This window comes from Citrobacter sp. Cb031, assembly GCF_030336725.1.
In the GTDB taxonomy this organism is placed as follows: domain Bacteria; phylum Pseudomonadota; class Gammaproteobacteria; order Enterobacterales; family Enterobacteriaceae; genus Citrobacter; species Citrobacter braakii.
This window is the reverse complement of sequence record NZ_JAOWDA010000035.1, coordinates 379,363-437,033: the sequence shown is the minus strand read 5'-3', so window position 1 is coordinate 437,033 and position 57,671 is coordinate 379,363. Positions and strand designations below refer to the sequence as shown.

Sequence of the window (57,671 nt, the reverse complement as noted above, 5' to 3'; positions counted from 1 at the left end):
GCGATTGATAAACTCACGCACTACCGGCAGCGCTACGTCAGCCTCCAGCAGCGCCATGCGCACTTCGCGCAGCGTCTCTTTAACGTTGTCTTCAGTAAGGCGTCCACGGCCACTGATATTGCGCAGCGTGCGCGACAAACGATCGGTTAAATTATCAAACATTGTCTCTCGCCTGGGGTGGAAACGGTCGGTCGCGACAGCGACACATCAACAGAAATTTGTCGCAGTATAACATGAAGCCGCCTTTGTTGTTATGCAACGGTTGGAGCAGCGGTCACGTAACGCTATACTGCTTTTCTTTATCACTGGCCAACTGTCGACACCTATATGCCCGTTTTTGCTCTGCTCGCCCTTGTCGCCTACTCAGTCAGCCTTGCGCTGATTATTCCCGCTCTGCTGCAAAAAAACAGCGGCTGGCGGCGTATGGCTATTCTCTCTGCGGTCGTCGCGCTGGTAAGTCATGCTATCGCCCTGGAAGCGCGAATTCTGCCCGGCGGTGAAAGCGGACAAAACCTGAGTCTGTTGAACGTCGGCTCGCTGGTTAGCCTGATGATCTGTACGGTAATGACTATTGTCGCTTCCCGCAATCGTGGCTGGCTATTGCTGCCCATTGTCTACGCCTTTGCGCTAATCAACCTGGCCTTCGCCACGTTTATGCCGAACGAGTTCATCACCCATCTCGAAGCTACGCCGGGCATGATGATTCACATCGGGCTATCGCTATTCGCTTACGCCACGCTGATTATCGCCGCACTCTATGCGCTGCAACTGGCATGGATCGACTACCAGTTGAAAAACAAAAAACTGGCCTTCAGCAATGAGATGCCGCCGCTAATGAGTATTGAGCGGAAAATGTTTCATATCACCCAAATTGGCGTGGTTCTGCTGACGCTCACCCTGTGCACAGGCCTGTTTTACATGCATAACCTGTTCAGTACCGAGAACATTGATAAAGCCGTTCTCTCTATCGTGGCATGGTTTGTCTATATCGTTCTGTTGTGGGGGCATTACCATGAAGGCTGGCGCGGACGTCGCGTCGTATGGTTTAACGTCGCAGGCGCAGGCATTCTAACGCTGGCCTATTTCGGCAGTCGTATCCTGCAGCAGTTCGTGAGTTAAATCTTTAAGGAACCCTACGTGGAACACATCTCCACCACCACGCTCATTGTCACACTTCTCATCATGGTGGTCATTTCCGCCTATTTTTCCGGTTCTGAAACCGGAATGATGACCCTGAATCGCTATCGTCTACGTCATCGGGCCAAGCAGGGGAATCGTCAGGCAAAACGCGTTGAAAAGCTACTTCGTAAGCCGGACCGCCTGATAAGCCTGGTGCTCATCGGTAATAATCTGGTGAATATTCTGGCCTCCGCGCTCGGCACCATTGTCGGTATGCGCCTGTATGGCGATGCGGGTGTCGCCATTGCCACTGGGGTACTGACGTTTGTCGTGCTGGTTTTTGCCGAAGTACTGCCCAAGACTATTGCTGCGCTGTATCCAGAAAAAGTCGCCTATCCGAGCAGTGTACTGCTGGCTCCACTGCAGATTCTGATGATGCCGTTGGTGTGGCTACTCAACACCATCACGCGGCTACTTATGCGCATGATGGGCATCAAAACGGATATCGTGGTGAGCGGTTCGCTGAGTAAAGATGAACTGCGAACGCTGGTGAATGAATCGCGCTCGCAAATTTCACGCCGTAACCAGGATATGCTGCTGTCAGTGCTGGATCTGGAAAAAGTCAGCGTCGATGACATCATGATCCCGCGTAACGAAATCATCGGCATTGATATTAACGATGACTGGAAGTCAATCGTGCGTCAGCTTTCGCACTCTCCACACGGCCGTATTGTGCTGTACCGCGACTCGCTGGACGACGCCATCAGTATGCTGCGCGTACGTGAAGCCTGGCGATTGATGGCAGAGAAAAAAGAGTTCACCAAAGAGACCATGTTACGTGCCGCCGACGAAATTTATTACGTCCCGGAAGGTACGCCTCTCAGCACCCAGCTCATTAAGTTTCAGCGAAACAAGAAGAAAGTGGGTCTGGTTGTTAATGAATATGGCGATATTCAGGGGCTGGTCACGGTCGAAGATATTCTGGAAGAGATTGTCGGCGACTTCACCACTTCAATGTCACCCACGCTTGCCGAAGAGGTAACGCCGCAGAATGATGGCTCGGTGATCATTGACGGCAGCGCCAACGTTCGTGAAATCAATAAGGCGTTTAACTGGCACCTGCCGGAAGATGACGCACGTACCGTGAATGGTATTATTCTTGAAGCGCTGGAAGAGATCCCGGTTGCCGGCACGCGTGTGCGCATTGGACAGTACGATATCGATATTCTCGACGTGCAGGACAATATGATTAAACAGGTGCAGGTATTGCCGGTCAAACCGCTACGGGAAAGCGTGTCGGACCAGTGAGAGTAATTCAGGCCGGGTAGCGCGTGAGCATTACCCGGCCTGAAGGCTGATTAGCCTTTGGCTTTCGCCACAGAGACCATCGCGGCGCGGATGGTACGTCCGTTCAGCGTATAGCCTTTCTGCATTACCATCAGCACATTACCGGCAGCAACGTCGTCAGACTCTACCATTGCAATTGCCTGGTGCACGTTCGGGTCCATCGGCACATCGATATCCGCAACCACCTGTACACCAAACTTCGCCACGACATCCAGCATTGACTTACGGGTCAGCTCAATACCTTCAACCATCGCCGCCATAGCGTCATTATCTTTATCCGCAACTTCCAGCGCGCGGTCCAGGCTATCCAGCACCGGCAGCAGTTCGTTGACGAATTTTTCCAGCGCAAACTTATGCGCTTTTTCTACGTCCAGTTCGGTACGACGACGCAGGTTTTCCATTTCCGCTTTGATACGCAACACACTGTCGCGCTCGCGAGTTTCGGCCTCAGCAAGCTGAGCTTCCAGATTCGCAATTTTTTCATCGCGCGGATCCACCTGCTCAGCAGAAGCGTCTGATTCAACCGCCTCAACTTCTTCGTGCTGATCCATGATAATTTCTTCCGGGGCTTGCCCCTCAGGCGTTTTCTGTTCTTTACTACTCATGAATTTCTCCGCGTTTTTTTCGCATTCATCTCGCTAACTTGGCTTATTATGGGGATCAGATTCAGGGATTCAAGGGAAGTACTCACATTGTCACTAATCTTCGTTACAAGGACCTCGAGAAAATGAACAAACATTTCAAGTGTATTGGCATTGTGGGGCATCCACGTCACCCCACTGCACTGACCACACATGAAATGCTCTACCGTTGGCTGTGCACCAAAGGTTATGAGGTTATCGTTGAGCAACAAATCGCCCACGAACTGCAGCTGAAAAATGTGAAAACCGGCACGCTCGCAGAAATTGGCCAACAGGCAGACCTCGCCGTGGTAGTCGGCGGCGACGGCAATATGCTGGGCGCCGCACGCACCCTGGCACGTTATGACATCAAGGTTATTGGCATTAACCGCGGCAACCTCGGTTTTTTGACCGACCTTGACCCAGACAATGCCCAACAACAGTTAGCTGACGTGCTGGAAGGCCACTACATCAGCGAAAAGCGCTTTTTACTCGAAGCTCAGGTGTGTCAACAGGATTGCCAGAAGCGCATTAGCACTGCCATCAATGAAGTTGTGCTGCACCCCGGGAAAGTGGCGCACATGATTGAATTTGAAGTCTATATCGATGAAATTTTTGCCTTCTCCCAACGTTCAGATGGGCTGATTATCTCCACGCCGACCGGCTCTACCGCCTACTCGCTCTCTGCCGGAGGCCCAATTCTGACGCCTTCTCTGGATGCCATTACGCTGGTACCCATGTTTCCGCATACGCTTTCCGCGCGACCGCTGGTGATCAACAGTAGCAGCACCATTCGCCTGCGCTTTTCCCATCGCCGTAACGATCTGGAGATCAGCTGTGACAGCCAAATCGCCCTACCTATACAGGAAGGTGAAGACGTATTGATTCGCCGCTGTGATTATCATCTGAACCTGATACATCCAAAAGATTACAGCTATTTCAACACATTAAGCACTAAGCTTGGTTGGTCAAAAAAATTATTCTAATTTAACGCCAACCTCTTTACTGTATAAAAAACCAGTTTATACTGTATGGAATCACAGTTATGGTTTTTCATACAGGAAAACAGCTATGTTGGCACAACTGACCATCAGCAATTTTGCTATCGTTCGTGAACTTGAGATCGATTTCCAGAACGGAATGACCGTTATCACCGGTGAGACCGGTGCGGGTAAATCCATTGCCATTGATGCTCTCGGTTTGTGTCTGGGCGGACGCGCAGACGCAGACATGGTGCGTGCAGGCGCCATGCGAGCCGACCTCTGCGCCCGTTTTGCCTTAAAAGATACCCCCGCAGCCCTGCGCTGGCTGGAAGAGAACCAGCTTGAGGAAGGCCGTGAGTGTTTGCTGCGTCGCGTTATCAGCAGCGATGGCCGCTCCCGTGGATTTATTAACGGAACCGCCGTTCCGTTATCGCAGTTGCGCGAGCTGGGCCAGTTACTTATTCAAATCCATGGCCAGCATGCGCATCAGCTCCTGACAAAATCAGAACACCAAAAATCCCTGCTTGATGGTTACGCCAATGAAGCGTCTCTGACCCAGGAAATGGCTGCGCGCTACCAACTATGGCACCAAAGTTGCCGTGACCTGGCGCATCATCAGCAACAAAGCCTGGAACGCGCAGCCCGGGCGGAATTGTTGCAATACCAGTTAAAGGAACTGAACGAATTCAATCCGCAGCCGGGTGAGTTTGAGCAAATTGATGAAGAGTACAAGCGCCTGGCTAACAGTGGGCAATTACTCACCACCAGCCAACAGGCGCTGGCTATCCTGGCAGATGGTGAAGACATCAATCTGCAAAGCCAACTGTACACCGCAAAACACCTGGTCACTGAACTGGCAGGCATGGACGGCAAACTTTCAGGTATTCTGGATATGCTGGAAGAGGCCACCATCCAGCTCAGCGAAGCCAGCGACGAGCTGCGCCACTATTGCGATCGTCTGGATTTAGACCCTAACCGCTTGTTCGAACTCGAACAGCGTATCTCCAGGCAAATCTCGTTGGCGCGTAAACATCATGTTGCCCCTGAAGTGCTGCCACAGTTCTATCAGTCGTTGCTGGATGAACAACAGCAACTGGACGATCAGGCCGACTCGCTCGAAACCTTAACCCTGGCAGTGAACAATCACCACCTGCAGGCGCTGGAAACGGCAAAAATGCTGCACCAACAGCGTCAGCATTATGCGCAGGAACTGGGACAACTTATTACAGAGAGCATGCATGCTCTCTCGATGCCGCACGGTGTCTTTTGCATTGATGTGAAATTTGAGGAGCACCATCTGAGCGCAGACGGTGCCGACCGCGTGGAGTTTAAAGTGACCACTAACCCAGGTCAGCCGTTACAGCCAATTGCGAAAGTCGCTTCCGGCGGGGAACTGTCACGTATTGCGCTGGCTATTCAGGTCATTACAGCACGTAAGATGGAAACGCCTGCGCTAATTTTCGATGAGGTGGATGTTGGTATCAGCGGCCCGACGGCTGCGGTAGTGGGTAAAATGTTGCGACAGTTGGGCGAGTCAACGCAGGTAATGTGTGTGACTCACCTGCCGCAGGTTGCGGGCTGTGGTCATCAACATTTCTATGTCAGCAAAGAAACAGATGGCGCGATGACGGAAACACACATGCAGCCGCTTGATAAACGCGCTCGCCTGCAGGAATTAGCCCGTCTACTTGGCGGTAGCGAAGTGACGCGCAATACCCTCGCAAATGCAAAAGAACTGCTGGCGGCATAAACTTTTTTACCTTGTGAAGGTCTGAGTTCAACATAAAATCGCCGACCGACCCGACAGCAAAAGGTTTTAAAGTGGTGAAAGGTCTATTATCATCGGCATATTACATATGAGCCGCGTACTGCTCGGGCCCGAAAAGGAATCAAATCACTATGCGCTGTAAAACGCTGACTGCTGCTGCAGCAGTACTACTGATGTTGACTGCAGGCTGTTCCACTCTGGAGCGAGTGGTTTACCGCCCTGACATCAACCAGGGAAATTATCTGACACCTACCGATGTCGCTAAAGTGCGCACGGGTATGACGCAACAGCAGGTTGCTTATGCTCTGGGTACACCAATGATGTCCGATCCTTTTGGCACTAACACCTGGTTTTATGTGTTCCGTCAGCAACCTGGACATGAAGGCGTAACCCAGCAAACGCTGACGCTGACCTTTAACAGCAGCGGCGTATTGACCAACATTGATAACAAACCCGCTTTGACCGATAACAAGTAGGTTTGAGAGATCAAAAAAAGGTGCTCAATGAGCACCTTTTTTATTGTCTGTTACTTTTTAGCGGATTTCTCTGCTCGCTGTCTGCGCAGCTCTTTTGGGTCAGCAATCAGTGGCCGGTAAATTTCCACCCGATCGCCGTCATGCAGAACATCAGCAAGCTTTACCGGACGGCTGTAGATACCCACTTTATTTTTACTGAGATCGATATCGGTACGTAATTCCAGCAGCCCGGAAGCGCGGATAGCCTCTTCCACCGTTGCGCCCTGCTGCAGCGTTACGCGCTGTAAATACTGTTTCTCGGGTAGCGCGTACGCCACTTCAACGACAATTTTAGCCGACGCTGACACTGTAAACCTCTTTCGCGCGAACCGTGAAGGCCTGCACCATATTTGAAGCCAGTTCTTTAAAGATACGGCCAAACGCCAGCTCGACTAACTTATTGGTGAACTCAAAATCGAGGTGAAATTCAATACGACACGCTTCATGACTCAGTGGCGTAAACTTCCAGCCGCCAATCAGCTTCTTGAACGGCCCATCGACCAGATGCATCAGAATGCTCTGATTACTGGTCAGTTGATTGCGCGTGGTGAACGTTTTACTGATCCCTGCTTTCGAGACATCCACAGCGGCCGTCATTTGTCCCGGAGTCGACTCCAGTACGCGGCTACCGGTGCAACCCGGCAAAAACTGAGGATAGGACTTAACATCATTCACTAGCTGATACATCTGTTCCGCACTGTAGGGTACTAAAGCGGTCCGGCTAATCTGAGGCATAACAATTCCCATCAATATCAATCACACAAATAATACCATTTATCACCCGCTAAAAAAAACGCTATAGCCTAACTCGTGCTAAGATAGCGCCTTGCGCCCCGCTGGATGAAATGGGGTGTTTTTCGATTCCAGATTACCTATACTGAGCGGCATTATGACGAAGAAAAAAGCACACAAACCTGGCTCAGCCACAATCGCGCTAAACAAGCGCGCACGACACGAATACTTTATTGAAGAAGAGTTCGAAGCAGGACTCGCCCTGCAAGGTTGGGAAGTCAAATCCCTGCGCGCGGGTAAAGCCAACATCGGCGACAGCTATGTCATACTCAAAGACGGCGAAGCGTTCCTGTTTGGCGCCAACTTCACGCCAATGGCGGTGGCCTCAACACACGTGGTATGCGACCCCACCCGAACCCGTAAACTGTTGTTAAACCAGCGTGAACTCGACTCCCTGTATGGTCGTATGAATCGTGATGGTTATACCGTCGTTGCGCTTTCGTTGTACTGGAAGAATGCCTGGTGCAAAGTGAAAATTGGCGTTGCGAAAGGTAAGAAACAGCACGACAAGCGCTCTGATGTGAAAGAACGCGAATGGCAGTTAGATAAAGCGCGTATCATGAAAAATGCTGGCCGCTAAATGCTACTCCCCTGTGACCAGTCTCTCCTCATGAGACTGGTTCTTATTTTTTAGTTATCGAAACCCACACAATACATTCACCGAGTTTATAGTTTATTTATGCTGAATCGTTCAGATATGAAATAAACCCCCTGCCATTACCGTTGCGGTCTATAGTCCAATAATATAAAAGTTCAAGACCATAGCATTCATATTTCCATTTATTTAATAACACTATTATTACTATTGTTTATTATATTGACATTCATTTCAATAAAAACAAAATCATTTAAATACAATTAGTTGCCATGAAAACAACCGTTAAAAGCAAACTGGAAAGTATCCTTTTCAAATGACTAATTACTTTTTTAATATGGATAAGTTGCAGAATACTTTCTTTCTGACTATATCATCTAATACGAAAGAACTATTCAGCCGAAAGGGCCCAGACGTATTTAATCAATAAACTAACATCTATGTGACCTAATCAATGAAATTACATGTGTAAATTCATCTTTATGATGAACGGAGCCCCTGTCTGCTCATTTTCCCAGCGCGCTGTTGCGGATTAATACTCCCGGCATGCCATCAGGAGTGAACATATGCGTCTACTCGCCGTTGTATCAAAATTAACTGGCGTTTCCACAAATGTTGAAGCCTCTGAAGTTACGCTCAGTTCACCTTCTATCGTGAAACTGTCTGTGTCGCGTGAGGAGGTGAGTCAACTCACGCGCGTTAATCAGGATCTGGTTGTCACACTCCGCTCAGGTGAAACCATCACCATTAAAAATTTCTACCTCGGAAAAGGCGAAGCGCAAAACCAACTTGTTCTGGAGGACAGTAATGGCGCACTGTGGTGGGTTCAGGATACTGACGGAGCATTCCATTTCCAGCACCTGGACGATCTCACACCGCTGATGACGGCCGAAGGCAGTCATGAAGGCGGCGCCGTCTGGCCGTGGGTTCTTGGCGGGATCGCTGTCGCTGGCGGGATTGGCCTCGCTGCGGGTGGCGGCGGCGGCGGTGGGAGCGATAATAACGCTGGAAACGGTAATGCCGGGAACGGCAATGGTAGCGGCGGCAATGGAAACGGTGGCAACGGCGAAGGTAACGGTAACGGTAATGGCGACGGTGATGGCGACGGTGACGGTGATGGCGGCACACCGCCAACGACAACTCCTAACAGGCCAGACGTCCCCGTTATCACCAGCATAATCGATAACCAGGACCTGATTACTGGCCCTGTCAATCAGCAGGAATCCACCAACGATAATACGCCGACACTCCAGGGCACCGGCCCCGCGAATGCCACATTACATATTTTTGATAACGGCGTCGAAATAGGCCAGGTGACAATCGATGCCAACGGCAACTGGTCGTTTACGCCATCCTCTCCTCTGGCAGACGGCACGCACCAGTTTACCGTCAGCGCTTCAGACGGTACGGGCAGCAGTGGCATGTCGGACAGTTGGGAAATTATTGTCGATTCGCTTGCCCCCGACGCCCCCGTGGTCACTCAGGAAACCGACAATGTCGGTTCCATTACCGGCCTTATCGCCAATAACGGCGTAACCGACGATGCCACGCCGACGCTCAAGGGCACTGGCGAAGTAGGTAGTACCATCAACATCTATGACAATGGCATCCTGATTGGTATGCAAACTGTAGATAGCAATGGTAACTGGACATTTACACCGGACATTCCGCTCAGCGATGGTGTTCACAATCTGACGCTGACGCAAACTGACGCCGCGGGTAACGTGAGCGCGGAAACGCGCATACCGACATTCACCGTTGATACCACCCCGCCTGCAGCCGCAGTCATTTCCTCCGTTAATCCAGAAGGTACAACGGTAACTGGTAGCGCTGAGGCGGGAAGCCTGGTCATTATCATCGGCAGTAATAATCAGGTTTTGGGTTCAACAACGGTCGGTCAAACCGGCAATTTCGTCATCGCGATTTCGCCCTCACAGACGCACGGTGAAGCGCTGATCGCGAAAATTCAGGACCAGGCAGGCAACATCGGGCCAGATACCTCTTTCAATGCCACCAACTCTGGCTACCCGGGCGTGCCCGTTATCGTCAGCATAATGGATGATTTTGCACCCTCAACCGGACCATTGAGCAATAATCAGGCCACCAACGACCAAACGCCTACGCTCTCAGGTACCGCAGACGCCAACAGCACGGTTAACATTTATAACAATGGGGCGTTTGTCATAAGCGTGCTAGCTGATGCCAGCGGCAACTGGACCTGGACCTCCAGCACCAATTTGCAGGACGGCTTATACGCCTTCACCGCCACCGCGACAAACCAGTCAGGTACAGGAGGCATGTCACCAGCGTTCAATATCAGCATCGACACCCAGCCACCGTCGCCACCTGATGATCTCAACGTATCTGCGGATGGGACTGTCGTCACCGGAACGACCGATCCAGGTAATACCGTGGTTATCACCGGCAGTGGCGGAACTCAGATCGGCAGCGGCGTCGCCGGAACGGACGGCTCATTTACCATCACCATTAACCCACCACAGACCAATGGCGAAACCATTGAAGCCATCGCAACCGATCCGGCAGGAAACCCAAGCCTGCCAGAAACGGCGCTTGCACCAGACATTACCGCGCCACAGCCCCCAACAAACCTGCTAGTTAATGGCACTGGCGACCAGGTCACCGGCAAAGCCGAACCCAACAGTACGGTCAATATTCTGGATCCAGATGGCAATATCATTGGTACGGCAACTGCCGATACGGATGGGGATTTCACCGCAACGCTGGTTCCGCCGCAAACCAACGGCGAGACCCTTACGGCAAATGCGACCGACACCGCAGGCAACAAGGGCGACAACGCCTCTGTCACCGCACCGGACACCACGGCACCTGATGCGCCGACCGGCGTCACCGTCGCCGGAGACGGCGGTTCTGTAAGCGGACATGCTGAAGCAGGAAGCACCGTTACCGTAAAAGACAGCAACGGTAACCCGATTGGCATAGGCCAGGCTGACAGCGGCGGCAATTTCACCGTGTCTATAGCGCCGTCGCAAAAGAACGGCGAAACGGTAAACGTCACCGCAACGGACAGCAGCAATAACGAGAGTCAGCCTACCTCCGCGTTGGCTCCGGATATCACTGCACCAAACCAGCCAGTTATTATTGCCGTTACTGATGATGTTGACGATTTCACTGGCCCCATCAATAACAATGGGTTAACCAACGACGATAAACCGAAAATTGAAGGCATCGCCGAAGCAGGTTCGCGGGTCAAAATTTATGATAATGGCACCCTGCTTGCGACCGTTACCGCTGATAACAACGGTAACTGGAACTATACGCCCACCGCAGCACTAAACCAGGGCGCGCACGTATTTACGGTGACAGCAACAGACGCTGCCAACAACACCAGCAGCGCCGCCAGTTGGAAAATTATTGTCGATAGCATCGCCCCAACCGTTCCAGTAATAACGTTGGTTAACGATGATGTTGGCAGCATTACGGGCAACGTTGCAAATAACGGTTGGGTCACCAACGATAACACGCCAACCCTCTCGGGTACCGGTGAACCCGGTTCGCTGGTGAGCCTGTACGATGGCAGTCTGTTGATGACGGTTATTCTTGTCGACAGTTCGGGCACCTGGAGCTATACCGTTCCGGGAAATCAGGTGCTCAGCGATCGCACTCATCAGTTTACGGTATCGGCAACCGATGCCGCCGGTAATGTCATCACCTCACCCACAGTGGTCAGCGTTACCGTAGATACTCAACCGCCAGGCGATCCTGTCATTTTGGCTGCCACCGACGACGTTGGGAATGCGCCGATCGATCTGCCTTCCGGAAGCCGTTCAAACGATACCTTACCAGAGCTGAAAGGAACCGGAATAGCCGGTTCTACAATCACCCTCTATGAGGGTTCCACGCCAATTGGCAGCACAACGGTTTTACCCGCCGGCACCTGGAGTATTCAACTCAGCCAACCGCTCAGTGAAGGCGCACACAATTTATCCGCTATCGCCACGGACGCTGCAGGCAACGCCAGCAATGCCGGGAACTTTACGCTGACGATTGATACCACCCCACCAGTTGCCCCGGTTATCAGCTCTGCAGAAGGTCTGATTGGGACAAATCTACAAACGCTGAGTAACGGCAGCAGTACCAAGAGCTCGAATCCCGAACTCTCCGGAACCGGCGAGCCCGGCGCGAAGATTACGATTTATGATAATGGCGGTTCTATTGGCACCGTCACCGTACAGCCAGACGGCTCCTGGACATTTACCCCAACCTCACTCGCCGACGGGCCGCATAAATTTACCGCCACGGCGACTGACGTTGCAGGCAACACGGGGATCCCGTCGGCAAGCTTTACTCTGACAGTAGACAATACGCCTCCCGCACAACCAGCCGCGCCAATCATTACCGACGATGTGGCTCCGGTAACGGGTGTGGTCACTAATGGCAACACCAATGACACCACGCCAACCTTTAGCGGCACGGGGAACGTCGGGGATCTGATTACCCTCTATCTTGCTGGTACTCCCCCATTGCAGGGAACAGCAACAGTAGGTGCAGACGGTACCTGGAGCTTCACTCCGTCAGCACCGGTTGCTCCTGGTAGTTATCAGGTAACTCTCACCGCAACCGATCCAGCAGGCAACGTCAGCCTGCCATCTAACGCCATAACACTGAACATCGACACGACGCCGTCTGCACCACCGGTGATCATCGCCGCCAACGATAATGTCGGTGACGCCACGGGCGACCTTGCGCCAGATGCCGTAACTGATGACACCACGCCAACCATTCGCGGTACTGGCACAGACGGGGATACCATCACCCTGTATAACGGGGGGACGGTGATCGGTACTACAACGGTGGCTGGCGGAACCTGGAGTATTACGCCAGGGACTGCGCTGGCGAACGGAAGCTACACGTTAAGCGCCACCGCAACCGATCCGGCAGGTAACATCAGCGACAATTCAAGCAGCATTTCGTTTACGGTTAACAACACGAAGCTGACGTTGCCGCAGGTAACGGATATCCAGGATAACGTTGGAATCTTTACCGGTTCGCTAACCAGTGGCAGCGTCACGGACGATACCACCCCGACCATTAGCGGGACCGGCACACCGGGCAGTACAGTGTTAATTTTCGATGGCAATAATCCCGTCGCAATTGCTACGGCTACGGTTGCTGCTAACGGCACCTGGAGTGTGGATGTTCCCCTCACGCCGAACGTCACTCACACACTGACGTTCGGCGCAGTGGATGCCGCAGGTAACTCACTGGCTGCAGATAACCCGCTGACGGTGATTGTCGATACCCTGCCGCCTGCAACGCCTACGGTTACCAGCGTAGATCCTAACGGGACGCTGGTAAGCGGTACGGCCGATGCCGGCAGCACCGTGATTATTCGCAGCGGTAACACCATTCTCGGCCAGGGGGTGGCAGACGGTTCTGGTAACTTTGCTGTCACTATTTCGCCAGCGCAAACAACCGGTCAGGCGCTCAACGCCATCGCTCAGGATACCGCCGGAAATCAAAGCGATCCGACAACGTTTAACGCCGCTACCTCCAGCGTTCCGCATCCACCGACTCTTGAGATCGTTGATGACATCGCGCCCATCATGGGGGTGATTGGCAACGGTAAAACCACCAACGACACCTTACCGCTGCTGCAAGGGACCGCCACTGCAGGGGCATCGGTGACTATCTATCAAAATGGCGCATTCATCGCCACGGTAACCGCCGATGCCGTGTCTGGCGCATGGAGTTATCAGCTACCCACTGCGCTGACTAACGGCATTACCTATAACTTCACGGTTTCACAAACGGTGGACGGTACCCCAAGTGGTCTGTCGCCCAACTACGCAATCACCATCGACACCACGCCCCCGCAGGTGCCAACTATCACCAGCATTATTGACGATATTGCCCCCGGCACCGGATCGTTGGATAAAGGGCAAATTACCAACGATTCACGCCCAACGTTTAACGGAACCGGCGAAGCGGGGGCAACCATCACCCTTTACGATAATGGCATCGCTTATGCCACTACCACGGTAAACAGCAACGGATTCTGGAGTTTTACCCCGACCGCTCCGCTGGGAGAAGGCGACCATATCTTTACCGCTCGCGCAACAGATGCCGCAGGCAACCAGGGAGATCCATCCGGTGATTTCCAGATCATTGTCGATACCCTGGTGCCGAATGCCCCCTCTATTGTGACAGTCACGGACAACGTTGGTACAACCCAAATCCTGACCTCCGGGCAGTTGACCAACGATAATACTCCAACGCTTGCTGGCGTTACCGAGGCGGATTCGATTGTTACTATCCGCGATAACGGGGCGGTCATCGGCACAACCATCAGCGATGAAAACGGCAACTGGAGCTTTACGCCTGCGCCTGCCCTCGGTGAAGGCAGTCACTCGCTGACTGCCACCGTCACAGATGCCGCGGGCAATATCAGCCCGGCAACGCCACCGTTTGTGGTTGTCGTCGACACGCTGCCGCCAGCGGCACCGACCATTACCTCCGTAATTGACGATCAGCCTGGCAATACAGCGCTGACCAACGGACAGTTGACGAACGATGCGCAGCCTACGCTGAACGGCAAAGGCGAGATAGGCGCCATCATCACGATCCGTGATAACGGCGTCGCCATCGGTACAGCGCAGGTGGACGAGTCAGGCAACTGGCGCTTCACACCGGATGCACCGCTGGGACAGGGACAACATATATTCACCACCGTTGCCACCGATCAGGCAGGTAACTCCGGCGGAGTATCATCATCGTTTACTATTGAGCTGGACTCAGTTGCCCCGTCAATCCCGGTCATCAGCTCAGTTCAGGACAGCACCGCACCGACAACAGGCCCGATAACCAACGGGCAGACCACGAATGAATCCCGTCCGGCCCTGAGCGGCACCGGTGAAATTGGCGCGACCATTACCGTCCTGAGCGATGGTCAGCCCATCGGCACTACCACCGTTGGGGCAAACGGCACCTGGAGCTTAACCCCAACGGATGCACTCAGTAACGGTCCGCATACGCTGACCGTCACCGCCACCGACAGCGCCGGTAATACCAGCCAGCCATCCAATAGCTTCGCGCTTATCGTGGATACCGTGTTGCCTGGTACGCCAGCGATTACTCAGGTTGCAGATGATGTCGGCCCGCTGATCGGTAATCTGAACAACGGTCAGGCCACGAACGATCCACTCCCGACGCTTAGCGGCACGGCTGAAGCCAATTCCACGGTAAGAGTTTACGATAACGGATCGTTTATCGGCTTTACCTCAGCGGATGGCACGGGCGCCTGGAGCTTCACGCCAGGAACCGAGCTTGGCAACGGTAACCACGCGCTGACGGTGACAGCCACCGACGCTGCCGGAAACGTCAGCCCCACGTCCGCTGGATTTAACATCGTTGTTGATACCGTCGCCCCGCTTGCACCAACGATTATCCAGGCTTTTGATGACGTGCAGCCGGGAACCGGAACGCTGTCGAGCGGGGCCTTTACCAACGACACCCGTCCCGTACTCAACGGCTCGGCGGAAGCCGGTGCCCGGGTAGCCATCTACGATAATGGCACACTGCTGGCAACGGTAACTGCGGCGATAGACGGCACCTGGGAATATCTGCCTGCCGCGCTGGGTAACGGTCAGCATGTGTTTACCGCTATCGCCACCGATGCGGCCGGAAACGTAAGTCCCACCTCCGGCGGGTTTATTATTAATGTCGACACCATTGCACCATCCGCCCCGCTGCTGGTCTCAGTGGTGGATGATATCGCAGGCGGTGTGTTCAATGCGGCACTCAACAACGGACAACTGACCAACGATGCGCGCCCGACGCTGAACGGTACCGCCGAGGCAGGCAGCACCGTCAGCATCTATGATGGAAGCACCCTGCTGGGTACGGCGCTGGTGCAAAGTAATAACAGTTGGTCGTTTACCCCAACTACGCCGCTGACGAATGGATCGCACACCTTCACCGTCACCGCAACAGATGCGGCGGGCAACACCAGCAGTGCGACGGCAGGCTTTAGCGTGGTGGTCGACACCACGGCGCCGACTCGGCCTTCAATCAGCAGCATTATTGACGACGTCGGGCCGAACACCGGGGCGATTGGCGCTAATCAGCCAACCAACGACGCACGCCCAACGTTAAGCGGCACCACAGAAGCCAACGCGCGGGTCGATATTTACGATAACGGCAGCTTTATCATCAGCGTGACAGCGGACGGCAGCGGCAACTGGAGTTACACCCCAACCACCGCGCTGGCACAAGGTACCCACTCCTTTACCATCACCGCAACGGACAGTGCGGGTAATACCAGTGGCATATCGTCTGCGGCAGCGATCGTGGTCGATACCGTCGCCCCGGGCATTCCTACAGGACTGGCGGTAAACGCCAACGGTACCACGCTCACCGGCGTTGCCGAGCCAAACAGCACGGTCATTATTACCTCCAGCGGTGGAACGGTGCTCGGCACGGCAACCGCCAACGCCTCCGGTAATTTCACCTTCACGCTGAACCCACCGCAAATCAGTGGGCAAACGCTGCAGGTCAGCGCCCAGGATGCCGCAGGCAACATCGGCACGGCGGGTAACGTTCTGGCACCGTTTACTGGCGTACCGCCTGCGCCGGTTATTGCCACCGTTCTCGATGACGTCGGTACGATCACGGGGCCCGTCGCGGCGGGCAAAACCACCAATGATACGCTGCCAACGCTCAACGGAACGGCGCAGGCTAACGCCATCGTCAGCCTGTACAACAACGGCGTGCTAATGGGCACCACGACCGCAGACAGTAACGGGATCTGGAGCTTTACCCCATCCGGGGTGCTCAGCGAAGGTAACCACGCGTTTACCGCCACTGCAACAAACGCCAACGGCGCAAGCGGGTTGTCCAGTTCGTTCAGCGTGATTGTGGACACCACGCCACCGACCGCGCCAACGATACTGATCAGCGCCGATGGCGGCACCGTCAGCGGCGTCGCCGAAGCGGGAAGCACGGTCACTATCTCCTTGCCCGGCGGCACCAGCGTGACGGCAATCGCCAACAGCAGCGGTGTCTACAGCGTCAACCTGCCGGTTCGCCAAATTGAAGGCCAGTCGCTGTCCGCCACGGCGACCGATGCGGCGGGCAATACCTCATCGCCGACAAGCGCTATCGCACCGGTATTGCCACTGCTGGCTGAAGACAACGTCACCAGTCTGCCGCTGCAAACCGATGTTATCGTCAGCACCGAGCATCAAAGCGATTATGGTTTCCTGCTGGTTAATGCGTTGGGGAATGTCGCCAACGTGCTGGGGAACGATACGGCAAGCGTTAATTTCAGCATCGCTTCTGGCGGCAGTGGGTCCATTACGATCAATGCCGCCGCGACCGGCGTGGTGCTGTCGCTGTTAAACACGCTTGAAGTCGTTATCCAGCGCTTTGACACCGGGCTGAATGCCTGGGTAACGGTGGTGGATACCGGGAAACCAGACTTCGCCAGCCTGCTCACCCTGGGTGCCTCGGGCGTAACGCTCAATTACAGCGGGCTGACTGGTGGTGATTACCGCGTGGTCAGCTACAACACCAACCTGCTGGCGACCGGCGCATACACCAGCCTTGATGTCTCGGTGGTGAAAGCCAGCGCAGGGACCATCATCGGCGGTACCACGGAATCCGGGAACATCATTACGGATACCGATCCCGCCAACGGGCAGGATAATGCGCCTTCCGGCACGTTGGTCACCTCCATCACCGACGGTAACGGCAACGTCGTGAATATCCCGGCGGGCGGCATTGATGTGCAGGGGAAATACGGCATCCTGCATATCAATCAGAACGGTAGCTACACCTATACCCTGACCAATACGTCAATCTCGGTGTATGGGCGCTCCGAAAGCTTCACCTACACGCTGACGCATGGCAGCGATCACTCCTCGGCAAAACTGGTGGTAACGCTCGGTCAGACTCCAACCACCAGCACGGTAACCGCGGCAGACGATGCAGCAGTGCTGACTTACGGAACGCAAGTCATCGCGGTTGACCACTTGCCTTCACAACAAACCGGCTTCACGCTCGCCAGCGTCGGACTCGGCAATGTGCTAGACGTCAGTCTGGTCAACGGTCTGACTGACCCGATTAAGTTTAACGTTGACGATGGCGCAACCCGCACGCTGACCGTACAGGCTAATGTTCTCGGCGTGACGCTTGGCGGCTTCGATCTCTATGTTTATCGCTTCAACGAGTCAATTCAGCAGTATGAGCAGTACCGGGTACAGCCAAACTGGGTCACCGCCCTACTGGGCGGAAGTTCGTCAGCGTATACCATTACGCTACCGGGTGGCGATTATCTGTTCCTGCTTAACGCTTCCGGCGGCCTGACGCTGCTGACCAGCTATACCCTGAATATTCAGGCCGATCACACCTACGCCGTCGACAGCATGAGTGCGACAACCAATGGCAATCTGCTGGTCAACGACTCGGCTCCGGCCAATACCGTTATCACCGAAGTAAACGGTATCGCCGTAAACGGGACGGGCACTACCACTATTAATGGGCAGTACGGCACGCTGACTATCGATGCGAAGGGGAACTACACCTACACGCTAAGAAGCGGACTGGGTGCAGACGGTATCAACACCCCGGACAGCTTCGTGTATAAGGTCAGAGCACCAAACGGCGATACCGGCAGCGCCTCGCTGAATATCAAACCAACGCCGCAGCCGCTGGACGCCGTAAATGACATCAGTAGCACGATGGCAGTCACCACGCAGGCGGACACCTCCAGATTGTTTGCTGACAACAGCGTCGGGAACGCCAGTTGGAACGCCCAACTCCTTTCTCCCACCTCACAAAATGGCACTGGCGTCATTGAGGTCGCGACGGGAACGGCGGTGCAAAACGCCATACTGCATTTTAACGTTGCTTCAGGTCTGACGCTGGGCGGACTGACCGTCACCTGGGCGCTGTATGACAGCAACAACGTTAAGGTTGCCAGTAACTCATTCAACGGTGGATTGCTCATTGGCGGCAATATCGATATTGCCCTGGGGATCATGTTGCACCCCGGTAACTATCGACTCGACTACACCGGCAGCGTCGGGGCTTTAGGGCTGGGGAATATCACCATCACCCCTAGCGTGAAAGGCACGATAATCGACCTGCAGAACGTCGAAACGTCCGCGGCAAACAGCGTCGCCGGCAACATTTATGATGGGGACCATATTGCCAGCGTGCATACCTTGCTGACGGTGAACGGCACGGGTGGTAGCACCGCCACGCTGGATCCGCTGAGCAGCACGACCAGCGCCATCATTAACGGGTTGTACGGCAAACTGACCATTGGCATTGATGGTCATTACACCTACGCCCTCAACAGCGATGTCTCACTTTCCACCATCCTCACCAAAGAGACATTTACTTACACCCTAAACGATCAGAATGGGCATACCGATACCGCTACGTTGACCATCAACATGAATCCGCAGGTTGTAAGCACCGTGGATGCCGATCGTTTTACCGGCAGTGTCTACGGCGATACGCTGATTTATCACCTGCTCAACGCCAACGATGCTACCGGTGGTAACGTTGGCAATGTTGGCGTTGGACCTACCGATACCTGGACCAACTTCTCGCTGGCCCAGGGTGACAAAATCGATATCGGCGACCTGCTGGTGGGCTGGAACGGGCAGAACGCTACGCTCGGCAACTACCTCACCGTGACCACCAGCGGTAACAACACGGTGATTGCTATCGACCGCGACGGTACGGGCAACACTTATCACTCAACCAATCTCATAACGCTGGAGAACGTACACACCACGCTCGATGAGCTGGTGCAACAAAATCACATTGTGCCCTGAAGCTAACGCATAACGTTAAAGCGCCATAACTACAGCCCCGGATGCCATGACGTCCGGGGCAATAACAGTCGTCGCTGCCGTATTTTGTAAGGGATAAACTATGAGAAATGTCGCGCCTGTTGCCTTACTGCTGGCATTAACGCTCTGTACCCTGCGGGTGAATGCCGAAGATGAACCGCAAATTATTACGCCGGAAGGCCTGGCCACCAGCCAGATGCTGCCCTCGCTGGACGGCGCGGTTGCCGATCTGCCGCTGAGCGCCGCCGCCCCCGGCAGCCTGACGCTCAACGACGCAGTGAGTCGCGCCGTGAGCTGGCATCCTTCTATTCGTGAATCCATCGGCAAACTGCTCTCACAAAATGAGCAGATCGACGTGGCGAAATCAAAATATTACCCGCAGGTTTCTGCCGGGATGAACAACGGTTACAGCAATACTTATACCGATCACGGCTTTAGCCCGGCCCTGGTTATTTCAGTGTCGCAAATGCTGTACGACTTCGGCAAAGTGGCAAGCCAGGTCCGCGCTGAAACCGCCGGATCCGCACAACAGCAGGCGAATGTGTTACTCAGTATTGATACCATCGCCCACGCAACCGCCAACGCGATAGTCCAGGTGCAGACGTGGCAGCAAATGGTGGACGCCGCCGAAGAGCAGCTCAGCGCCTTGAACGGTATTGGTCGGCTGACCCGTCAACGCAATGATGAAGGGGCAACCTCGCTATCCGACGTGGTGCAAACCGATGCGCGTATCGAGTCTGCACGTTCTCAGTTGGCGCAGTATCAGGCTAATCTCGACAGCAGCAAGGCAACGCTGATGAGCTTCCTCGGCTGGAACTCGCTTAACGGCATCAGCAACGAATTTCCGGTCAAACTGGACAGCAGTTGTGATGTGGTCAAACCGGACGATAAGCTGGTTCCCGCGGTGCTGGCGGCATGGGCGCAGGCGAATGTGGCCCAGGCAAATCTCGATTACGCCAACGCGCAGATGACGCCCACTATCTCCCTCGAGCCGTCGGTTCAGCACTATCTCAACGACAAATACCCCAGCCATGAGGTGCTCGACAAAACCCAGTACTCCACGTGGGTAAAAGTCGAGATGCCGCTGTATCAGGGGGGCGGACTCACCGCCAGACGCAACGCCGCCAGTCACGCGGTAGAGTCTGCACAGTACTCCATCCAGCGTACCCGACTTGAAGTGCGGCAGAAATTACTGGAATCCCGCAGCCAGGCGATGAGCCTCGCTACTGCCCTGCAGATCCTGCGTCGCCAGCAACGGCTGAGTGAACAAACGCGCGAGCTTTATCAACAGCAGTATCTGGACCTCGGGTCACGCCCACTGCTCGACGTGCTTAACGCCGAGCAGGAGGTATATCAGGCCCGTATTGCTGAACTCCAGACTCAAAACCAGCTGCGCCAACTCCAGTTGAACTGCCTCTATAACACCGGCTCGCTTCGCCAGGCGTTCGCCTTAAATAACCGCAGTATTCAATCGGTGGAGATAAAGCTATGAGCGACGTCGATACACATGCGGAAGATGCGATTGGCGAACACGCCCTGAGCCAGTGGGCGCAGGCGATGACGCATATTGCCAGCCACTATCGCGTTACCTGTTCGCCCGGCGCAATCCAGGCCAACGCCCCGTGGTTTGCGGGAAAAAGCCGAGCTATGGCCCTGTCGCAGCTGGCGCGTCAGGCGGGGCTGTCATTTCATGCGCTGGATACCGCCACGCAGGCGTTCGGCCAGTGGCGTCTGCCGGTGGTGGCGGAACTGCGCGACGGCCAACTGATGGTGATAGAACATTTCAACGGTGAAGATGCGTTGGATGTTTTTATCATCGCCGAAGAGGGCCAGCGTAACCGACTCACAGTTGCAGAACTTCTGCCGGAGATCGTGAGCATTACCGCGCTGCGCCCGCTGTCGGCGCTGAAGGACAGTCGGGTAGACCGCTATATTTCGCGCTTCAAGCCCGACTGGATGCGCGAACTGGTGTTACAGGACATCCGCCCTTACCTGCCGGTCATGATTGCCGCCTTTCTGATTAACGTCCTGTCGCTCGCCGGGATTATCTTTTCGATGCAGGTCTATGATCGGGTGATCCCCGCCCAGTCTTATCCAACGCTGTATGTTCTCTCCACCGGCGTTCTGGTGGCGGTGCTGTTTGGCTTTTTGCTGCGCGAAGCGCGTACGCACATAATGGACCTGCTCGGCAAACGCGCCGATATGCGCATTTCCGATCGCGTGTTCAGCCACGCATTGCGACTGCGCAACAGTGCCGTCCCCCGCTCGACGGGGAGCTTTATTTCTCAACTGCGCGAGCTGGAACAGGTTCGCGAGATGATCACCTCCTCGACCCTGTCGACGATTGTCGATCTACCGTTTTTCTTTTTGTTTATCGTGGTGCTGGCCTTTATCGCCCCGCCCTTGGCGTGGATAGCCCCCGTCGCGGCCCTGCTGATGATCCTGCCTGGTTTGCTGTTACAGAAGAAACTGGCGGTGCTCGCCAACCAGGCAGCGCATGAATCCACCCTGCGCAACGCGGTGCTGGTCGAGAGCGTTCAGGGGCTGGAAGATATCAAGCTGATGCAGGCGGAAAACCGCTTTTTACAACAGTGGAACAGCTACATCCGTATTACCGGAGAGTCCGGACTGCGCACGCGCAAGCTGACTCAGGGGCTGATTGGCTGGGGCATGTCGGTACAAAGCCTGGTCTACGCCGCCATCATTATGTTCGGCGCGCCGATGGTCATTGAAGGCACAATGACCACCGGGGCCGTGGTAGCCGCGTCGATGCTCGGTTCCAGAATGATTGCCCCGATGGCGAACCTGTGCGGCGTGCTGGCCCGCTGGCAGCAGGTCAAGGCGGCGAAGATGGGGTTAGACAGCATCATGCAGCTTCCCACCGAAACGCAGTACGATGAAGACCGGGTGCATCAGGAGATTTTTCACGGCCATTATCTGTTTGAAAACGCGCACTTTCGCTACCACAGCGACGATCAACGCGTTCCGCTGCGCATCTCACGTCTGGAGGTCATGCCCGGCGAACGGGTGGCGATCCTCGGGCGTAACGGCGCCGGGAAATCAACACTGCTGCAGGCCATGGCGGGCGGCGTGGAGATTATCCAGGGCGATGTCCGACTCGATAACCTGAGTCTGGCGCAGATCGATATGGCCGATTTACGCCGCAATATCGGTTTTCTCAGTCAGAATGCGCGGCTGTTTTTTGGCACCCTGCGCGAGAACCTGACCCTCGGCGCACCGCATGCCCGCGACGCGCAGATCTTCGAAGCGCTGGAGGTCAGCGGCGCGGCGGCTTTTGTTAAACAACTCGCCAAAGGGCTGGCGCACCCCATTATGGAGGGCGGCAACGGTCTGTCCGGTGGACAACGGCAGTCGATCCTGCTGGCAAGAATGCTGCTGCGATCGCCCAATATCGTGCTGCTCGACGAACCCAGCGCCTCGCTGGATGAACATACCGAACGAGAGTTTATTCAGCGCCTGAACCAGTGGCTGGGCAACCGAACATTGATTGTCGCCACCCATCGCGTACCGGTTCTGGAGCTGGTCGAGCGCGTAGTGGTGTTAAAAGAAGGTCAACTGGTCATGGATGCCCCGAAAGCGCAGGCGCTGAATGCGAGCCGGGCACCAGCCCCTACTCACGGTCGGGAGTGGAAAAATGAAAACCAATCCGCATGACGCTGCCATGGACGACCTCGATATCCGCCGCGAGCACCGTTTTTCCGGGGCCAGCCGCATTATTCTGCTCAGCACGCTGCTGTTTGCCGTCCTGGGTATCTGGGCGTATTTCGGCAAGCTGGATGAAGTCTCGACCGGCAGCGGGAAGGTAATCCCCAGCTCGCGCGAGCAGGTTTTGCAGTCGCTGGATGGCGGCATTCTCGCCGAGCTCACGGTACGCGAAGGAGATAAAGTACAGGCTAATCAGATTGTCGCGCGCCTCGACCCCACTCGCTCTGAGTCCAACGTTGGGGAGAGCGCCGCCCGCTATCGCGCCTCACTGGCTTCCAGCGCAAGGCTCAATGCCGAAGTTAACGATCTGCCGCTCGTTTTTCCCGCTTCACTACGCGCCTGGCCGGATCTCATCGCCTCCGAAACGCGCTTGTATAAAAGCCGCCGCGCGCAGCTCGCTGATTCTATGGCAGAACTGCAGGATGCGCTGGTCTCGGTAAATAAAGAGCTGGCCATAACCCAACGGCTGGAAAAAAGTGGTGCCGCCAGCCACGTTGAAGTGCTGCGCCTGCAACGACAAAAAAGCGATTTGGGATTAAAAATCACCGATCTGCGCTCACAATACTTCGTGCAGGCGCGGGAAGCGCTGTCAAAAGCCAATGCCGAAGTGGATATGCTGGCGGCTATTTTGAAAGGACGCGAGGATTCCGTCACCCGCCTGACCGTGCGTGCGCCGATGCGCGGTATTGTGAAAAACATCCAGGTCACTACCATTGGCGGCGTTATCCCGCCCAATGGCGAGATGATGGAGATTGTACCGCTGGACGATCATCTGCTGATTGAAACCCGCCTGTCTCCGCGCGATATCGCGTTCATCCACCCCGGCCAGCGGGCGCTGGTGAAGATAACCGCTTATGACTACGCGATTTACGGCGGTCTGGAAGGCGTAGTCGAAACTATTTCCCCGGACACTATTCAAGACAAAGTAAAACCGGAAATATTCTACTACCGCGTGTTTATCCGCACCCATCAGGACTTCTTACAGAACAAACTGGGACGCCATTTCTCCATCGTACCGGGAATGATTGCCACAGTGGATATAAAAACAGGTGAAAAAACCATCGTCGACTATTTAATCAAACCGTTTAATCGCGCAAAAGAAGCGCTGCGCGAGCGGTAAATCCTTGAGGATTAGGGGTTGCGGGGGCTGGTCACGCGTGTCACAAGTCTGTTATACTTGCTCTAACACATTGGGGCTGATTCTGGATTCGACGGGATTCGCGAAACCCAAGGTGCATGCCGAGGGGCGGTTGGCCTCGTAAAAAGCCGCAAAAAAATAGTCGCAAACGACGAAAACTACGCTTTAGCAGCTTAATAACCTGCTCTGAGCCCTCTCTCCCTAGCTTCCGCTCTTAAGACGGGGATCAAAGAGAGGTCAAACCCAAAAGAGATCGCGTGGAGGCCCTGCCTGGGGTTGAAGCGTTAAATCTAATCAGGCTAGTCTGGTAGTGGCGTGTCTGTCCGCAGGTGCCAGGCGAATGTAAAGACTGACTAAGCATGTAGTACCGAGGATGTAGGAATTTCGGACGCGGGTTCAACTCCCGCCAGCTCCACCAAAATTCTCCATCGGTGATTACCAGAGTCATCCGATGAAGTCCTAAGAGCCCGCACGGCGCAAGCCCTGCGGGCTTTTTTGTGCCCTCAATTTGTCCCGCGAAGTCCGAAGAGAACTCATTAAATCCGAACCTTTTAGGCACCTTGTTAGGCACCTCATAAAGCTTTATTGTTTTTGAGGTGCCTAAAACTATGGAAACCCGACAATGGCAAGACAAACCAAACCTCTATCCGTTAAAGAAATCGAATCTGCCAAACATAATCAATGTAGCCGTCTCACGCGCCAAGAAAAACCTGTATGTGGTCGGCTCGGCTGCAGCTTGGGAGGGAACCAGCCTGCAGGTCCTGCAGCGACAACTGGCAGAATCAGCGTGACAATCTCCGAGGTGACCCTCACGTAACGGACCGGCCACTACGTGCCAGCAGCGGAAGTTATTAATAGCATGATGAATGGACCAATGGAGAGCCGCTCATCTATACTCTTGTTAATCCAGACTGGAAATATTGTTATCACTAGCCCTACAACACAAGAGTTAACTCTATATTCTGACGCTTTAGAGGAATTTTACTCTGCTAAATAACCACCATCGATTGGATATACTCCTCCGGTACAGAACCCTGAATTGTCTGACAGCAAAAACAGAATGAAGTCTGCTATTTCTTGCATTTTTGCCATCCTTTTCATAGGGTGGCTATTTGCGAAACTACGTACGATATTTTCTGGAAATTCACTCATTCGTGGGGTTTGGACATAGCCCGGAGCGACTGCATTGATTCGAATGCCTTGACATGCAAACTCTAGCGCTGCGGTTTTGGTTAAACCGATTATACCATGCTTAGCCACGGTGTAAGGTGCTAATCCAGGAATGCCAACCAGACCATTTACTGCAGATAAATTAACTATAGAGCCACCAAATTTCATCATCTCAGGTATTTCATATTTTAGGCAGTAAAAAACGCCGCTCAATGAGGTGGCAATGACCTTATCCCAGTTTTCAACCGTCTGCTCGGTTATGTTTTTACCATGTTCACCTGTTAAGCCTGCGTTATTTACAGCACAATCAAGTCTGCCGAAATTTTTGATAACTTCATCTATCATTTGCCGTACTTGTTCGGGCTGTGACACATCACATCCGATCCCCAGCGCTTGTTTTCCCTGTGAAGATAATCGTTTCGCTTTTTGTTTAGCCTGCTCTGACGAGCGGGAGACAATAACGACCTTAGCTCCATGTTTGTGTAATTGCTCTGCGACTGCCTCACCTATACCTGCAGTACTTCCTGTTATGACAGCAACTTTATTCTGGAAATTCATAATTCACCCTATGAAGTCGAATTGAGTCTTTCATCTGGGTTAGTATACAAATTAGCTGTGACAGTTTTTGTCAGTATTCTTTCTCCTCGCAGATTCCTTCTTTTATTCTCCATTTTTTCAATAAAACTGTCCTGCTTTCACTATATATGGAACCCAGTTGTACTATTTCTTCAATTTTGTCAGTTCTAAAATGACGAAAATCATTTCTCATCTCACACCATGCAACCAAAAGCCAGCATGACTCCATATATACCAATCCGATGGGCCATATGACTCGAGAAGAGTAAGTATCTTTCTTGTCACAATACTTTATTTGGATTCTCTTGCGCTTTTTAATAGCATTGCGGATGTCTTCAAAAAAAACCTCATTATTTTCTGAAGGGCCGATCAGATAAGATTGACTCTCAATAAGATTTTTTAATTCACCGGGAATGACAGCGTGGATTTTGGCAAGTGCATTCCTTGCGGTATTTTTAAAATCATAATCCGTATTATGAGATACCCAATTTAACCCAAGCGTAATAGCATTGATTTCTTCATGAGAAAGGTTTAAGGGTGGCAAATGAAAGTCAGACTTAATGATATAACCAATTCCAGCACCACCTTCAATGCACACGCCTTGATGCTGTAGCGTTTTTATATCTCTGTAAAGGGAGCGCACACTTATTCCTAATCTTTCAGAGAGTGTGGATGCAGTGATCGGATATCTTTGCGCCCTTAATATCTGTAGTAGTTCGAGAAGCCTTTCTGTTCTGGTCATGTTGATAAATCCATCTTGATTCTGAGACAAAATCTTAAAGCATCTGTTGGATAAGCATCTTAGTACAAAGTAAGCGTACACGCTTAAGTTGAACTTCCCCCTGGATTAAGGATAGCGTTGCATCAACCCGTTGAACTCACACCTCATAGAAGACCTTTAGCCCAGTTAGCCTGTCCGCTGTATGCCAGAGACTCTCTAAAAGTTGATGGTTCGTTTTGCAGGGAGACTTACACATACTTAATATGTCCATGCTTAATAACGACAACCACTTATTATTTAACCTAACACTGAATGCGTCTTTTTGCCCCACCACAAAATTACCGTATTGATCGCTCCCAGCTGCACAAAATGGATAAATACCGTTATCAGCACTTACAGTTTTTTCCTAAAGCCAGCGCTTCGTTCGTGTGCCATGCTTAATCACGCTAATAACTTATAACGCTAAGCGAGGATATTATGAAAAAGACAATTATCGCATTATCTGCAATTCTGCTGGCTTCTCCCGTTATTGCCGCGACGACACACGCAACTGATAATGATGTAGCCGCCGCACACGAAAATGCTAATACCGCAAAAGAAAAACTGCATCAGGCGCAGAATCAGGGCGAAGAGCAACAGTTAAAAGCAAAACATGCTGCAGAAGGTAAACAAGATGACCTGAGCAGTAAAGTGAGTGAAGGCTCACAAAAAGCCTGGAATACAACCAAAGAAGGTACTGAAAAAGGTTGGAATGCAACAAAAGAAGGTACCGAGAAAGGCTGGAATAAGACCAAAGAAGGTGCTGCCTCCGTTGAGAAAAAAGTCAGTGAGTAATCTTCCAGCCATTCAATAATAAAAAGCCGCTTTCGCGGTTTTTTATTATTAGCAATCCTTATAATAAACGTAGAAACGCATTAAAGGGTATTGGTTTACTGAACAGATACCCCTGCCCAAAGCTAACGTTAATCCGTCGCAGCCTCTCCATCTGTTCTTCACTTTCTATTCCTTCCGCCACCAGTGGGATCCTGGCCAGTTCAGACAGGTGAACAATATTGCTGATGATAGTATCACTCACGCCGCCTTTACCCAGTGAGTCGATAAACATCTTATCAACTTTCAAGAACCGCGGCGAAATGCGTTGCAGCGCAGCATAGTTAGAATATCCGGTCCCAAAATCATCCAGGGCTAGCGCAGCGCCTGCCTCTTTCAAGCGCCTCAGAACACTTTCACGGATCAGATTCTGCTGCCGTTCGGTGATTTCCAGCATTACGCCAATATGAAACAAGTTCATCCGCTGAATAAAGGCGATAGTGGCATCGGTAAATTCATGATCCTCCAGTGAAAGTGGAGGAACGTTAATACCGATATGAAATGGTATATCACTCTGAGCCCTAAGGCACCGCATATCAACCTCTACCTGCGTCAACAATTTTAGCGTCAGCGCATTGATCAAGCCGCTATGTTCAGCCGTGTGGATAAATTCGTTAGGGGGAATAATTCCCTGCTCAGGGTGATTCCAGCGAACAAGCACTTCAGCCCCGACGATTTTTCCGCAAGCGAGTTCAACGACGGGCTGATAAAACGGAATAAATTCATCATTATTAATCGCACGCTGCAGTATTTTTATCGGTGATATCCGCTGCGCCCGGCGTAAGTGGAAATATAACAGCAAAGACAGAACCACAAATAAAATAAGAAGATAATGATTATCCCGCACATAATCCGCAATGCCATCCTGTGAATTCGTCACAATCCAGAAAGGATAGTTTTGCGAGGCCATCTGCACGAAAGGATGTTTTTCTGGATACAATAAAAAATGCACATCAATTTTTTCTTTACGGGCAAAATCCATAAGAATTTTATCGATCGCCGCTTTATATACTGCAACAGCCACCACCTGCCCCTGAAACGGAAAATAGATTATATACATCTCCGTGTTCAGCCGATAAATCTGTTCAATCATCAGTGAGTGTGTAGTCGTTCCATTGGAAATAATCCCCGGCGACTCTCGACCTTCAAGAGAAGAGCAGTTCCACTCACCGTTCCTGATGATACTGACTGAACGAATCTTCTCGCCAGACGCCGTAAGAAGACGCAATTTTCGTAGCAGATCGTCAGTGCAATTCTCTTGTATATGTGCGCTGGCTAACACAGCCAGTGTATTTACGTCGTCAAATATCGTATCGATTTCTTCGACCAGGCTATTTATCGCGTGTTCTCTGACAAGTTGTCCCTCTCTATCCCATTGCTGCCATGACGTCAGCACACCGGCCAGAAGAAAAAGCAACACCAGCATGATGGGTGTGATTTTCTTGGTTACAGACATGATTAACTCGTGTTGTTGAACAGAGCGCCCCGAAGGACGCTTTTTGAGATTATTTCAGGAGGAAATGGCCAGACTGACATGCGCCAGTCTGGCTGAACTTGCCCGGTAGAATCAGCTTAGAAGTTCCATTTCACACCTACCATCGCAGCGCTGTCGTTATACCCTTTGTCGCCAGCCTGAACCCCGATATTGCCCCACAGATTAAGACGAGGACTCACCTGTCCCTCCACACCCACTTTTACCTCGGCAATATTTTTCGCTCCATCCTGGCGCACATTCACGCCATCCATGGTCGTACTGAAATCGCGTGAATTGTGCAGCCAGTTCAGCTCGGCAAACGGCTGGAATTCACGCTCTTTAGCGTTATCCATCTGGTGATGGCTCTTAATCCAGGTTTTCAGGCCCAGTCTGGTCTGCACATTACCATTACCGTTGCTGGTGATACGGGTACCGTTACTTTCACGATGGTCGTTCGCCTTCACTCCCATCCAGACTGCCTGCGCCTGAGGTTGTATGTACCATTCGTTCAGCGTTCCGTGACTGCCGGCAAACTCGCCCATTTTTTGGGCATATCCCATTTCCAGCGAAGCGGTAACCCCTTTCGATTTGTACGATTCGCCTTGCAGGTCATCGCCTTTAACATTGTTATCAAACCAGCTGTACTGAGCCCAGCTGTCCAGCCAGGCGCCGTTATGCGACGCATCATTGGCATACCACGTGGCATAAACACCGGTGCTGTAGCCATTCACTGAGCCTTTTGAACGATAGCCCGTGCGTGAAGACTGGGTATTGCTGTGATCGTTACCGTAGCCCGCCATCACGCCAAGGTGCCAGCGATCAAGCCCATTCTGGCTCCATTGCGCAATGTCGCCCCCCAGTTGCAATACGTAACGGTTGCTCTGGGTTTTCAACTGGCCGCTACCGTCACGCCAGTTGTTGTGCCCACCGACGTGGCGCATCCACATGCTGGTGACTTTCTGCTCGCCGGTGAGGGCATCGATATACTGCGTTTCGCCCAGACGATCGTGCAAACGGGTGACGAACATGTTGTTGGCTGCCGCCAGGTTAGCCGTGTAGCTGCCGCCTTCCGGACGCAGATCTTTATCGGGATCTGGATCCGGGTTTGGCTGCGGATCGGGGTTGGTTTTACCGCTGGTCAGATACCAGTTGCCGCTGTTTTCATCCTGACCACGTCCAAGGCTGTAGTCATATGCCCCCGCCACAATACGGCCAGCCTGAATAAACTCACCGTCCGATACGCCATCAACATGGATAACTTCGATACCATCAATCGTTGCGGCACCTTTCCCACCGGCGTTAGTGACGCTAACAGAAGTAGTGCCACTGGTATCACCTTTCACCACCAGCTTATCCGTAACGGAATTGTCATCCCCCAGCGCAGTGTTTAAGGAAAGATGACCATCATTACCCGTGTAATTGCCATTGACCACCAGTTGATTACCGGCCTGCTGACCATTCACACCGGTTGCGAGGATACCGCTGTTAACCAGGTCTCCCTCTACAGTGAACAGGAGGTTGTCACCGGTCCCGGTACCCACCTGCAGCACACCGGCGTTATTCACATTACCTGCGACGCCCCCTACACCCGAGAGCATCCCCGCCGTAGCTATGTTGACCTCGGTACTGGCAAGCGTGACGGGAGATGTGCCGTCCCCCAGAACCAAGCCGCCCTGCTCAATATCCGTTTTCCCCGTCCAGGCGGCGTTATCACCGACAGTAATGGATCCGGCTCCCAGCTTGGTCACGTCGCCGCTACCATAAACGTCGTTATTAAGCTGCCAGTCGGTATGACTGTTCAGCACCAGCGAACCGCTATTGCGCACCTCTGCGCTGCCCAGATTTTCTGCGGTGAACGCGGTGAGCCGGGAATCCGCATCAATAGCAAATTGTCCCGAAAAGGCACTATTGTTGCCCACCAGCGCGACATCGCTTTCGGTAAGTTCAATCCGTCCGGCATCGCTGATGCTGTTGTAAAGTACACCTGCCGCCTTATTCATCGTCAGCGTTCCCGCCGCCACAATATCGCCCGTGCCGAGACCCAGCGTCGTGTTCATCAGCACGCGTGCGCCTTCTGCAATGGTCGTTTTTGCCGTCAGCGTGCTGTTTTCACCGGTGATGGTCAGCGTATCGCCATTGATGTTTAGCGTGCCGCTTCCGGTCAATATTCCATCGGCTGTTCCGCCCTGCTCCAGGGTCAGGCTACCGCCATTGATGTTCAGCAGTGAGTCAGCCCCCGCCGTCAGCTTACCGACAGTCTGGCTATGACCATTCATGTCAAAACCGGTATCGGCGGCCAGACGTAGTTCACCGGTCTGTCCCAGAACATTATCGTTTTTCATCAGCAGGTTGCCGCTGCGCACATCGGTGATACCGGTGTAATCGTTATCCATATTCGATAGCGATACCGTCTGGCCTTTGGCGCTGTCAAACGCCAGATCGCCACTGCCAGTCACGCGAGCGCTCAGATCTGCGGCATTACCGGTTTTTCCGTTCGCATCCAGGACCAGTGCATTGTCTCCGGATGCGAGCAGTTCGACTTGTGTCAGACCATAGCTAATGTACAGTCCATCATCGTTATCCCCTCCGGTGAGGCGATAATCATAGGTTCCATTCGCAACAATCTCGCCATTTTGGCTGATACCGGCTTCAACCCCATCGCTGATGATATTGCCATTGCTATCGGTCAGCGTCAGATTGCCCGCACCGCCGGTGACGGAAGAATCAGACGTTGCCAGTTGAATCAGGGACTGCGCATCGTCCTGCTCAAGAAGTGATAGCGTGGTATCAGCCAGCGGACGATCGTTCGTAATCGTGCCGGTATCAACCTGCACGGTTCCACGTCCGGAGAGATCCATCGCGCCAGCATGAATTGTTCCTTCGGAACTGCTCTGCCCCGGCGTCACCCCGTCAAAGCTGATGGTGCCGCCGTTAAACGCCAGGCCTCCGATATTTTGCTCACCGGACCCCACGTGGGTGACGTTCCCCTCGCCTACATTTAATGTTGCCTGGCTCAGCGCCTGAGTGTTTAATCCAGCCAGCTCAAAGGTGCTGTTCGTTAGCGCCAGCGTACCGTTGAATCCATCTGCCGCATTGTTGCTGGTAAAATCAAACGCATTACCGCTGGCATCAACGGCGACAGTTCCGGTTCCCGCCAGATGGCTATTAAAAGCCAGCACAGCGTCAGAATTCAGCGACAAGGTGCTGGTCGTATCAATGTTGTAACCCGTACCGGTCGCATCGTTTTGGTTATCACCCAACGCAAAATCAACATTATTAACGGTAAATACTGAACCAGCAGTGAGATCGATATGCTCCATGCCGGTAATAGCATCGGCGTGATTGAGGATGTACTGTGCGTTATTCAACTGAAGTGTATCCTCCCCATCACCACCATTGAGGCTGGTAAACAGCGAGGTTTCTGTCTCTTTGACATCTTTCAGTAGGTACAGATCGTTACCGCTGCCCGTCTTGATGTCGGTTGCGGTACTGCCAGACTCCAGCGTAACGGTGTTATCACCGCTCATCAGGTTAACCTGACCAACAATGCTGGCACCCGCCGCGTTAGTAAACGCGATGCCTGCCCCCGAGAGCATTTCTACCGCTTTTTGCGACGCATCCAGCGCTTTAATAACGCCTTTATTGATAAACGTTTCCAGGGAACCGTTATTAACATTCACCACCGCGTGGCTGGTCGATTTCGATGTCAACTCACCAGCCTGTTCAACATTTTTGGTCGTACCACCGACAATCAACGCTTCACCACCGTTAGCGTCGAGTACGTTAACGCTGACGCCCGTTTTCAGGTCGGTTGACGCATTGGTGACGATCCCTTTACCCGCAGCCTGCTCAACATTGATAACCAGATCGCGCGAGTCAGACATATCCAGCGTTTGATTCGTTTCGCTGCCGTCGATATTTTCAAACAGGATCCCCGTACCGCTCCCCGTTACATTAATCGTTCCGGAGTTGGTCTGCGCCAGGGATGCTCCGGTATGAATACCGATTCCATTCCCCACACTGATAGTTGTATCTTTTAGCTGGATACCCGCAATGTTGGCGACGTTTTCAATCGCGCTTCCTTTACCCGTACTGTCCATCGTGATGATGGCTCCATCGACCAGCAGACCTTTCGCACCGGCGGCCAACAAGATACCGTGCGCGTCTCCCGATGCTTTGGTTTCTCCCGAACCCGTCAAACTTAATGACGCATCATTGCCCACGAGATAGGCTGCGGTGCCATCCGTCGCGGTAACCGTCGCATTGTTGTTCACAACGGAATCAGCGCCTTCGATGCTGACCGCCACGCCATTAACCTTGATGTCGCCGTCGTTATTCAACGTACCACCGGAAACCAGCACGCCTGTGCTGCCCGCCTGGTCAAAGTCGATGCTGCCTTTATGGTTGAGCGTACCGCCGTTGCGGGCGATGTAGCCGAAAGCACCATCCGCCGTATTACTGGTATTCAGCGTGGCGTAACTGGTCAGGGTTGAGTCACCTTTCTGATTTTCATCGACATTCCCGGACAAGTCATAATAATTACCGTCCACAATCCCGGCGGTGGTATCTTTACCGGAAAGTTTCACGATCACCGCGTCTTTGGTGATAACCCCATCCGCTCCGCCTTCAACCCGAATCCCGGTCGCGCCGTCACCCGTGATACTCAGCGATTGCGAGCCGGAATCAAAATGGCTCCCCGTCCCGGTCACCTGCAGAATAGTGCTGTCGGTGCCTGATGCCGTCATTGTCGTACCAGACGACCCGCTGCCATCAAAAGTCGCACCACCTTCTATGCGATATAATGTTGACCCTTCAGTCGAGACATCTTGCGTATTGGTAGAGGAGGCGTTTACTTTTGAACCTTCACCATAAATAAAATAGCCAATCTGGTTTTTGCCACTGGTAAATGAGACTTTGCCCGTATCGGTAATATCGATAACACCGCCGTCACGAACGTGCAGACCAATGGCGTTATCAGCAGCAAGATTCACACTCCCACTCATCGTGAGTTGAGACCCGGTCCCTTCGACCCAGGCCCCAATATTTTTTAATGTATTATCCGTGGTACTGCCATTGGTGATATTTATCGTGCCTGAGTGAAGCGCCTGACTCCCTCCCTGCAGTTCAATACCGCTGGCGCTGTACCCATTGAGGTTAATCGTGCCGCTGTTTACCAGCCCTTTTGCACCGTTAATCCCCATCAGGCCAATATTTTGCGCTGAGCCGATGCCATTGATGTCAATGACGCCGTCCTGGGTAATGTTGATTGCACCAGGAGACGCACTGCCGTTTGCCTGAATGGCAACAGCATTCTCGACTTTTTCTCCGATCGTGATGTTCCCGGTGTTATTGATGGTTCCACTCTTCACAAACATACCAATGGCCGGAAGAGTGACCTGGACTTCACTGGTCGCCTCATCTTTTACCGCTTGTGCAGTGCGTCCGATGTAGAGCGTCCCGTTATTAGTAGCCACTGCATTACGTTGAACAAACACACCGTAGGTATAGACACCATCGGCAGATTTCGCAGGCTCACCTCCGGTGGCAATATTCATTACTCCGTTATTAATAAAGGTCGCCGTGTCATTCATCAGCACGCCATAGGCGTTATAGATATCCTGATGCGAGGCAAGGTTGATGACGCCGTCGTTCTGTACCTTTGTCGTCCCGGTCGCGAGAATCCCGGTATGGGCGCCAACCCACGCATTTTTCACATCAAGACTGGTACCCGCATCAATAATTCCATTGTTATTTACGATGCTATCACGCGCTGAAACGACATAATCACCACCGGCTGCACCGGCGGCAACCCCCAGTGTGCCGTTGTTATTGAGGGTGGCTCCGTCGGTCAGCGTCACCACGGAGGTATCGCTAAAAACCGCCTGAATATTGGCATCAGCAGAAATATTGACGACAGAGCGCGCACCGGAAGCTTTAATAAAACTGTTCACATCACGATTCGCAGCCTGCAACACCGCATCGCCATCCGGGATATTGGTGTCGAAGTGAATGTTTTTCTGTTCCGTGGAATAGGCTTTATGAAGCTCAGCTTCGTAGTCCGTGGGCGAAAGTTGCCCAGCCTCTACGGCTTTCACCAGAGCATCATTGTAGTTTTTTAAATCATCAAGATTATTAACCGTATACTCGCCAAGCGCGCTGGAGAAGGTGCCGTTATAGGTTGCGGTATCAAAGTTATAATCTTTACCGGTATTTTTCGCGACATTACCAACGTTACCGCTTTGAACGATGGTTTTGGCGTTGTAATTCAGCACCGCGTCTTTAGTGTCACTGGCGCTGCTCTCAACGTTATAAACTCCAGAGACCTTGGTGACAGCATTGAAGATATTTGCCGAGTTCGATGCCCAGCCGCTTTCCGTTGAACCAACATTCACATCAAGCGTGCCGCCTGATGTCACTGTCGCCAGCTTCATATTCACATACTGCCCATCACCGACGCTGACCCCCAGATAAGTCGTCAGATCGCCAACGCTGGTAGAGGCAAAATTATCGCTGTCATACACCTGGACTGTACGCGAAGCCCCGGTGATGGGGTCAACGTATTGAATGCTGTGGGTACGACCACCTAAAGTCGTCTGCGTCAGATTTATATTTTCACTACCTGACGAAATATAACCATTATCCATTGCCTGCTGAATAGTCATCGTTTTAAAGCCCGATGCACCAGAGGCAATGCTGCCATATCCTTTAGTACCGGTGATAATATTCATGTTTTCACCGTCACCGACAACAAGTTGCCCTGCGCCATTAGCGTTAGTCGACGGTAAGTAATCAGGCAAGACGTAGTCAGCGGCAAAAGCATATATTGAATGCGTAGCCAGTACGGCACCTATTATACTTAGCGCAATTCTTGAAATATTAAATTTATGCGTTCCAGATTCAATGCGAGCAGAACTATTGGTTTCCACAGAAGCACCACAACGTTTTGCCAGTTCAGAAACAACAACCGCGCAAGAGTGCGAAACACTCCATACCACTTTAAAAATCTTGTTCATCATTACCATTCCGAATAATTCCACGAATACCCTTCCTGGGAAAAATTCGTGGTCACATAGCATTATGGGATGCTCATAATTACCCAGCGGTCAGATACCTCTTCTCTGGAGTTTTTTCCGCTGAAACATTGAGCGATCTGTACATGACGAATGGTATTACCGCATCAACAACCAATCTATTTATACTGATAAATTTGCAATTTATAGATGTTTTATCTAAAAAGATAAGTGATTATAGATTTAAGTATCGATATCATCACAGAAACACATAAGCAACTGTTAATGAATTGCATAAACAATGTAATATGACGACCTAATTTTCTACACAATAAACAAACATTTCAAATTAAATAAAACGCATATTAATTTATTTCATACCCCGTAAAAACATTTATAATCACAGCTCTTAAACAACAAACGACTTATAAGAGAAATCTTATTGCATGGGTTATATTGAAAAACATAACCCATTTGAGTTACTTAAATTATAACTGCGAGAAACAGGGATTTCAGTCAGTCGAAAACACACCTCGCGATAAGCAAGTTCCGCGGCCATCTGTACCGCCAGGGGTTGAATGTAATAAGTAAAAAATATCAAAGCCTTTCTAATTGTTGTTTAAGACGCTTGATACCATACTATTTTTAGATTATTTTACTTAAGTAAATTTTCGTTTACTCATTATAAAAATGCCACTTACTAAAGTTACTGACAATTTGTAAATCAACCAGAGGCTCAGAACTACGCAGTTCTCAAACTGGCGAATGATTATAATGGTCTATCTGAAAATAGTAGCACTCTTATAATTTAATCAGCGTGAAGTAGGCATTTATACTTAAAATGAACAATTTCATGGTTTTTTATGCCAGAGGGGGTATTTTACAATGCTCAAATGCCCCCTCCTCCTGCATCGGCCCTGTCACCTCTCACGATACTGTAGTGAAGAAGAAATACCACTATGGTTTATAATTACGTAATACCCTGTTAATGATGAAAAAATGAAATATCTAATTAACAATGAAGTTACATTTAGGACTGATGATGGCGTTTTGGCGAGTCTGAGTCCGTCGGACAACTCACTCACCCTGTCTATTACCGCAAACAGGATCTTCACCTATCTCCTCGAGCAGGAAGGGAAAGTAGTCTCGAGAGAAGAGATGTTTACGAATGTCTGGGACAAAAATGGTCTGCAAGCCTCAAACAACTCATTAAGCCAGTATATTTCTTTGATTCGTAAAGGATTACAGGAGCTCGGTTGTGAACACGAGATCATTCAAACCGTACCACGGGTCGGCTTTTTCATCGCTGAAGGATTGGTAACCACCATAGAGGAACCGCCTTTGGTTTCCGCGGTGTCCCTCACTCCCGCAAAAGCCACACCTTCCCTGTCAAAACGCGTAAAAATGATGCTGCTTGCAGCTGGGGGCGTCTCATTATTCATGCTTCTTTACCCAGTCAACACATTGTTTAACAGCACTCAAAACAACCTTCCCGTCGTGCAGTTGTATAAACTTGGCAATATCGATCTCTGTCCGGTCTATACCGTTTTTGAAAGCTCACGAGAAGTGGCAACTGCGAAACTTGAAAAAGCCAAAAAAATGGCTGATTTACACCTGAAGTGTCTGGCTGGCGCATTGTTTATTTTCCAGCCTGACGATCTGTACGTCTACGGCGAAAAAGGTCGCATATTTTTATCTCGCTGTACTTTCAATAATGCAGAAAAAACAAAGTTTGCTGGATGCAAGGACCTTTATATCCATGAATACTAAATATAAAACCAAGATATTACTTGCAGGAGCGGCCGTTCTGGTCGCTGTCAGCGCCTTGTTAAGCGCGAATGGAATCACCCTCATTCCAGTCAATCAGGGAATAAGCGTGCATTGCGTCTCCACACTTTCACTACCCGAACTGCCCGGGGGTGGGAAATACGATGGTAGCCTGATGATCCAGTTGCAAACAGATAACACTGGCGTCATTGATTTCTCAGGGATTATTACCACAACCCCACTGGCAGACAACCGCCCAGGACGTCGCCTTATCCTGCAACGCTCCGTCAGTTTTAATTATCGGATAAAAGATAAAGGCGTCGTTTTTCTGCAAGACGTGAAAATGAGTAAACACAGTCTGGATAACGTGTCGGATGAGATGTTTATCCATAATATCTATGACCCGTTCACACCCAGTAAGCGTGCGCAAATATATAAAATTAATAATGCCTACCTGTTAGGCAATACCTTTTCGCCAACGAACGTCTGCGTTAGTAAATCGTAGTAATAAGCCGTAATCCAGGATTGCCTAACCGCCTGGCTAAACCAGAGCAGGGCACGGTAACGCATTGGCCCTGACTCCACGTGTGGCGACAGTAAATCGCTTTCCCTGTCGCCACACACTTTCGCCCTATCCAGCGACCAGATAAAATACAGCCTGTTATTACCATAAGCTACAATAATATTAATTTTAGATAATCAACGGCACGTTTGCTGACAATAATGAGCAAAGGGTTACTATAGGCCTGTCTTTTTTTTAGCAGGAAAGTAAAATGAAAAAAACAAAAGGGTTGATAATTGTTGCCCTTGCTTTCACCCTGGCGTCATGTGCTTCAATTCCTGAGAATATCAAAGGTAATAATCAACCAGATATACAAAAAAACTTTATCTCCGTGCATAACCAACCGGGATTATATACCGGTCAGCAGGCCCGCTTTGGGGGTAAAGTCATCAATGTGATTAACACCAAAACGGATACATTACTGGAAATCGCCGTTCTGCCACTGAACAACTATGCTAAACCGCAAATAGACGCGAGCTATCAGGGGCGTATTCTTGCCCAGCAGAAAGGTTTTCTCGATCCGGTAAACTACAGAAACCATTTCGTTACTATTTTGGGGACAATTCAAGGAGATGAACCAGGATTCATCAACAAAATCCCGTACAAGTTTGTTAAAGTTGATTTACAAGGTATTCAGGTTTGGCATTTAACGGAGTCAGTCAACACCACCTATAATATGTGGGATTACGGCTATGGCGCGTTCTGGCCTGAACCCATGTGGGGCGCCCCCTATTACGCTAATACAGTAACTCAGGTAACTCCGGAGCTAGTGAAATAATCTCTGTAGTAAGATGGCGCGAATATATACCGGAGTCGGGTACTGACAAACGCCCACCACATCACCCCGCGTTAACCTTATTGCGCCATCCTGCTTTATGAGATCCTTCGCTTAGCACGCATTCTTCCTGTTACATATAATTTTACCCGCTAACACTTGAGCGAAAAAATGGGCTTTAGCCATCTCATGCCTGAGCATCTTTTGTTATTTACCGATAACTCTCCCACCCTGCCTGTAATAAAAGAACATTGGTGTTTACGATTTATTCAGGGATTACTATGAACAGAAAATGCTTACTGTTGATACCATTATTTTTTAGTAGCGTCATCATCACCGCCTGCGATAATAAACCTGCAGTAAAAACCGCCGCGATGGAGCCCGAGGTCGGCGTTGTTACCTTAGCGCCCTCTTCAGTGAATATTAAAAGTGAACTTCCAGGTCGCGCGGTTTCATTCGAGATCGCCGAAATCCGCCCTCAGGTTGGTGGGATCATCATAAAACGCAACTTTATTGAAGGTGATAAAGTCAGCAAAGGAGAGTCACTGTATCAAATTGATCCTGCCCCGCTGCAGGCACGACTGGATTCAGCCAAAGGCGCGCTGGCAAAGGCACTGGCGACGGCCAATAATGTGCGTCTGACATTAAATCGGCAGTCAGCGTTAATAAAATCCAATTACGTCAGCCGCCAGGACTACGACACGACACGCTCACAGCTTAATGAAGCAGAAGCCAATGTCGCCGTCGCCAAAGCGGATCTTGAGCAGGCCACCATCAACCTTCGTTACGCTAATGTCACCTCACCGATTGATGGCATCAGCGGTAAATCCTCCGTAACCGTGGGTGCCCTGGTCACCGCAAATCAGGAAAACGCGCTGGTCACCATTCAGCGGCTGGATCCGATTTATGTTGATTTAACACAGTCAGTACAAGATTTCTTACGCCTGAAAGAAGAGAAAGCCAACGGCAAAATTGCCCAGCAACAAGGCAAAATTCCAGTTGAGCTGATGCTGGAAAACGGCAAACCCTATCGCCATACCGGTACGCTTGAGTTTTCCGATCCCGCCGTCGATGAGACCACCGGATCGGTGACTTTGCGCGCCGTGTTCCCCAATCCTGAAGGTGAAATTTTACCCGGCATGTATGTCACGGCGTTGCTGGACGAAGGCAGCCAGCAGAATGTTTTGATGGTCCCCCAACAAGGGATTACGCATAACGAACAAGGAAAAGCCACCGCGCTGATCCTTGACCAGCAAAACGTGGTGCAACTGCGCGAAATAAACGCCGTGAAGGCCGTTGGCAATCAATGGCTGGTGACCGCAGGATTACGCCCCGGCGATCGGGTCATTGTGTCCGGATTACAAAGAATTCGTCCGGGAATCAAAGCCCGGGTCCTCCCTTCAAAACTGACCACTCCTGACGCGGGAACTGAACAGTAATATTTCAGGTATTAAGGACACTTTCTTCATGGCCAACTTTTTTATTGAGCGCCCGGTTTTCGCCTGGGTGCTCGCCATTATCATGATGTTTACGGGCGGTATCGCGATAATGAACCTGCCGATCGCCCAGTATCCACAAATTGCTCCCCCAACCATTACCATCAGCGCTGCCTACCCAGGGGCAGACGCAAAGACCGTTGAAGACTCCGTAACTCAGGTGATTGAACAGAATATGAATGGTCTTGATGGCCTGATGTATATGTCATCCACCAGCGATGCGGCAGGTAATGCGTCGATTATCCTGACTTTCAAAACGGGCACGTCACCCGATATTGCGCAGGTTCAGGTACAGAATAAACTGCAGCTGGCGATGCCTTCTTTACCGCAGGAAGTACAGCAGCAAGGGATCAGTGTTGATAAATCCAGCAGCAATATTTTGATGGTCGCCGGCTTTATCTCTGATAATAACAGCCTGAGCCAATATGATATTGCCGACTATGTGGCTTCAAACATCAAAGACCCAATAAGCCGCACTGCCGGGGTGGGGAGCGTACAGTTATTCGGTTCGCAATACGCCATGCGTATCTGGCTGGATCCGCAAAAGCTCGACAAGTATAACCTCACACCTCAGGACGTCATTACCCAGCTCAAAGTTCAGAACAACCAGATATCGGGCGGGCAGTTGGGAGGCATGCCTCAGTCAGCCGATCAGCAGCTAAATGCGTCGATAATCGTCCAGACGCGCCTGCAAACTACCGATGAATTTGGCAAGATCTTCCTTAAAGTTCAGCAAGATGGCTCCCAGGTTCTGCTGCGCGATGTCGCGCGAATTGAGCTGGGTGCGGAAAATTATGCAACGGTTGCACGCTACAACGGAAAACCCGCCGCCGGGATTGCAATTAAACTTGCCGCTGGCGCGAATGCCCTGGAAACATCCCAGGCAGTCAAACAGGAGCTGAACAGATTATCGGCCTGGTTTCCGGCCAGCATGAAAACCGTTTATCCCTATGATACCACTCCGTTTATCGAAATTTCGATTCAGGGGGTTTTTCATACTTTGATTGAGGCAATCATTCTGGTATTCCTCGTCATGTATCTGTTTTTGCAAAGTTTCCGCGCAACGCTTATTCCCACAATCGCCGTTCCGGTAGTGATCCTTGGCACCTTTGCGATACTCGACGTCGCGGGTTTTTCGATTAATACGCTCACGATGTTTGGCATGGTGCTGGCGATAGGGTTGCTAGTCGATGATGCCATTGTGGTGGTTGAGAACGTAGAACGCATTATTGCCGAAGAACACTTGTCACCAAAAGCGGCGACCCACAAAGCGATGGGCCAGTTGCAGAGAGCGCTGGTCGGTATTGCCGTTGTGTTATCCGCCGTATTTATGCCGATGGCATTTATGAGCGGAGCAACCGGTGAAATTTTCCGTCAGTTTTCTATCTCTTTAATCTCCTCCATGCTGCTGTCGGTGTTTGTGGCGATGAGCCTGACGCCAGCACTCTGCGCCATGCTGTTGAAATCCCCCGAGGGAGAAAAAGCAAACACACATTTTCTGTTTACCCGTTTCAATCACTTTATGGAGAAATGTACTCAGCACTACACGGATAGCACCCGTAAACTGCTACGTTGCACAGGCCGTTATATGGTCGTGTACTTAGTGATTGGCGCGGGCATGATTGTGCTGTTTCTACGTACCCCGACCTCCTTTTTGCCTGAAGAAGACCAGGGGGTATTCATGACCACCGCGCAATTGCCTTCGGGCTCAACGATGGTGAACACCAGCAAAGTGCTCGGGGAAATAACGGATTACTACCTGACGAAAGAACAGAAAAATGTCGCTTCGGTTTTCACCGTAGGCGGATTTGGTTTTAGCGGCCAGGGGCAAAACAACGGTCTGGCGTTTATCAGCCTGAAACCGTGGTCAGAACGCGTTGGTGAAGAAAACTCAGTTACCGCCATTATTCGACGAGCGATGATGGCCTTAAGCACCATCAATAATGCCGTCGTTTATCCGTTTAATTTACCCGCTGTTGCAGAACTGGGAACGGCTTCAGGTTTTGACATGGAGCTGCTGGATAACGGTAACCTTGGGCATGAAAAAATGATGCAGGCCCGAAACGAGCTTCTGGCGCTGGCCAACCAGTCGTCCGGTGAGGTCGACGGGGTGCGCCCGAATGGTCTGGAGGATACACCGATGTTCCGCATTCATGTTAACGCCACGAAGGCAGAAGCCATGGGCGTTGCATTATCGGATATCAATCAGACCATTTCTACGGCGTTCGGTAGTCGCTATGTCAATGATTTCCTGAATCAGGGACGCGTTAAAAAAGTGTATGTCCAGGCCGATACGCCGTTCCGTATGTTGCCGGATAATATCAATCACTGGTACGTACGTAATGCTTCCGGCGCTATGACGCCGCTTTCGGCCTACTCATCCACCGAGTGGACCTACGGTTCTCCCCGCCTTGAACGCTACAACGGTCAGCCTGCAATGGAAATTCTGGGCCAGCCGGTCGAAGGGAAAAGCAGCGGCGATGCGATGAAATTTATGGCATCGCTGATAAATAAACTGCCCGCGGGCGTCGGCTATGCCTGGACCGGTCTGTCTTATCAGGAGGCGCTGTCCACAAACCAGGCACCAATGCTGTACGGCATTTCGCTGATCGTCGTGTTTCTGGCACTGGCGGCACTGTATGAAAGCTGGTCGATACCGTTCTCGGTAATGCTGGTTGTGCCAATCGGGGTGGTCGGCGCTTTGCTGGCGACCGACTTGCGCGGCCTGAGCAATGATGTTTACTTCCAGGTCGGCCTGCTCACCACCATGGGGCTCTCGGCTAAAAACGCCATTCTGATCGTCGAGTTCGCCGTCGAGATCATGCAAAAGGAAGGAAAAACGCCGCTTGAAGCCGCAGTAGAGGCCGCGCAAATGCGCTTACGCCCTATTTTGATGACGTCACTGGCCTTTATCTTAGGGGTTATCCCTCTGGCAATAAGCAACGGCGCGGGCTCTGGCGCGCAAAATGCCGTCGGTACGGGTGTTATTGGTGGGATGCTGGCCGCAACAGTGCTGGCGATCTACTTTGTTCCGCTGTTCTTTGTTCTCGTAGAAAACATGCTGGCGCGATTCAAAACACGGCGCTGATTCCCTGCCCTCGTACGTGATTATCCCTGGGATAAGTTTATTAAATCCCAGGGATTCTCAATGCTCTCTCAGAGAAAGGGTTCCATTCACCTTAAGTTCTTCATTTCATTACAGCGACGATACAGTGACTACGTTAAGAGTGGCATTCTCCACCACACTTGAGTCCCTCTGCTCTGCGGGTAATCAATGCCCGGTGGCGCTTCGCTTATCAGGTCTACGGTTGTTAGCGGGCCCTGCTATCCAGCGAATTTCTCGTGGATAGCAGGGTAAACATTACGGGGATTTTTTCTTGTAGGGTAACAACTAAGGTAGGTACAGAGGTTGTCAATTCTGACTCATGCCAGGCTATCAAAACGGGTAATCAATAGTGCAGACCGGAACCCTTCAGATTTACGGCCAGCTCGCCCAATTTAGTATCAGGGTGTCGATGACACATTTTAATCATCTTCGGTACAGCGACAGTTTCCACCTCATGCAGGGGAACATAATCATCGCCTTTAAAGTCCGAATTTTTATTAACAATCACAAAGGCAATTGCTGTCATGTATTGCCGACTCATATCAACGAATTCTTTACAGGTCATATCTTGTGGCGCCGCTTCCGTTGCCTGTGTAGCAAAAGCACGGCTCATCGGCGCCATAACAGAGGCCATAAGAATAGCTGTAGAGACAATCAATTTAATATTCACAATGCGCTCCAGAAGTAGCATTAATTTTTATCGGCGAGTTTTTCAGTTTGTACCAACGACGCATTTCTGCGCAGACTGATAAAAGCCAAAGAACTAAAGATCATCTCAACGCCTATAAAGATGGAGGTAAACACATAAGAACGGTCGGGATCCATATTCAGCCATACGGCTGCAATAAGCAGGTCAAAAATACCGATAAAAATATTCCATCCATAGCCCGGACTGCGGAACATTTTGACGCCGGAAGCAACACGAAAAATCCCGCCAAGAATAAACAGGCAGCAAAAAACCATTGCCAATGAATTCATACCTATCACAGGATTTTCGAGGAAACAGTATCCCAGCAGCAACCATGCGATAGCAAAAAAGGCATAGGTAAATTTGGCTTTCAACTGCTTTTTACCCGAGGAAAAAAGGCTGTAAATAGAATAGAAGCCGCACACCAGGAACATAAAACCTGTTGCATAGCTTAAGTAAACACCTGCAGCGATTGGATAGATTAAGCAGCAGATGCCGCAAACCAACAACAGCACGGCCATGATTGTGGCGTGTCTTTTATAATGAAATAGTGTTTTTTCATTAAATGCTTTCAGGCTACGCTGATTAAAAACAAACATACATCCTCCGTTACATAGAAACGCAATGTAACCTACTAATAAAAGAGTAATATTCACTTAATACATATCACTTACAATAGGATGATAAGACTTTCACTCCGAATTCGTATATAAGAATAAAGGAATGTCATTATCCGTATAATCCTACACGCGTCAGACGTCTGACACCTGTAAGATTAAACGCTCATTATTCTATCCTGGCTCTGATTCCACTCTTCGAAGTTATTTAATATGCTTATTTCGTTTGGTGAGATATACCAAATTTATTCAGGAGAAAGTAATGAAAAAGATTATTCTTGCAGGTCTGCTTGCAACCATGATGGGCTCAGCCCCGGTACTGGCAGCTACCACTACCACGCCGGCACAAACTGCTACCGCCAATGTACAAAAAGAAGCTGCCGATATTATGCAGGTCGCAGTACAAGGTGCAAACGCGATGCGTGATATTCAGCTTGCCCGTCTGGCCCTGTTTCATGGACAGCCTGACAGTGCTAAAAAATTAACCGATGACGCCGCTTCCCTGCTTGCGGGTGACAGCCACGACTGGGCGAAATTTGTAAAAGCTGCGCCTAAAGCCAAGATGATTGACGATCAGTACGTGATTATTAACGCTACGATTGCGCTGTCAGAAGACTATATTGCCACCCCAGCTAAAGAATCTGCTATCAATACAGCGAATGGCAAAATGGCTAAAGGCGACTGGAAAGGTGCTGTGGATACCTTGCAACTGGCGGGTATCAGCGTGCTTCAGACCCAATACCTGATGCCCCTGAATCAGACGCGTAAAGCCGTTGCCAGCGCTCAAAAACTGCTGTCTTCAGGTAAATACTATGAAGCAAACCTTGTGTTAAAGGGTGCTGAAGAAGGCATTGTGATCGATAGCGAGATGCTGGGCGCAGGCCAGTAATACTCAGCACTACGGAGTGTTGAACCAGGACTTTCTCTCCTGATCGGGTTGCTACGGCAACCCGATCAGGGGGGTTAATGGCTAATCAGACTGTTAATCTCAATCTCAATTTCCCGCATGACGGCAACAATCTTCTGTAATGCTTCCTGGCGTACTGCCAGAGGAAGATCGTCATGTCGCATCGATTCAAAAGGTTCGCATAGCGTCTGAAGAGCAGTAATGCCCAGAATTTGCGCCGAACCATGCAACCGGTGAAGGGCTCGCAAAAACAGCTGGGGTTCGTCTTGCTCAACGGCTTTCTCGGCCGCCTGTAAATCGCTAAACGTTGCCTCGCGGAATGTTTCGAGTATCTCGTTCATTAATGCGCGATCGCCGCCGGTATTTTCCGTCAAGACATTGAATTTCAGATGCCGGATTGCACAAGGAGACGAATAACCGGTTTCGATTTTGCTTAATTCATGCGTCAGTGTCTGAATCGACACGGGCTTAAACAGACACAAATTCATGCCGTTTTGCAGACACCTGTCGCGTGACTGTGGGAGCGCGCTGGCCGTCAGTCCCCATATTTGTAAATGAGGCTGCTGACGACGTAACGAAGCCGCAAGATCAAACCCGTCCTTCTTCGGCATATTCACATCGGTTATCAACAGGTCGTATGATTTTTTAGCCAGTTTGGCTTCGGCTTCCTCACCATCACACGCTTCATCCACGCTGTAACCAATGGTGTTCAACTGTCGCTTAAGCAGAAGGCGATTGGTCGGGTTGTCATCTGCTATCAAAATAGACAGACACGGCAGCGGCAACAGCGCACCTGGCGTGTTGCTATCCGGTACAATTGACTGGCGGGCAGTCTCAACCGGCAGCGTTATGGTAAACGTGGTTCCTTGCGCCGGGACGCTCATCAACTCCAGCGTACCACCCATCAGCGTCACCAGCTCTTTGCAGATAAATAATCCCAGACCAGACCCCGTTTGTTGACGCCCACAGCGCCCCTGAGCGTAGCGACGAAACAGCCCGGCCTGCTCCTCTTCGCTAATCCCGCAACCGGTATCGCTAATGGCGATGGTCAGGGTACCGTGATTCTCCCCGTCAGGTGTTAAACGGGCTGTCACATGAATGCTACCCTGCTCGGTAAACTTGAGCGCATTGCCCACCAGGTTGGTGAGAATTTGCCGCAAAGCTTGTTGATCGACAAACACCCGCTCGTTTGCCGGCAACTGGCTTACGCAAGCAAGCGTAACGCCTTTCTGTCTGGCTAAGGCATCAAAAGAGTGACACTGCAATTCAATGAGCTGCGAGAGATCCGTCCATTGAGGAACAACCTGATATTTACCAGACTCAATCTTATCAACGTCCAGAATCTTACCGATCAGCCCAAGCAATGACTGGGCTGTCGCTGCGGTAAGAGCAATCGCCTCTTTTCGTTGTGCCGGGCTGAGTTCTGAGCTCGACAGTAATTCCAGAAAGCCCACAATCGAGCTGACAGGGGTACGTAATTCATGGCTCATGCTCGCAAGAAAGCGACTTTTGGCCTTGGTTGCTTCAATCGCTTTATTTTTTTCGGTTTCCAGTTCTTGGGACAATGCCTCTTTGAGATGAAGCTGCTCTTCTAGCTGCCGCTGTGATTGTTTTCTTTTATTGACCTCACGGGAGAGTGAGATCCCCCAGATCAGGCTAATTGCTATCAGCAACAGCGCAAACACCACCAGTTGATAGAACTGTTTGCTATACCGACTCCAGAGATCGACCTGCGTATTAGAAATTTTCGACCACTTCTCCGTCATCTGCAAAATCTCACGCGGCGGTATCGCCTGCAGCGCTTTATCCATTACTGACTTCAACATGGGCTCGTGGGGAGAAACCGCAAAGTTCACCGACGCGCCAGGCATATCCGGTAGCCTAAAAAAGTGCATGTTTTTCTGGTAGTCATGATCGACCATGAACCTTGCCGACAATTCGGTAGCAATTGCCGCGTCAACCTTGCCATCCCTGAGCATAGTCATCGCGACGCTGCCAGTATCAGCATCCACCCAGGTGGCCTGCGGGTAGCGTTGTTTCAGATCACTTTCCAAAACATGTCCGGCGGGCAACGCAATACGGATCGGCGTATTCAGTAACGAGTCGGCCGTTTCATCGCGGGAAGTGATAATCACAAATGCCACATTCATCAGCGGATCGCTAAAGGTCGAATTGTGCTGATTTTGATTTGTCAGGGTGATAGTGGGATACATATCCCATCGTTCGCCGCTTATTTGTTTGGTTTGTTCACTTTTGGTGTTGGCCAAAACCGGCTCAAAATCAATCCCCGTTTGCAGATGAATAATATTCAGCAAATCGCCAAGAATTCCACGTAACTCACCGCTGCGATCGACAAGCGTGTAAGGCGGATAATCTGGATTGATAAGAATGCGAATAGTATGTTTCTTCTTCAGCCACGCTTTTTCCTGATCGGTAAAAGGAATAGGCGCATTCAGAAAAGCAAGGTTACCGCGGTTCAGCCAGTTCTGCATGACCTGCATATGAATTTCATTACTGATTGACGTAATGAAACCATCAAGAATATTTCTTAATACTGGCTGGTCGCCCTTCACCACAAAATAATTATATTGCTCTTGTTTATCAAAGTAGTGCGTAATAACCAGTGATTGCGAAAAATATCGGGAGACACAATGACTGCTGGTGATATTGTTCCCAATATAATATTGGTTATCACCGTTCACTACCGATGCCATGGCCTGATACTCGTCGTCGAAAAATGAGACTTTAGCTTCAGGAAAAGCATCCTGGATAACATCAAGAAAAGGACAATCTCGCACACACGCGACGCTAACCGGATGCTCCGAGGTCAGCGGCAGCATAGTGTTTTTTAGCGAGGTCACAAGCGTCGGCCACGTCGTCAGTAATGCCGAAGTGCGCAATAAATGGCCGCCGACATCTTGTCGCCGGGACAGCTGAGTTATCAATGTATCTACATCGTTACTGGCAAGTGCGTTCAGCGCTTCATGCTCATTATCATACTGCTTTATAACAATTTTTATATTGAGATTCTTTTGCATTAGCGCAAGATAATCCGCGTTGACGCCCCGATAATATTCACCGCTATTTTGATAAACAATGGGGGAGACTTCCGGTAACCAGGTGCCAACAACCAAGGTTTTTTTATGCGCTAACCAGTTTGTTTCTTCCCTGTTCAGGCCGATATGTTGTACTGAGGTATTATAGTTACTTTTTAGCTCAACTTGCCGGGCTGAGCTTACACCCGTAGAAAACCCGATGGTAAATATGACCATCAAAAAAATAAACAAGCGTTCCAGCATTACTCTATCCTATTTTATTTCTTTGCGCATAATCATAAATTTCCATTAATGACGAGCAATCTAATTTCTCCATCAAACGGCTTTTATAGGTGCTTACCGTTTTATTACTGATGTTCATTTTGCTGGCAATAGTGCTGTAATCCATACCGTTAAGAATATAACGCAACACTCTCATTTCCTGGGTCGACAACGTATCAAGCTTATCCTGTTCGCTGACAGATGAGCCAGTAAAATGCTCAAGGGAAAAGGGAAAATAGCTATACCCATTTTTTGCAGCTTCGATTGCGGCAAGAATATTATTCATACCCTCTTTTTTACTCACAAATCCGTTGGCACCGTATTCGGCGCTACGTTTGCCGTAAAAAAATTCATTTTTGGCTGAAATGATAATGATTACACCAGCATAGTGCCGCTTTCGCAGTTGCTCCAGCACTTCGATGCCGCTGATGCCCGGAATATCCACATCAATAATCAGTAACTCCGGCTTAGTTTTCTCAACGGTTTGGACCACATGCTCTCCGCTGTCGAGCTCGGTGGTTACGGTAATACCATTAGTATCGAGTAAGTTGCGGATGGCTATGCGAGCTAATGGGTGATCATCAACGATTATCGCGTTCATTGCGTATAAGAATCCCGATAAATAAAGAGAGGCGATGGCTATCGAGCAGGTGAGCCTTAAGCATTATAATTTATAAAAATAAGGCGTTATCAGGTAAATCCTAACACATTCACACGTATATTTATTAGTTTTTTATAAAAACGAAGAATAAGGTATAAATGCAACACTGCATTTTACAAATTTTAAACCTTGAGCCTATCTAAATATCAAACCATTAACACAACCAAAAGGAATATTCCTACATGTGTAGGATTAATCCCTCATCTATTATGATTCATTCTTAATGGCCGGGGTCATATAACCAGGGGGGGGGTCATCACAACGGCAAAGGTGTATATGCAGAATAGCTATCTAAGAATCATTTTTATACCAGGTCAAATCTGGAGAAAAAGATAATAAACCTGCTGATTTGATAGTAAAACGCCCTGTGGCTCAGGAATCAGCAGAGCCACAGGAGTCAGTCATGAATCAGGCTTTACTGGGCAACGCCCCAATAGCATGGGAGCTTTTCACGGTCAGCGTAACGACGGCAGAACACAACAGCGCGGCAATCATAAAGATAGATGAGTCCGGTAGAGTACCGGACTCTGACAGAGTAACAATGAAATTACAGTGTCCAGGTATAGGGGTTCAGTGCACGGTGAGCCTCCATTGCGCATTCACGGGTGTCTGAGCTTCAGAGAATTGATATCGCTGAGGTGAACGGAACCCTGAGCCGGAGTCACATGTTCTCCATACATGCTTAACTGAACGGTAATGCGCGTAGCGCGGGCTTGTGGTGGTTAAGTACGGAGATACTTAATCAAACACACCATTGATAACCGCGGTGACAATTGCCGTGCTCAGTGCAATCAACACCAGATTGTCGCCAACAACCTGCCATTCATAACCCGGGTAATACGGCAGTTGATTCAGCATCGAGGATGGGACACTTTTCTTAGCGATCCCCGGAGGAAGTGGTTTTCCTCGCGCCAGATTTTTGGCGATGCCCGGAGGCAGTGACTTATATCCCGTCAAACCATATCTGACGGCATACTGCCTGGCCACGTTATAGCTAATATCACTATCAACATGGTCCGGCTTGCCATAATTTTTACGCTGTTCCGATTGCGAGTTGTTTTTTGGGCCTGGGTTTCCTTTCTGGCTATGACTGCTATTACCCTTATTCCCACTATTACCATGGTTGCCGCTATTACCATTTCCGTTGCCATTACCGGGGTTAGCCGAAACGGGGATAGCGCACATCGACATCGCGGCAACGGCAACTAAAGCCGTTGCTAAAGTACGGAGCCTGGACATGATGATTCCTTAAGATATGGATACATACAAAATGTATGGTATTGCGTGAATATTGGCTATCGCTATGAATCCGATTTATTGGCAGAAAAACGCTGTCGTTTTGCAAAGTGAGCAGCTTTGATTGACCGTTTTTTAAATTAAAAACCGCCATTCCCGTTAACTCAGATCGGCAAGCGACAGGCACAGGATCTGAGTTTTTGGGAATAACTTCGCGAAAATGGAGAGAAAACGGCGTTTTTTTTCGGTTAAGCTATGTTCATGCTTTGGCGCTACCCATGGTCAGATTCACTATTCAGGAACCCACCCATAATGGCAAAAAGTACCCCGCAGCTGCCGCTCGACCCACATATGTGTCGCAGCTATGAAAAAAAGTCGCGAAGTCCGCTGGCGCTCTACTCAGAGTATCAGCGGATGGACGTCGAGCTGCGGGCTCCGCTGGCCATGACCTACAGCCACTGGCACGGTCAGGTTGAAGTGAATGTGCCGTTTGATGGCGATGTGGAGTACCTTTTCAATGACGAAGTAGTGAAAAGCAAACAGGGCTTTATCACGCTGTTCTGGGCCTGCACACCCCATCAGCTGACGGATGCCGGGCACTGTAAACAGATGGCCATCTTCAACTTACCGATGCATCTGTTTTTGTCCTGGCCGCTGGACAGGGAACTGATCAACCACGTGACGCATGGGATGGTGATCACGTCGCTTGCCTCGCAGCAGCTGAGCGCTTTTGAAGTGCAGCGTTGGCAGAGTGAACTCAACAGCGACAATGAGCAAATTCGTCAATTAGCCATTGATGAGATTGCCCTGATGCTCAAGCGATTTAGCCTCGCTGGCTGGCGGCCAGTGCTGGGTAACAAAACATCGCGCACCCAGAAAAACAGTATTTCACGGCATTCACAGTTTTACGTCAGCCAGATGCTGGAGTTTATTGCCGCAAACTGCGACAAACAGCTTACGGTCGATGCTATTGCCGAACACGTTAAGCTCAACCCAAATTATGCGATGGGCATTTTTCATCGCGTGATGCAACTAACCATGAAACAGTATATTACCGCAATGCGCATCAACCATGTGCGGGCTTTGCTCAGCGATACGGATAAAACAATTCTGGATATCGCTACAATTGCAGGTTTCCGATCCAGCAGCCGTTTTTATAGCTCATTTCATAAATACGTCGGCATGCCGCCGCAGCAGTATCGCAAACTGAGCCAACAGCGCCGAAATCATTCACCTTATGCCGAGGGGTAATTTATTCGTCAAACTCACTCTTACCTTACAACCAAAATATAAGCATCAGAATAGCAGGTCAAAATAGATAATCTGCAGCAGTTAATAAAATAGGGTTCAGACATGAACTCTGGCAACTATGTTACTCAGTTATGGGTGACCTGTAGCAGGTATTTATTTGACGTGTTCAACCATTAACGATTGGGATGTAATTATGGAATTAAATAGCTGCACTGCCAACAACAGAAAGCCATTGTCTTTCTTTTGGTCAGTTTTACCCATGATAGTCATGCTGGGTGGCATTAGCATCGGATATTTTATCTTCAATATTCGAGCTGAACCCATGATCCTCGTGGGAACCGCAACCGCCTCGTTTATCGCCATCGCTCACGGCTACACGTGGGATGACATTCTACAATCTATTTGCAATAAAATATCTGAAGCGCTTCCTGTCATATTAATCGTCGCCAGTATCGGTTTCTTAATTGGCGCATGGATGGTGTCAGGCACTATTCCAATGATGATTTATTATGGTCTGAAGTGGATTAACCCGCAGTATTTCTATATTTCAGCATTTATGCTGGGAGCGCTGATCTCAGTCTGTACCGGCACCTCCTGGGGATCCATCGGAACCGTCGGGATCGCCATGATTGGCGTAGCGATTGGTCTGAATGTTTCGCTGCCCATTGCTGCTGGCGCTATTGTCTCCGGCTGCTGGTTTGGTGATAAGCTTTCTCCGGTTTCTGACTCAACCAACATGGCGGCGCTGGCTGCCGGTGTAAACCTGTACTCGCATATCGGCCATCTGCTGTGGACCACCGGCCCGGGATTTATTATTTGCTGCGTCGTATACAGCTATATGGGCATGGGCATTGATGCCTCATCCAGCGCGCCAGCCAATATCACCAACTTGATGAACGCTATCGGCCAGATTTATCACTTTAACATTCTGCTACTGTTGCCACCGATCATCGTTTTGTATGGCTCATTGTCAAAAAGACCGCCAATCCCGATGCTCTTTTTATCCACAATAGTCTCGATGATTCTGGCATTAGCCTTTCAGCAATTTACCGCATCATCGGTTGGCGAATCCGTGGTTAGCGGTTTTAAGCTCGCGATGCTCACCGGAGATAACCTGCCAACACTGTCATCAGATGTTTCGCGCTTACTGGAACGAGGCGGCGCCATTTCAATGTTTAGCAGCTTCGTCACCGTCTTCAGCGCCTTCAGCTTTGCCGGCGCAATGAGTGCGACAGGCTCTTTGCACACCGTGATAAACGCGCTCACGAAAGGCGTTAAATCCACATTCCGCCTGGTGGCCACCACGATTGTGACGACGTTCACCATCTGTGCCTGTACGGCAAATGGAACCTTGCCACTGCTGCTGTGCGGCGATGCCTTTAAAGAAGAATATAAAAAACGAGGACTTGCGACAAAGAACCTCTCGCGTACTACCGAAGATGCCGGAACCGTTGTCGAACCGATTATCCCCTGGTCTGCCTCAGGCGTTTATTGCGCCACGATGCTGGGCGTGGCGACACTTGATTATTTGCCATGGGCAATCCTCTGCTACAGCGGCATCATCTTTGCCCTGCTGTGGGCTGCCACCGGTATTGGTATTGCTAAATATGAACCAAATGAAGCTACAGAGCATATGGTTGAGCAAAAATCATAGGCTAATAAATAGCTAAATATTGGCTACCACCAGGGTAAATTTAATATATCGACTAGATATACAGAAATATTCTTCACTGTTGCGTTGCTTAAACTATTTTTCAGAGACTGTCCAGGAGTCAGCAATGTCTTTGTTTGATGATATTGTCATAAGGGATGTTAATTGCCGTAAATACGGTCAATTACAACAGATGTACGGCACCACCGATGTATTACCGCTGTGGATTGCAGATATGGATTTTGTGACGCCAGAGCCAATCATGAGCACACTGCGTTCCGAGGTATCGCAGCCAGTACAAGGCTACAACCTGGATTATCCGCAATGGAAAGAGTCCGTTATTCATTGGTATGCGCAACAGTATGATGTCGACATAAAGCCACACTGGTTGCATTTTATTCCCGGCGTCATAAAAACTATCGTACTCTCTCTGATGGTGTTTACCCGACCAGGTGATAATATTTTAACCTGTACGCCAATATATGACCCCTACCCTAATCTGGTAAACACCAGCGGCAGGAATTTGATTCAAACGCGCCTCATTGAGAAAGATGGTCATTACGAATTTGACTGGCATGATTTCAGCGAAAAACTCAAGCAGAGCAAAATGTTTCTTTTCCCTTCGCCGCATAATCCGGGCGGTATGGTGTGGTCGCGGGAAACGTTGGAAAAAGTAAGTCACTATTGTCAGCAAGCTGGCGTCATTATTCTCTCAGATGAAGTACATAGTGATTTAACCCTGCCAGACAAGCGCCATCTGCCGTTTTTTTCTTTAGACGAAGCGACAGGGAGCCAGTCAATCGTGCTGACCTCAATCAGTAAAACCTTCAACACGGCGGCGATCCAGGGCGGAATTGCCATTATTAAAAATGATGAATTACGCCATCAGTTCTATGGTTTCCTGGATAACTGCTACCTGGCCGAGACACATTCATTACAGCAGGCGGCCATTTACAGCGCCTTTACCCATTGTGGCGACTGGCACCAAAAATTATTAGCCTACCTGGCCGACAATGTGGCGTTTGTTAAAAGTGAAATTGAAAAGCACTGTCCCTTAATCTCCATTGTGTATGGCGGCGCATCGTATCTTCTGTTTCTGAACGCGGAAAAAATGAATCTTAGCGATGAACAGCTAAGCGCATTTTTTGTGCAGGAAGCAAAACTGGGTCTGTCACCAGGCGCGCAATATGGCCCCGGCGGAGAGGGTCACATGAGACTCAACGTTGGGTGCCCGCGCTCGGTACTGGTAGAAGCGATGAACCGACTGAAAGCGGCGTACCAAAAACGACAGAACGCATAGCGCGCATCACACTCTTTGCCCCGCCACGGTGGGGCAAAACTATACAAAGATGTTGCAGAACTGCTATAAAGTTTTTCCGTTCTGTCGGCTGGTGTTAAACTGGAAAGTGTGATCTTCATCATAACCTGCTTAAACAGAGAAAAGAGACACTGCTATGCAACATATCATTGAGGGCTTCCTCAACTTCCAAAAAGAGATTTTCCCTCAACGTAAGGAACTCTTTCGCAGCCTGGCATCCAGCCAGAATCCTAAAGCGCTTTTCATCTCCTGTTCCGATAGCCGCCTGGTGCCAGAACTCGTTACTCAGCAAGAGCCCGGACAGCTTTTCGTTATCCGCAACGCCGGTAATATCGTTCCGTCTTTTGGACCGGAACCCGGTGGCGTATCTGCTACGATTGAATACGCGGTTGTCGCACTTGGCGTGACGGATATCGTCATCTGCGGACACTCCAACTGCGGCGCGATGAAAGCCATTGCCGATAGCCAGCCTCTGGATCCGATGCCCGCTGTGGCTCACTGGTTGCACTATGCCGATGCCGCGAAAGCCGTGGTTGAGAAGAAAACCTGGGATAACCCAATTGATAAAGTTAACGCTATGGTGGAAGAAAACGTTATCGCACAGCTCAATAATATTAAAACGCATCCTTGCGTCGCGGTTGGGCTGCGAAATAATGCGCTTCGTCTGCACGGCTGGGTATATGACATCGAAAGCGGTGAAATCCGTACCCTGGATAAAAACAGCAAAACCTACGTTTCCCTTGCTGATAACCCGCAGGTGCATTTCGAGTAAATCGTCCACTGGAGCAAGGATGCTCTGGAGAGCTTTTACCTACTTTTGTGCTATAGACAAAAAACATGCTTGCGACTAGTTTTAAAATAGCCACTGGTGTTCTCACATCAGTTTTCGCACATTCATACAACGTTGCGACAGGTCTCATGAACTGAGCCGCAAATAGCTGTTCATACATGATGCAGGCGATAAAAAGGAGCGGGTACGAATGCAAGCAAAAATAAAAAGAATAATAAATATGTTATTCTATCATGAGTCGTGGGATATCATGATTATTAAGGATCATGGTACACACTTATTCCCGAATAATACACTGGATATATTAAGTAAATCCGCTGCACAGCAGTTAAAAAAGAAATATACGTTTCAGGCCGATCCTTTTCTTATTGAAAAAGATGATAAACTGTTTGTTTTTTATGAAGCTTTTAGCTTTCGCAACTCGAAAGGCACGCTCCGATGCCGTATTCTTGATCGTGAACTGGTTGAAATTGATGACGTGAAACTTGAAGGTTTTGACGACCTGATGTGTCATTTGTCATTTCCTTTCCTGATTAATATTAACGATCAGCTCTTCATGATTCCTGAATCATCAGAAAGAAAAGAAGTGATACTGTTTCAGTCAGTAGAGTTTCCTACGCGCTGGAAGAAAATTAAAGTTCTAATCTCTGACACCGAAGTGACAGATAACATTTTTCTTTCAATGAATGAGACCTGCTATCTTATGTCGACCACCATGGATAATAAAATAATTATTCATTCGGCAGAGCATCTTCACGGACAGTGGCAGAGAATTACTCCTGCATTGAAGGTGAGCAATCATCATCATCGGGGAGCGGGTGCGCCTTATCTTGTCGATAACAAAATGTATTTCTTAACCCAGGAATGCACACCTGAAACGTATGGAAAATCTATCTACATCAAAGAATTAGTCACACTGAATGACGCTAATTTTGATGAGAATCTGATCGAACAAATCAATTCGTCGATCAACCACAGTGACGGCGTTCACACGCTAAACTTCTCAAGTAATTATATTGCCTATGATACAAAAATAAATAAGTTCAGTCTGTTGGCAATCTTTAAAAAAATATCATATAAGTGTATGATAAAATATAGAAACGTATATCTTTCCCGGCAAAATAACTGATCCACTGGATCCTTGGGTGCATTGCTGGAAAATCGCTCGGGTTTTTAGCATTTTTCTGGAGTCTGTATGGCTATTCTTGTCACTGGTGGTGCAGGTTATATTGGTTCACATACTGTTTTAACGCTACTGGAAA

General features: G+C 50.4%; 37 protein-coding genes and 1 other RNA gene (2 of these 38 only partly in view). 25 read left to right on the top strand and 13 right to left on the bottom strand.

Features of this window, described 5'->3' with window-relative positions:
• Nucleotides 1-162, bottom strand: the beginning of a protein-coding gene (gene ffh / locus OGV93_RS23735; RefSeq protein WP_003031226.1) for a signal recognition particle protein. 1,200 nt of this gene lie to the left of the window's left edge; 162 of the gene's 1,362 nt are visible here — the first part of the coding sequence; its start codon is at nucleotides 160-162; the stop codon falls past the left edge of the window.
• A 165-nt stretch (nucleotides 163-327) separates the two neighbouring features.
• Between ffh and OGV93_RS23730 the strand changes: the two genes are divergently transcribed.
• A complete protein-coding gene (locus tag OGV93_RS23730; protein ID WP_003031224.1) occupies nucleotides 328-1,119 on the top strand; it encodes a cytochrome C assembly family protein in 792 nt (263 codons plus the stop codon).
• Between the two features lie 18 nt (nucleotides 1,120-1,137).
• Nucleotides 1,138-2,427, top strand: a complete 1,290-nt coding sequence (locus OGV93_RS23725; RefSeq protein ID WP_008324538.1) for an HlyC/CorC family transporter — start codon at nucleotides 1,138-1,140, stop codon at nucleotides 2,425-2,427.
• A gap of 50 nt (nucleotides 2,428-2,477) precedes the next feature.
• Here OGV93_RS23725 and grpE read toward each other — a convergent pair whose 3' ends face one another.
• A complete protein-coding gene (gene grpE, locus OGV93_RS23720) occupies nucleotides 2,478-3,071 on the bottom strand; it encodes a nucleotide exchange factor GrpE (RefSeq protein ID WP_003031221.1) in 594 nt (197 codons plus the stop codon).
• Between the two features lie 122 nt (nucleotides 3,072-3,193).
• Here grpE and nadK point away from each other — a divergent pair, with 122 nt between their 5' ends.
• The 3 genes from nadK (at nucleotide 3,194) to bamE (ending at nucleotide 6,313) form a co-directional block, all read left to right on the top strand.
• Nucleotides 3,194-4,072, top strand: a complete 879-nt coding sequence (gene nadK / locus OGV93_RS23715) for an NAD(+) kinase (protein ID WP_016154073.1) — start codon at nucleotides 3,194-3,196, stop codon at nucleotides 4,070-4,072.
• An 85-nt stretch (nucleotides 4,073-4,157) separates the two neighbouring features.
• Nucleotides 4,158-5,819 (top strand): DNA repair protein RecN, encoded by a 1,662-nt coding sequence (recN, locus tag OGV93_RS23710; RefSeq protein ID WP_019077416.1) that lies wholly within the window; start codon nucleotides 4,158-4,160, stop codon nucleotides 5,817-5,819.
• A gap of 149 nt (nucleotides 5,820-5,968) precedes the next feature.
• The gene (bamE, locus tag OGV93_RS23705) at nucleotides 5,969-6,313 is read left to right on the top strand and encodes an outer membrane protein assembly factor BamE (protein WP_003826401.1); all 345 of its coding nucleotides are present in this window, start codon (nucleotides 5,969-5,971) and stop codon (nucleotides 6,311-6,313) included.
• A gap of 50 nt (nucleotides 6,314-6,363) precedes the next feature.
• Here bamE and OGV93_RS23700 read toward each other — a convergent pair whose 3' ends face one another.
• Together OGV93_RS23700 and ratA are read right to left on the bottom strand one after the other, a co-directional pair.
• Nucleotides 6,364-6,660, bottom strand: coding sequence for an RnfH family protein (locus OGV93_RS23700; protein WP_003839823.1), 297 nt, complete (start codon nucleotides 6,658-6,660; stop codon nucleotides 6,364-6,366).
• Nucleotides 6,644-7,087 (bottom strand): type II toxin-antitoxin system toxin RatA, encoded by a 444-nt coding sequence (gene ratA, locus OGV93_RS23695; RefSeq protein WP_196406178.1) that lies wholly within the window; start codon nucleotides 7,085-7,087, stop codon nucleotides 6,644-6,646. Before ratA ends, OGV93_RS23700 begins: the two co-directional genes overlap by 17 nt.
• A 154-nt stretch (nucleotides 7,088-7,241) precedes the next feature.
• Here ratA and smpB point away from each other — a divergent pair, with 154 nt between their 5' ends.
• The 7 genes from smpB to OGV93_RS23660 all read left to right on the top strand — a co-directional run bounded on the left by smpB (nucleotide 7,242) and on the right by OGV93_RS23660 (nucleotide 25,237).
• A complete protein-coding gene (smpB, locus tag OGV93_RS23690; RefSeq protein WP_003031211.1) occupies nucleotides 7,242-7,724 on the top strand; it encodes an SsrA-binding protein SmpB in 483 nt (160 codons plus the stop codon).
• 581 nt (nucleotides 7,725-8,305) lie between these two features.
• A complete protein-coding gene (locus OGV93_RS23685; protein ID WP_287110260.1) occupies nucleotides 8,306-19,564 on the top strand; it encodes a BapA/Bap/LapF family large adhesin in 11,259 nt (3,752 codons plus the stop codon).
• Nucleotides 19,565-19,664: 100 nt separating this feature from the next.
• Nucleotides 19,665-21,074, top strand: coding sequence for a TolC family outer membrane protein (locus tag OGV93_RS23680; RefSeq protein WP_200083957.1), 1,410 nt, complete (start codon nucleotides 19,665-19,667; stop codon nucleotides 21,072-21,074).
• Entirely contained in the window at nucleotides 21,071-23,257 is a 2,187-nt protein-coding gene (locus OGV93_RS23675) for a type I secretion system permease/ATPase (RefSeq protein WP_200083956.1), read from the top strand. Before OGV93_RS23680 ends, OGV93_RS23675 begins: the two co-directional genes overlap by 4 nt.
• A gap of 7 nt (nucleotides 23,258-23,264) precedes the next feature.
• Complete coding sequence (locus tag OGV93_RS23670) at nucleotides 23,265-24,428, top strand: beta-barrel domain-containing protein (RefSeq protein ID WP_085951071.1); 1,164 nt, start codon at nucleotides 23,265-23,267, stop codon at nucleotides 24,426-24,428.
• A 72-nt stretch (nucleotides 24,429-24,500) separates the two neighbouring features.
• Nucleotides 24,501-24,864, top strand: a transfer-messenger RNA (tmRNA) gene (gene ssrA / locus OGV93_RS23665).
• Nucleotides 24,865-25,054: 190 nt separating this feature from the next.
• A complete protein-coding gene (locus tag OGV93_RS23660) occupies nucleotides 25,055-25,237 on the top strand; it encodes a hypothetical protein (protein WP_047414852.1) in 183 nt (60 codons plus the stop codon).
• Between the two features lie 190 nt (nucleotides 25,238-25,427).
• On the opposite strand, the gene OGV93_RS23655 is transcribed toward OGV93_RS23660, so the two are convergent.
• Nucleotides 25,428-26,174: an SDR family NAD(P)-dependent oxidoreductase gene (locus OGV93_RS23655; RefSeq protein ID WP_169329906.1), complete on the bottom strand. Its 747-nt coding sequence runs from the start codon at nucleotides 26,172-26,174 to the stop codon at nucleotides 25,428-25,430.
• Between the two features lie 70 nt (nucleotides 26,175-26,244).
• Nucleotides 26,245-26,934 carry a helix-turn-helix transcriptional regulator gene (locus tag OGV93_RS23650; protein ID WP_075847593.1) on the bottom strand — a complete coding sequence of 230 codons (690 nt, stop codon included), beginning with the start codon at nucleotides 26,932-26,934 and terminating at the stop codon, nucleotides 26,245-26,247.
• Nucleotides 26,935-27,390: 456 nt separating this feature from the next.
• Between OGV93_RS23650 and OGV93_RS23645 the strand changes: the two genes are divergently transcribed.
• Nucleotides 27,391-27,747, top strand: coding sequence for a KPN_00521 family repetitive protein (locus OGV93_RS23645; RefSeq protein WP_016157245.1), 357 nt, complete (start codon nucleotides 27,391-27,393; stop codon nucleotides 27,745-27,747).
• 58 nt (nucleotides 27,748-27,805) lie between these two features.
• On the opposite strand, the gene OGV93_RS23640 is transcribed toward OGV93_RS23645, so the two are convergent.
• Together OGV93_RS23640 and OGV93_RS23635 are read right to left on the bottom strand one after the other, a co-directional pair.
• Nucleotides 27,806-29,239, bottom strand: coding sequence for an EAL domain-containing protein (locus tag OGV93_RS23640; RefSeq protein ID WP_287110257.1), 1,434 nt, complete (start codon nucleotides 29,237-29,239; stop codon nucleotides 27,806-27,808).
• Nucleotides 29,240-29,355: 116 nt separating this feature from the next.
• Nucleotides 29,356-36,270 carry an autotransporter outer membrane beta-barrel domain-containing protein gene (locus tag OGV93_RS23635; protein ID WP_287110266.1) on the bottom strand — a complete coding sequence of 2,305 codons (6,915 nt, stop codon included), beginning with the start codon at nucleotides 36,268-36,270 and terminating at the stop codon, nucleotides 29,356-29,358.
• A gap of 996 nt (nucleotides 36,271-37,266) precedes the next feature.
• On the opposite strand from OGV93_RS23635, the gene OGV93_RS23630 reads away from it, so the two are divergent.
• From OGV93_RS23630 to OGV93_RS23610, 5 genes are all read left to right on the top strand, one after another.
• The gene (locus tag OGV93_RS23630) at nucleotides 37,267-38,037 is read left to right on the top strand and encodes a winged helix-turn-helix domain-containing protein (protein ID WP_279273442.1); all 771 of its coding nucleotides are present in this window, start codon (nucleotides 37,267-37,269) and stop codon (nucleotides 38,035-38,037) included.
• Nucleotides 38,027-38,539: a FidL-like protein gene (locus OGV93_RS23625; RefSeq protein WP_016157248.1), complete on the top strand. Its 513-nt coding sequence runs from the start codon at nucleotides 38,027-38,029 to the stop codon at nucleotides 38,537-38,539. The genes OGV93_RS23630 and OGV93_RS23625 overlap by 11 nt, the downstream gene beginning before the upstream one ends.
• A gap of 268 nt (nucleotides 38,540-38,807) precedes the next feature.
• The gene (locus tag OGV93_RS23620; RefSeq protein ID WP_284201979.1) at nucleotides 38,808-39,374 is read left to right on the top strand and encodes a Slp family lipoprotein; all 567 of its coding nucleotides are present in this window, start codon (nucleotides 38,808-38,810) and stop codon (nucleotides 39,372-39,374) included.
• Between the two features lie 278 nt (nucleotides 39,375-39,652).
• The gene (locus OGV93_RS23615; RefSeq protein ID WP_284201978.1) at nucleotides 39,653-40,810 is read left to right on the top strand and encodes an efflux RND transporter periplasmic adaptor subunit; all 1,158 of its coding nucleotides are present in this window, start codon (nucleotides 39,653-39,655) and stop codon (nucleotides 40,808-40,810) included.
• Between the two features lie 28 nt (nucleotides 40,811-40,838).
• Entirely contained in the window at nucleotides 40,839-43,955 is a 3,117-nt protein-coding gene (locus OGV93_RS23610; RefSeq protein WP_287110253.1) for an efflux RND transporter permease subunit, read from the top strand.
• 361 nt (nucleotides 43,956-44,316) lie between these two features.
• On the opposite strand, the gene OGV93_RS23605 is transcribed toward OGV93_RS23610, so the two are convergent.
• Both OGV93_RS23605 and OGV93_RS23600 read right to left on the bottom strand, forming a co-directional pair.
• Complete coding sequence (locus OGV93_RS23605; RefSeq protein WP_016157253.1) at nucleotides 44,317-44,664, bottom strand: HdeA/HdeB family chaperone; 348 nt, start codon at nucleotides 44,662-44,664, stop codon at nucleotides 44,317-44,319.
• A complete protein-coding gene (locus OGV93_RS23600; RefSeq protein WP_047358942.1) occupies nucleotides 44,664-45,260 on the bottom strand; it encodes a DUF308 domain-containing protein in 597 nt (198 codons plus the stop codon). Before OGV93_RS23600 ends, OGV93_RS23605 begins: the two co-directional genes overlap by 1 nt.
• 280 nt (nucleotides 45,261-45,540) lie before the next feature.
• On the opposite strand from OGV93_RS23600, the gene OGV93_RS23595 reads away from it, so the two are divergent.
• The gene (locus OGV93_RS23595; RefSeq protein ID WP_016154099.1) at nucleotides 45,541-46,167 is read left to right on the top strand and encodes a YfdX family protein; all 627 of its coding nucleotides are present in this window, start codon (nucleotides 45,541-45,543) and stop codon (nucleotides 46,165-46,167) included.
• 74 nt (nucleotides 46,168-46,241) lie between these two features.
• On the opposite strand, the gene OGV93_RS23590 is transcribed toward OGV93_RS23595, so the two are convergent.
• The 3 genes from OGV93_RS23590 to OGV93_RS23580 all read right to left on the bottom strand — a co-directional run bounded on the left by OGV93_RS23590 (nucleotide 46,242) and on the right by OGV93_RS23580 (nucleotide 51,402).
• Nucleotides 46,242-49,484: an ATP-binding protein gene (locus OGV93_RS23590; RefSeq protein ID WP_287110251.1), complete on the bottom strand. Its 3,243-nt coding sequence runs from the start codon at nucleotides 49,482-49,484 to the stop codon at nucleotides 46,242-46,244.
• Nucleotides 49,485-49,488: 4 nt separating this feature from the next.
• Complete coding sequence (evgA, locus tag OGV93_RS23585) at nucleotides 49,489-50,103, bottom strand: acid-sensing system DNA-binding response regulator EvgA (RefSeq protein ID WP_016157256.1); 615 nt, start codon at nucleotides 50,101-50,103, stop codon at nucleotides 49,489-49,491.
• A 798-nt stretch (nucleotides 50,104-50,901) separates the two neighbouring features.
• A complete protein-coding gene (locus OGV93_RS23580; RefSeq protein WP_016154103.1) occupies nucleotides 50,902-51,402 on the bottom strand; it encodes an anti-virulence regulator CigR family protein in 501 nt (166 codons plus the stop codon).
• A gap of 309 nt (nucleotides 51,403-51,711) precedes the next feature.
• Between OGV93_RS23580 and melR the strand changes: the two genes are divergently transcribed.
• The 6 genes from melR to galE all read left to right on the top strand — a co-directional run.
• Nucleotides 51,712-52,650 carry a transcriptional regulator MelR gene (gene melR, locus OGV93_RS23575; RefSeq protein ID WP_016154104.1) on the top strand — a complete coding sequence of 313 codons (939 nt, stop codon included), beginning with the start codon at nucleotides 51,712-51,714 and terminating at the stop codon, nucleotides 52,648-52,650.
• Between the two features lie 193 nt (nucleotides 52,651-52,843).
• Nucleotides 52,844-54,304, top strand: a complete 1,461-nt coding sequence (nhaC, locus tag OGV93_RS23570) for a Na+/H+ antiporter NhaC (RefSeq protein WP_046275107.1) — start codon at nucleotides 52,844-52,846, stop codon at nucleotides 54,302-54,304.
• 124 nt (nucleotides 54,305-54,428) lie between these two features.
• Complete coding sequence (locus OGV93_RS23565; protein ID WP_287110249.1) at nucleotides 54,429-55,601, top strand: MalY/PatB family protein; 1,173 nt, start codon at nucleotides 54,429-54,431, stop codon at nucleotides 55,599-55,601.
• A gap of 154 nt (nucleotides 55,602-55,755) precedes the next feature.
• On the top strand, nucleotides 55,756-56,391 hold the full coding sequence (locus OGV93_RS23560; protein WP_016154107.1) for a carbonic anhydrase: 636 nt from the start codon (nucleotides 55,756-55,758) through the stop codon (nucleotides 56,389-56,391).
• Between the two features lie 208 nt (nucleotides 56,392-56,599).
• The gene (locus OGV93_RS23555; protein WP_016154108.1) at nucleotides 56,600-57,538 is read left to right on the top strand and encodes a glucosamine inositolphosphorylceramide transferase family protein; all 939 of its coding nucleotides are present in this window, start codon (nucleotides 56,600-56,602) and stop codon (nucleotides 57,536-57,538) included.
• Between the two features lie 66 nt (nucleotides 57,539-57,604).
• On the top strand, nucleotides 57,605-57,671 hold the beginning of the coding sequence (galE, locus tag OGV93_RS23550; RefSeq protein WP_287110247.1) for a UDP-glucose 4-epimerase GalE. 950 nt of this gene lie beyond the right edge of the window; only the first 67 of its 1,017 coding nucleotides appear in the window; the start codon lies at nucleotides 57,605-57,607; the stop codon falls past the right edge of the window.

Excerpts from the sequence above, each read along its gene's own strand:
- OGV93_RS23730 (WP_003031224.1), top strand. The coding sequence starts at position 328 with ATGCCCGTTTTTGCTCTGCTCGCCCTTGTCGCCTACTCAGTCAGCCTT.
- grpE (WP_003031221.1), bottom strand. The coding sequence starts at position 3,071 with ATGAGTAGTAAAGAACAGAAAACGCCTGAGGGGCAAGCCCCGGAAGAA.
- nadK (WP_016154073.1), top strand. The coding sequence starts at position 3,194 with ATGAACAAACATTTCAAGTGTATTGGCATTGTGGGGCATCCACGTCAC.
- recN (WP_019077416.1), top strand. The coding sequence starts at position 4,158 with ATGTTGGCACAACTGACCATCAGCAATTTTGCTATCGTTCGTGAACTT.
- bamE (WP_003826401.1), top strand. The coding sequence starts at position 5,969 with ATGCGCTGTAAAACGCTGACTGCTGCTGCAGCAGTACTACTGATGTTG.
- ratA (WP_196406178.1), bottom strand. The coding sequence starts at position 7,087 with ATGCCTCAGATTAGCCGGACCGCTTTAGTACCCTACAGTGCGGAACAG.
- smpB (WP_003031211.1), top strand. The coding sequence starts at position 7,242 with ATGACGAAGAAAAAAGCACACAAACCTGGCTCAGCCACAATCGCGCTA.
- OGV93_RS23685 (WP_287110260.1), top strand. The coding sequence starts at position 8,306 with ATGCGTCTACTCGCCGTTGTATCAAAATTAACTGGCGTTTCCACAAAT.
- OGV93_RS23680 (WP_200083957.1), top strand. The coding sequence starts at position 19,665 with ATGAGAAATGTCGCGCCTGTTGCCTTACTGCTGGCATTAACGCTCTGT.
- OGV93_RS23675 (WP_200083956.1), top strand. The coding sequence starts at position 21,071 with ATGAGCGACGTCGATACACATGCGGAAGATGCGATTGGCGAACACGCC.
- OGV93_RS23670 (WP_085951071.1), top strand. The coding sequence starts at position 23,265 with ATGGACGACCTCGATATCCGCCGCGAGCACCGTTTTTCCGGGGCCAGC.
- OGV93_RS23660 (WP_047414852.1), top strand. The coding sequence starts at position 25,055 with ATGGAAACCCGACAATGGCAAGACAAACCAAACCTCTATCCGTTAAAG.
- OGV93_RS23655 (WP_169329906.1), bottom strand. The coding sequence starts at position 26,174 with ATGAATTTCCAGAATAAAGTTGCTGTCATAACAGGAAGTACTGCAGGT.
- OGV93_RS23650 (WP_075847593.1), bottom strand. The coding sequence starts at position 26,934 with ATGACCAGAACAGAAAGGCTTCTCGAACTACTACAGATATTAAGGGCG.
- OGV93_RS23645 (WP_016157245.1), top strand. The coding sequence starts at position 27,391 with ATGAAAAAGACAATTATCGCATTATCTGCAATTCTGCTGGCTTCTCCC.
- OGV93_RS23640 (WP_287110257.1), bottom strand. The coding sequence starts at position 29,239 with ATGTCTGTAACCAAGAAAATCACACCCATCATGCTGGTGTTGCTTTTT.
- OGV93_RS23635 (WP_287110266.1), bottom strand. The coding sequence starts at position 36,270 with ATGAACAAGATTTTTAAAGTGGTATGGAGTGTTTCGCACTCTTGCGCG.
- OGV93_RS23630 (WP_279273442.1), top strand. The coding sequence starts at position 37,267 with ATGAAATATCTAATTAACAATGAAGTTACATTTAGGACTGATGATGGC.
- OGV93_RS23625 (WP_016157248.1), top strand. The coding sequence starts at position 38,027 with ATGAATACTAAATATAAAACCAAGATATTACTTGCAGGAGCGGCCGTT.
- OGV93_RS23620 (WP_284201979.1), top strand. The coding sequence starts at position 38,808 with ATGAAAAAAACAAAAGGGTTGATAATTGTTGCCCTTGCTTTCACCCTG.
- OGV93_RS23615 (WP_284201978.1), top strand. The coding sequence starts at position 39,653 with ATGAACAGAAAATGCTTACTGTTGATACCATTATTTTTTAGTAGCGTC.
- OGV93_RS23610 (WP_287110253.1), top strand. The coding sequence starts at position 40,839 with ATGGCCAACTTTTTTATTGAGCGCCCGGTTTTCGCCTGGGTGCTCGCC.
- OGV93_RS23605 (WP_016157253.1), bottom strand. The coding sequence starts at position 44,664 with ATGCTACTTCTGGAGCGCATTGTGAATATTAAATTGATTGTCTCTACA.
- OGV93_RS23600 (WP_047358942.1), bottom strand. The coding sequence starts at position 45,260 with ATGTTTGTTTTTAATCAGCGTAGCCTGAAAGCATTTAATGAAAAAACA.
- OGV93_RS23595 (WP_016154099.1), top strand. The coding sequence starts at position 45,541 with ATGAAAAAGATTATTCTTGCAGGTCTGCTTGCAACCATGATGGGCTCA.
- OGV93_RS23590 (WP_287110251.1), bottom strand. The coding sequence starts at position 49,484 with ATGCTGGAACGCTTGTTTATTTTTTTGATGGTCATATTTACCATCGGG.
- evgA (WP_016157256.1), bottom strand. The coding sequence starts at position 50,103 with ATGAACGCGATAATCGTTGATGATCACCCATTAGCTCGCATAGCCATC.
- OGV93_RS23580 (WP_016154103.1), bottom strand. The coding sequence starts at position 51,402 with ATGTCCAGGCTCCGTACTTTAGCAACGGCTTTAGTTGCCGTTGCCGCG.
- melR (WP_016154104.1), top strand. The coding sequence starts at position 51,712 with ATGGCAAAAAGTACCCCGCAGCTGCCGCTCGACCCACATATGTGTCGC.
- nhaC (WP_046275107.1), top strand. The coding sequence starts at position 52,844 with ATGGAATTAAATAGCTGCACTGCCAACAACAGAAAGCCATTGTCTTTC.
- OGV93_RS23565 (WP_287110249.1), top strand. The coding sequence starts at position 54,429 with ATGTCTTTGTTTGATGATATTGTCATAAGGGATGTTAATTGCCGTAAA.
- OGV93_RS23560 (WP_016154107.1), top strand. The coding sequence starts at position 55,756 with ATGCAACATATCATTGAGGGCTTCCTCAACTTCCAAAAAGAGATTTTC.
- OGV93_RS23555 (WP_016154108.1), top strand. The coding sequence starts at position 56,600 with ATGCAAGCAAAAATAAAAAGAATAATAAATATGTTATTCTATCATGAG.